Genomic DNA, 40,675 nt, shown 5'->3' with positions numbered 1-40,675 from the left:
TACGCGGTGCGCGAGGCCATCGACTACCGGCGGGCCACCGGCGGCATGGACGCCTTCGACGCGGCCGTCGCCGCCGGGGCCAGCCGCGAACTGACCGAGGCGCTGATCGCGCTGGTGAGCGGAGCCGAGGGCGCGCGCGTCGGGGTGGCCTGGGCGCCCGCCGCCGGGGTGCCCGCCGAATGCACCGACGGCGACGACCCCGTCGAGTTCTCGCCCGGCGACCTGGGCGTGCTGCGTGAGGCCGGGGCCCGCTACCTGCGCGCCGAGCCCGCCGTGCCGGTGCGGATCACCGGCACCGTCGCCCGGATGCGGCGCCGGGGCCCGCGGGGGCCAGGCACGGTGCGGCTGCGCGTCATCGCGGGCGCCGAGGTGCCGCACGTACGGATGACCCTGGACGAGGAGGCGTACCGGATCGCCGGCCACGCCCACCTCGTGGGCCTGCCGATCCGGGTGCACGGGCGCCTGGAGAGCCGGGGCGGTTTCCGGCGGCTGACCGGGGCGAGCGGCGTCGTACCGGTACAGGTGGAGGACGCCGAACGGGACCGCCTGATGAAGTCGCTCCAGGACACCGCGCAGATCACGGCGTTCATCGAGGAGGCGTGGTGCGAGAGGGACGACGACGCGGACGACGGCGGGGGTGACGGGGACCCCGGAGGGGGCCCGTCATAACCGTTTCGCCCGCGGCCCTGTCGACTCGGTACGATTCCTGGAGCGCGCGTCACAGGTAATGGCGCGGCATTCCCCTTCAGGCAGGAGAGACCGGTGTCAGACGTCCGTGTGATCATCCAACGCGATTCCGAGCGGGAAGAGCGCGTGGTGACGGCGGGCACTACGGCCGCAGAGCTCTTCGCCGGTGAGCGCACCGTCGTCGCGGCCCGCGTGAGCGGCGAGCTGAGGGACCTCGCGTACCAGGTGAAGGACGGCGAGGAGGTCGAGCCGGTCGAGCTCTCCTCCGAGGACGGGCTGAACATCCTGCGCCACTCCACCGCGCACGTGATGGCGCAGGCCGTGCAGGAGCTGTTCCCCGAGGCCAAGCTCGGCATCGGCCCGCCCATCCGCGACGGCTTCTACTACGACTTCGACGTCAAGGAGCCCTTCACCCCCGAGGACCTCAAGCGCATCGAGAAGAAGATGCAGGAGATCCAGAAGCGGGGGCAGCGCTTCTCGCGCCGCCTGACCACCGATGAAGACGCCCGCGTCGAACTCGCCGACGAGCCGTACAAGCTGGAACTCATCGGCCTGAAGGGCAACGCGGCGCAGGCCGCCGACGGCGCCGACGCCGAGGTGGGCGGCGGCGAGCTGACCATCTACGACAACCTCGACGCCAAGACCGGCGAGCTGTGCTGGAAGGACCTCTGCCGAGGCCCGCACCTGCCCACCACCCGCAACATCCCGGCGTTCAAGCTGATGCGCACCGGCGGAGCCTACTGGCGCGGCAGCGAGAAGAACCCGATGCTGCAGCGCATCTACGGCACCGCCTGGCCGTCCAAGGACGAGCTCAAGGCCCACCTGGAGTTCCTCGCCGAGGCCGAGAAGCGCGACCACCGCAAACTGGGCGCCGAGCTCGACCTGTTCTCCTTCCCCGACGAGCTCGGTCCCGGCCTCGCGGTCTTCCACCCCAAGGGCGGCGTGGTCCGCAAGGTCATGGAGGACTACTCGCGCCGCCGCCACGAGGCGTCCGGCTACGAGTTCGTGAACACCCCGCACATCTCGAAGGAGCACCTCTTCGAGACCTCGGGGCACCTGCCGCACTACTCGGACGGCATGTTCCCGCCCATCCAGTTCGACGAGCAGAACTACCGCCTCAAGGCGATGAACTGCCCGATGCACAACCTGATCTTCAAGTCGCGCGGCCGTTCTTACCGTGAACTGCCGCTGCGCCTCTTCGAGTTCGGGACCGTGTACCGGTACGAGAAGTCGGGCGTGGTGCACGGCCTGACCCGCTCGCGCGGCTTCACCCAGGACGACTCGCACATCTATTGCACCAAGGAGCAGATGCCCGAGGAGCTCGACAAGCTCCTCACCTTCGTCCTGGACCTGCTGCGCGACTACGGCCTGACCGAGTTCGAGCTGGAGCTGTCCACCCGCGACCCGGAGTCGGACAAGTTCATCGGCTCGGACGAGGACTGGGCGGAGGCCACCGAGGCGCTGCGGCTGGCCGCGGAGAAGCAGAGCCTGCCGCTGGTGCCCGACCCGGGCGGCGCCGCCTACTACGGGCCGAAGATCTCCGTCCAGGCCAAGGACGCGATCGGCCGCTCCTGGCAGATGTCGACCCTTCAGGTCGACTTCAACCAGCCCAAGCGGTTCGGCCTCGAGTACACGGCGGCGGACGGCTCGCGCCAGCAGCCCGTCATGCTGCACCGCGCCCTGTTCGGCTCCATCGAGCGGTTCTTCGGCGTGCTCCTGGAGCACTACGCCGGCGCGTTCCCGGCGTGGCTGGCCCCGGTCCAGGCCGTCGGCATCCCGATCGGTGACGCGCACGTCCCGTACCTGGAGAAGTTCGCCGAGCAGGCGCGCGCCCAGGGCCTGCGGGTCGAGGTCGACGCGTCGTCGGACCGCATGCAGAAGAAGATCCGCAACCAGCAGAAGGCCAAGGTGCCCTTCATGGTCATCGCGGGCGACGAGGACATGAACAACGGCTGCGTGTCCTTCCGCTACCGCGACGGCTCGCAGGAGAACGGGATTCCGGTCGACGACGCCATCGCGAAGATCGCGAAGGTCGTCGAGGAGCGCACCCAGGTCTGACGGCGGCACGTCACAGCGCACGTCAGGACGTCACCCCGGCGGCCCGTCCCGCCGGGGTGACGCCATATGCTGCACAGCATGACGAGTGAGCCGGAGCAGCAGATCGGTCCCGTGGGAGAACCGGACGGATTCGGGCGTCTGTGGACCCCGCACCGCATCGCCTACATCCAGGGCGAGGGCAAACCGACGGGCCCCGGCGCCGACGACGGCTGCCCGTTCTGCGCCGCTCCGGCCAAGACCGACGAGGACGCCCTGATCGTGGCGCGCGGCGAGCACGTCTTCGCCATCCTCAACCTGTACCCGTACAACGGCGGGCACATGATGGTCCTGCCCTACCGGCACGTCGCCGACTACACGGACCTCGACGACGCCGAGACCGCCGAGCTCGCCCTGTTCACCAAGCGCGCCATGACCGCGCTGCGCGCCGCGTCGGGTGCGCACGGCTTCAACATCGGCATGAACCAGGGCGCCGTCGCGGGCGCGGGCATCGCCGCCCACCTGCACCAGCACGTCGTGCCCCGGTGGGGCGGCGACACGAACTTCATGCCGGTCGTCGGCCACACCAAGGTGCTGCCGCAGATGCTCGCGGACACCCGCACGGCGCTGGCGAAGGCATGGCCCGAGGACTGAGCCCCGGCCCCGCGCCTACGCGTCGTACAGGTCCGCCTTCTTCGGGGTCGCGTCCTGGACCAGGCCGCTGAGGACGCCGGAACGAGTGCCGAACTTCTCGGTGTCCACGCCGTTCTCCTCCAGGACCCGGAACGCCGCCGCGTGCACCACGCGCAGCACCGGCGTCGCGGTGCGCAGCGCGTCGTCCGCCATGAAGCGGTGGCGCCAGGGCTGGTCCGCCCACGCGTGCCGAAGCCCGAACGGCTCGGGCAGCGTCAGCTTGCCGCCCAGGTGGTCGAGGAGCGGCGGATACCAGCTGAAGGGGGCGCGCAGTGCGATCCGTACCGCCTCGTCCTGGTCTGTCAACGGCAGCGTCTTCGTCGTGGTCTCCCAGAACTTCAGGGACTTGGCGACCTCCTTCGTCTTGGGCTCCGGCTTCGACGTGAACAGCGAGTTCACCGGGCCCAGGGCATGCCCGGTCACCTCGATGCGCAGCGTCTCGTGGAGCACGGTGACCGTGATCAGCATGGTGATCACCAGCTGTCCGTCCCAGAGCGTGAACTGCACGCCCAGGTAGTGCCGGTCACCGCCGCCGAACTGCTGCTCGTTGCAGATCCGCTGTATCTCGTGCTGCTTGATCTCGTACGCCTCGACGTCCTCGCCGGACGGGCGGGCCACAGCCTTCGCGTTCTCACCGATCGGCGAGACGATCCAGTGCCGTATCGACGGGGTCGGGAAACCGCCCGTGTGCAGCGGTCCGCGCTCCAGCATGCGGAGCTGGTCGTGGATCGCGCGTATCACGTCCCAGCTGCGGAACGGGTGGATCTCCTTGCCCCGCTCCCGCGGGACCAGGTCCTCGGCGAGCTGCCAGCTGCCCCACCGCGTGCCCATGCCCAGGATGCCCTTGGGGCCCGCGTAGAACACCGCGTTGGACTGCTGCTCCGCCGAGAGCCGGGCCAGGCTCTGGCGCAGCTGTTCGGCCGCCGTCTCGCCGGGGCTGCCGGGCACCGCCTCGGGGATCTTCGCGCCGACGCCGCCGCCCGAGAGCAGGCCGTCCCACCGGTCGCGCAGGTCCTGTGCGGTGCGCTCGCAGATCCGGCGCGCCCAGTAGCCGCCGACGACGGGCGCGACGAGCGACAGGCGCAGGTACCAGGCCAGTACGCCGTTCATCGGCAGGCGGATCACCAGGATCAGAGCCAGCACGCCGACGACGGCCAGGATCGAGGTGGTCAGCGCCGCGCGGCCGCGCACCTTGCGCTCCTTGGCGCGCGCCTCCCGCTTCTCCTTCGCGGACTTGTCCGCGGTCTCCTTCACCTCCTTCTCGGCCTGCGCCACCCGGTTGCTGTTGGTGCGGCGCAGCTGGAACGCGGCCGTCCACAGCGCGAAGCCGGGCAGGGCCAGGAAGCCGAACACCACCGTCACCACGGTCAGCAGCGCGTCGCGCTCGCGGCGAATGCGGTTCGCCGCCAGGCAGTGCTCCACCACGACCTGCGGTTCGGTGCCGAACGACTGGATGAGCGGCTTGCGCCCGCCGCCCAGCATGCGCACCTGCACCGCCCGCGAGAACGCCTCGCCGAGGTTCGGCGCGAACAGCGACGACCAGCCCTTGCTTATCTCGGTCTTGTGCCAGTCGTTGTTGGCGTCCTCGATCTTCGTCACCGGGTCGTCGCGGTACGCCGCCGACGCGATGGCGAAGGTCGCCGCGGTCTGCCCCGCCGACCCCTGCAACGGAACCTGCGCGCCCGGCCTGAAATCGAATGCCTCGTCCGCCATCGCCGCCCCCAACGCCGCACCACTTCGCTGCTGCGGCTCTTCCCGACTTCCTTGCCCCGCACACCTGTTGAGCAGTGCGACGTCCTCGGCACCACGATGCCGACGGCAACCGCGCTGATCGTCGACCAGCGTAGCGGCCGCTACCGACACAGACCTCACAACGGCCGAAGCCGCCCGCCCCGCACGGGCGGACGGCGTGCCGGCGGCCTGCGCGGACGACCGCTACGCCACCGCCTCCTGGGCCTGTTCGCGGATCCGCTCGCTCAGCTGCGCCGGCATCGGCTCGTGCCGTGCGTAGTGGCGGCTGAACGTCGCCGTGCCGTGCGACAACGACCGCAGATCCACGGCGTACCGGCCGATCTCGATCTCCGGCACGTCGGCATGGATCAGCGTGCGTCCGCCCGGCGCCTGCTCGGTGCCCACGACGCGGCCGCGCCGCCCCGACAGGTCACTCATCACCGGTCCCACGTAGGCGTCGCCGACCAGCACCCGCACCTCGGCCACCGGTTCGAGCAGATGGATACGGGCGTCGGCCGCGGCCTCCCGCAGCGCGAGCGCGCCGGCCGTCTGGAACGCCGCGTCGGACGAGTCGACCGAGTGCGCCTTCCCGTCGAGCAGCGTCACCCGCACGTCGATGAGCGGATAGCCGGCCGCGACACCCTTCGCCGCCTGTGCCCGTACGCCCTTCTCCACGGACGGGATGAACTGCCGGGGAACCGCGCCGCCGACGACCTTGTCCACGAACTCGATGCCCGAACCGCCGGGCAGTGGCTCCACCTCGATCTCGCAGATCGCGTACTGGCCGTGTCCTCCGGACTGCTTCACGTGCCGCCCGCGGCCCGTCGCCCGGTCGGCGAAGGTCTCCCGAAGGGAGACCCGGTGCGGTACGACGTCGACCTGCACCCCGTACCGGCTGCGCAGCCGCTCCAGTGCCACCTCCGCGTGTGCCTCTCCCAGGCACCACAGCACCACCTGGTGGGTGTCCTGGTTCTGCTCCAGACGCATCGTCGGGTCCTCCGCGACAAGGCGCGACAGGCCCTGCGACAGCTTGTCCTCGTCGGCCTTGCTGTGCGCCTGGACGGCCAGCGGCAGCAGCGGGTCCGGCATGTCCCACGGTGTCATCAGCAGCGGGTCGTCCTTCGGCGAGAGCGTGTCACCGGTCTCGGCGCGGTTCAGCTTCGCCACGCACGCCAGATCACCGGCGATGCACTGCGCGAGAGTGCGCTGCTGCTTGCCGAACGGGACCGAGAGCGCGCCGATCCGCTCGTCCGCCTCGTGCAGCGCGCGGGCCTCGTGCTCGTGGTCGGTCAGGCCGTGCCCGGACACGTGCGCCGTCTCGTCCGGTCGCAGCGTGCCGGAGAAGACCCGCACCAGCGACACCCGCCCCACGTACGGGTCGGACGAGGTCTTCACGACCTCCGCGACCAGCGGCCCGCCGGGATCGCAGGCCGCGACCGGCCGCTCGGTGCCGTCCCGCGCGGTCACCGTCGGGGCGGTGCGCTCCAAAGGCGTCGGAAAACCTCCGGTGATCAGTTCGAGCAGTTCGACCGTGCCGATGCCCTGGCGAGCGCCGTCCGCGGCCGGGGCGGCGGCGAGCACCGGGTGGAACACACCCCGCGCGACGGCGCGCTCGAGATCCTGGACGAGCGTCTTGACGTCGATCTCCTCGCCGCCCAGATAGCGGTCCATGAGGGTCTCGTCCTCGCTCTCGGCGATGATCCCCTCGATCAGACGGTTGCGTGCCTCCTCGATGGACGGCAGCTGCCCGGCCTCCGGCTCGGACTCCACGCGTTCCCCCGACGCGTAGTCGAACAGGCGCTGCGTCAGCAGCCCCACCAGGCCCTTCACCGGTGCGTGCCCGTCGGCCGCGGCCTCACCTCGCAGCGGCAGGTACAGCGGCAGCACCGCGTCCGGATCGTCGCCGCCGAAGGCCGTCGCGCAGCTGCGCGTCATCTCCTCGAAGTCGGAGCGGGCCGACTCCAGGTGCGTGACGACGATCGCGCGGGGCATGCCGACGGCCGCGCACTCCTCCCACAGCAACTGGGTCGAGCCGTCGATCCCGTCGGCCGCCGAAACGACGAAAAGGGCCGCGTCCGCGGCGCGCAGACCGGCCCGTAGTTCCCCGACGAAGTCGGCGTATCCGGGGGTGTCCAGAAGATTGATCTTGCAGCCGCCCCATTCCACAGGGACGAGGGAGAGCTGGACCGAGCGCTGCTGACGGTGCTCGATCTCGTCGTAGTCCGAGACGCTGGTGCCGTCCTCGACACGGCCCGCCCGGTTCACCGCCCCCGCGGTCAGCGCGAGGGCCTCCACCAGAGTCGTCTTGCCCGATCCGCTGTGGCCGACCAGCACCACATTCCGTACGGACGAGGGATGGTCGGCCGTCGCCGCCCTGCCGGCGGCTCCGGGATGTGCGTTCGCCTTGTCGCCCATGGCTTCCTCCCGGTTGTTTCCTCGGTGAGGTGGTCCTTGTGGGACGCTGCACGGCGCGGACGCGCGACCCCGCGTGTTCAGGCGGCCTCGGCGACGCCCGCGGTGTCTTCGAGCTTTCCACTCGGGTCACCGTGCGTCCATACGTCGTACGAGATCGCCCGCGCGTGCGGGCGGCGTGCCGGGTGCCCGCCCCGCGTCGCCGCGTCCGCGTGGCTACGATGGGCCAGCCGGTGGCCAGAGGGGCCGCACGGCACCGACCCCCGGGAAGGCCATGCTGAACAAGTACGCGCGTGCGTTCTTCACGCGTGTTCTCACGCCGTTCGCCGCGTTTCTCATCCGTCGCGGGGTCAGTCCCGACACGGTGACGCTCCTGGGCACCGCCGGGGTGGTGGCGGGCGCACTGGTCTTCTTCCCGCGCGGCGAGTTCTTCTGGGGCACCGTCGTCATCACGCTGTTCGTCTTCTCCGACCTCGTCGACGGGAACATGGCGCGCCAGCTCGGCCGTTCCAGCCGCTGGGGCGCCTTCCTGGACTCCACGCTCGACCGGGTCGCCGACAGCGCCATCTTCGGCGGCCTCGCCCTGTGGTACGCGGGCGGCGGCGACGACAACGTGCTGTGCGCCGTGTCGATCTTCTGCCTCGCCAGCGGCCAGGTCGTGTCGTACACCAAGGCGCGAGGCGAGTCGATCGGCCTGCCCGTCGCCGTCAACGGCCTGGTCGAGCGCGCCGAGCGGCTCGTCATCTCGCTCGTCGCGGCCGGCTTCGCCGGACTGCACAAGTTCGGCGTGCCCGGCATCCAATACCTGCTGCCGGTCGCCCTGTGGATCGTCGCCGTGGGCAGCCTGGTGACCCTGTTGCAGCGCGTGGTGACGGTGCGCCGTGAGTCCGCCGAGGCCGAGGCCGAGGCCGCCGCCCGGCAGGAGGAGGCCGCCTCGTGAGCGGCGTACAGGAACGGGTGGCCGACACGCTCTACGGCCTCGGCTGGGCCGGCGTCAAGAAGCTGCCGGAGCCCGTCGCCGCGCGCCTGGGCCGCGCCATCGCCGACACCGCCTGGAAGAAGCGTGGCAAGGGTGTGCTGCGCCTTGAGGCCAACCTCGCGCGCGTGGTGCCCGACGCCACGCCGCAGCGGCTCAGGGAGCTGTCCCGAGCGGGTATGCGCTCGTACCTGCGCTACTGGATGGAGTCGTTCCGGCTGCCCTCCTGGAGCCGCGAGCGGGTCAAGGACGGCTTCGCGCCCGAGGACGTGCACCACCTCACCGACGGCCTCGCCTCCGGCAAGGGCGTCATCCTCGCCCTGCCGCACATGGGCAACTACGACCTGGCGGGCGCCTGGGTGACCACGAAGCTGGAGACGCCGTTCACGACGGTCGCGGAGCGGCTCAGGCCGGAGACCCTCTACGACCGTTTCGTCGCCTACCGCGAGAGCCTCGGCATGGAGGTCCTGCCGCACACCGGCGGCGCGGCCTTCGGAACGCTCGCCCGGCGGCTGCGCGCGGGCGGTCTGGTCTGCCTGGTCGCCGACCGCGACCTGTCCGCCTCCGGCGTCGAGGTGAAGTTCTTCGGCGAGACGGCCCGCATGCCCGCCGGGCCCGCCATGCTCGCCCAGCAGACCGGCGCGCCGCTGCTGCCGGTCACCCTCTGGTACGACTCCTCGCCCGTCATGCGGGGCCGCGTCCACCCGCCGATCGACGTACCGCGGACAGGCACCAGGGCCGAGAAGACGTCTGTCATGACACAGGCGCTGGCCGACGCCTTCGCCACGGGGATCGCGGACCATCCGGAGGACTGGCACATGCTGCAACGCTTGTGGATCGCCGACCTGGAAGGCGACGGGCCCGGCGGGACCGCTGAGACCCCCGGGGAGCGGCCGGCATGAGGATCGGAATCGTCTGCCCGTACGCGTGGGACGTGCCGGGCGGCGTCCAGTTCCACATCCGCGACCTGGCGGAGCATCTCATCCGCCAGGGGCACGAGGTGTCCGTCCTGGCCCCAGCCGACGACGACACTCCGCTGCCGCCGTACGTGGTCTCGGCGGGCCGCGCGGTCCCCGTCCCGTACAACGGCTCGGTGGCCCGCCTGAACTTCGGGTTCCTCAGCGCCGCGCGCACACGCCGCTGGCTGCACGACGGCACCTTCGACGTGGTCCACATCCACGAGCCCACCTCGCCGTCGCTCGGGCTGCTGACCTGCTGGGCGGCCCAGGGGCCCATCGTCGCCACCTTCCACACCTCCAACCCCCGCTCGCGCGCCATGATCGCCGCGTACCCGATCCTCCAGGCCGCCCTGGAGAAGATCAGCGCGCGCATCGCGGTCAGCGAGTACGCGCGCCGCACCCTGGTCGAGCACCTGGGCGGCGACGCGGTCGTCATCCCCAACGGAGTGGACGTCGACTTCTTCGCCCGCGCCGAACCGAGGCCCGAGTGGCAGGGAGGGACGATCGGCTTCATCGGCCGCATCGACGAACCCCGCAAGGGGCTGCCCGTCCTCATGAAGGCGCTGCCGAAGATCCTCGCCGAGCGGCCCGACACCCGGCTCCTCGTGGCGGGCCGCGGCGACGAGGAGGAGGCCGTCGCGTCCCTTCCGAAGGAGATGCGTGGGCGCGTCGAATTCCTCGGCATGGTCAGCGACGAGGACAAGGCACGGCTGCTCGCCAGCGTCGACGTGTACGTCGCCCCGAACACCGGCGGCGAGTCCTTCGGCATCATCCTCGTCGAGGCGATGTCGGCGGGCGCCCCGGTCCTCGCCTCCGACCTGGACGCCTTCGCACAGGTACTCGACCAGGGCACGGCGGGCGAGCTGTTCGCCAACGAGGACGCCGACGCGCTCGCCGGTGCCGCGCTGCGACTCCTTGCCGACCCGGAGCGCCGCACCGAGCTGAGCGAGCGCGGCAGCAAGCACGTCCGCCGCTTCGACTGGTCGACGGTCGGCGCCGACATCCTCTCCGTCTACGAGACGGTCACCCAGGGAGCGGCGGCGGTGGCGACCGACGAGCGCACGGGGCTGCGGGCACGGTTCGGGCTCGCGGGGGCCGAACGGCGGGCCGCCCGCGACTGACCGGCGGCAGGTGACCGCGCGCCGCGACGGTAGCCTTGCCGCCCGTGACCGTCACCCTGATCTGGATCGCCGTCGCGCTCTTCGCGATCGGCCTCTACCTGAGCTGGACCGCGGGCCGCCTCGACCGCCTGCACGCCCGTATCGACGCCGCACGAGCCGCGCTGGACGCCCAGCTGCTGCGGCGGGCGTCCGTGGCTCAGGAGCTGGCCACGTCCGGCGTGCTCGACCCTGCCGCCTCGATCGTCCTGTGCGAGGCCGCGCACGCCGCTCGACAGGCCGAGGAGGAGCACCGCGAGGTCGCCGAGAGCGAACTCAGCCAGGCCCTGCGCGCGGTCTTCAGCGAGCCGGGACAGGTCGCGGTGGTCCGGGAGGCCCCCGGCGGCGAGGACGCCACGGAGGAGCTCGCCCAGGCCGTCCGGCGCGTGCCCATGGCGCGCCGCTTCCACAACGACGCGGTCCGCGCCGCCCGCGCGCTGCGCCGCCACCGCACGGTGCGCTGGTTCCGGCTGGCCGGCCACGCCCCGTTCCCGCTCGCGTTCGAGATGGACGACGAGCCGCCGGTGGCACTCGCCGACCGCGCGAACGCGTAGCCCGCCGGGCAAAAGGGGCCACGGCTTGCCCATTGGCCCTTGCAGTGGCCTGCTCCCCACGGGTTACCTCGTGGTGCACACCGGCGCCCCGCACGGGGCGCACCGCGTCTCAGCGTTTTTCGAGTGAGGTCACCCGTGTCCACCAGCACCCCGCAGACCAACGAGGCCCCCGCCACCGGCACCGCGCGCGTGAAGCGCGGCATGGCCGAGCAGCTCAAGGGCGGCGTGATCATGGACGTCGTCACGCCCGAGCAGGCGAAGATCGCCGAGGACGCGGGCGCCGTCGCCGTCATGGCCCTGGAGCGGGTCCCCGCCGACATCCGCAAGGACGGCGGCGTGGCCCGCATGTCCGACCCGGACATGATCGAGGGCATCATCGACGCCGTCTCCATCCCCGTGATGGCCAAGTCGCGCATCGGCCACTTCGTCGAGGCCCAGGTCCTGCAGTCGCTCGGCGTCGACTACATCGACGAGTCCGAGGTGCTCACCCCGGCCGACGAGGTCAACCACTCCGACAAGTGGGCCTTCACCACGCCGTTCGTCTGCGGCGCCACCAACCTCGGCGAGGCGCTGCGCCGCATCGCCGAGGGCGCCGCGATGATCCGCTCCAAGGGCGAGGCCGGCACCGGCAACGTCGTCGAGGCCGTCCGCCACCTGCGCCAGATCAAGGGCGAGATCGCCAAGCTGCGCGGCTGCGACAACAACGAGATCTACGCCGCCGCCAAGGAACTGCGCGCCCCGTTCGAGCTGGTCAAGGAGGTCGCCGAGCTCGGCAAGCTCCCCGTGGTGCTGTTCTCCGCCGGTGGCGTGGCCACCCCGGCCGACGCCGCCCTGATGCGCCAGCTCGGCGCCGAGGGCGTCTTCGTCGGCTCCGGCATCTTCAAGTCCGGCGACCCGGCCAAGCGCGCCGCCGCCATCGTGAAGGCCACCACGTTCTACGACGACCCGAAGATCGTCGCGGACGCCTCCCGCAACCTCGGCGAGGCCATGGTCGGCATCAACTGCGACACCCTGCCCGAGGCCGAGCGCTACGCGAACCGGGGCTGGTAAGCACTCATGAGCACCACCCCCGTCATCGGAGTCCTGGCGCTCCAGGGCGACGTACGGGAGCACCTCATCGCCCTGGCCACGGCCGACGCCGTGGCCAGGCCGGTGCGGCGCCCCGAGGAACTGGCAGAGGTCGACGGCCTGGTCGTGCCCGGCGGCGAGTCGACCACCATCTCCAAGCTGGCCCACCTCTTCGGCGTGATGGAACCGCTCCGCGCGCGCGTGCGCGACGGAATGCCCGTCTACGGCACCTGCGCGGGCATGATCATGCTCGCCGACAAGATCCTCGACCCGCGCTCGGGCCAGGAGACCGTCGGCGGCATCGACATGATCGTGCGCCGCAACGCCTTCGGCCGCCAGAACGAGTCCTTCGAGGCGTCCGTCGCCGTGCGCGGCGTCGACGGCGACCCGGTCGAGGGCGTCTTCATCCGCGCGCCCTGGGTGGAGTCCGTGGGCGCCGACGTCGAGGTGCTCGCCGAGCACGAGGGGCACATCGTCGCCGTGCGCCAGGGCAACGCCCTCGCGACGTCGTTCCATCCGGAGCTGACGGGCGACCACCGCATCCACGCGCTGTTCGTGGAGATGGTGCGGGCGAAGGGCGCCTCGGGATCCTTGTAGGATCTCTGACGTCCTACTGAGGTTGGTTACGCGAAGGAGACAGGCAGATGTCCGGCCACTCTAAATGGGCCACGACGAAGCACAAGAAGGCCGTGATCGATGCCAAGCGCGGCAAGCTCTTCGCGAAGCTGATCAAGAACATCGAGGTCGCGGCGCGCACGGGCGGCGCCGACCCGGACGGCAACCCGACGCTGTTCGACGCCATCCAGAAGGCGAAGAAGCAGTCGGTCCCGAACAAGAACATCGACTCGGCCGTCAAGCGCGGCGCGGGCCTCGAGGCCGGCGGCGCCGACTACGAGACGATCATGTACGAGGGCTACGGTCCCAACGGCGTCGCGGTGCTCATCGAGTGCCTCACCGACAACCGCAACCGCGCCGCCTCGGACGTCCGCGTCGCCATGACGCGCAACGGCGGCTCGATGGCCGACCCGGGCTCCGTGTCGTACCTGTTCAACCGCAAGGGCGTGGTGATCGTCCCCAAGGGCGAGCTGTCCGAGGACGACGTCCTGGGCGCCGTGCTCGAGGCGGGCGCCGAGGAGGTCAACGACCTGGGCGAGTCCTTCGAGGTGCTCTCCGAGGCCACCGACCTGGTCGCGGTCCGCACCGCGCTGCAGGAGGCCGGGATCGACTACGACTCCGCCGACTCCAACTTCGTCCCGACCATGCAGATCGAGCTGGACGAGGACGGCGCGCGCAAGATCTTCAAGCTGATCGACGCCCTCGAGGACAGCGACGACGTGCAGAACGTCTTCGCCAACTTCGACGTCTCCGACGAGGTCATGGAGAAGGTCGACGCCTGACCGGCGCGGGCGACCAGGGCGGGTCGACCGGTTCGTACGACGGGCCGACGGGACACACCCCGTCGGCCCGTCGCTTTGTCGGTGGCAGCCGATAGCCTGCACGAACAGTCGATCGACGGTTGGGGGAGCAGCGTGCGCGTGCTCGGCGTGGATCCGGGTCTCACCCGGTGCGGTGTCGGCGTGGTCGAGGGGATCGCGGGACGGCCCCTGACCATGCGGGGCGTCGGTGTCGTGCGCACCCCCGCCGACGCCGAGCTCGGCCACCGGCTCGTCGCCATCGAGCGCGGCATCGAGCGGTGGCTCGACGAGCACCGCCCCGAAGTCCTCGCCGTGGAGCGGGTGTTCAGCCAGCACAATGTGCGTACGGTGATGGGCACCGCCCAGGCCAGTGCCGTCGCCATGCTGTGCGCGTCGCGGCGCGGCATCCCCGTCGCCCTGCACACCCCGAGCGAGGTCAAGGCCGCGGTCACCGGCAGCGGCCGCGCCGACAAGGCCCAGGTGGGCGCCATGGTGACCCGGCTGCTCAGACTCGACGCGCCGCCCAGGCCCGCCGACGCCGCCGACGCGCTCGCCCTCGCCATCTGCCACATCTGGCGCGCCCCCGCCGCCAACCGCCTCCAGCAAGCCGTAGCGCTGCACGCATCGAAAGGCCGAACCGCATGATCGCCTTCGTCAGCGGCCCCGTCGCCGCCCTCGCCCCGGACGCCGCGGTGGTGGAGGTCGGCGGCGTCGGCATGGCTGTCCAGTGCACGCCGAACACGCTGTCCACGCTCCGGGTCGGCCAGCAGGCCAAGCTCGCCACTTCCCTGGTCGTCCGCGAGGACTCGCTCACCCTGTACGGCTTCGCCGACGACGACGAGCGCCAGACGTTCGAGCTGCTCCAGACGGCCAGCGGCGTCGGCCCCCGCCTCGCCCAGGCCATGCTCGCCGTGCACAGCCCCGACGCGCTGCGCAGAGCCGTCTCCACCGGGGACGAGAAGTCCCTCACCGCCGTCCCCGGCATCGGCAAGAAGGGCGCCCAGAAGCTCCTCCTGGAGCTCAAGGACCGCCTCGGCGAGCCCGTCGGTGCCGCCGGCCCCGCGATCGGCACCGCTGTCACCACCGGCTGGCGGGAGCAGCTGCACGCCGCCCTCATCGGCCTGGGCTACGCGACCCGCGAGGCCGACGAGGCGGTCGCCGCGGTGGCCCCGCAGGCCGAGTCCGCCGGCGGCACCCCGCAGGTCGGGCAGCTGTTGAAGGCGGCCCTGCAGACGCTCAACCGCACCCGCTAGCCACCGCACCGGGCCCGAGCCCGCAGACCCGCAGATCCGCAGACCGCCCACCCGTAACGCGAGGCACACCGCATGAACTGGGACGAGACGACCGACGCCGCCGCACCGGGGCCCGACCGGCTCGTCGGTGCCTCCGCCGACCGTGAGGACCAGGCCGTGGAAGCGGCCCTGCGCCCCAAGGAGCTGGACGAGTTCATCGGCCAGGAGAAGGTCAGGGAACAGCTCGACCTGGTGCTGCGTGCGGCACGCGCGCGCGGGGCCACCGCCGACCACGTCCTGCTGTCCGGCGCCCCGGGTCTCGGCAAGACCACCCTCTCCATGATCATCGCCGCGGAGATGAGCGCGCCGATCCGGATCACCAGCGGCCCGGCCATCCAGCACGCGGGCGACCTCGCCGCGATCCTCTCCTCCCTCCAGGAGGGCGAGGTCCTCTTCCTCGACGAGATCCACCGGATGTCCCGGCCGGCCGAGGAAATGCTCTACATGGCGATGGAGGACTTCCGCGTCGACGTCATCGTCGGCAAGGGCCCCGGCGCCACCGCCATCCCGCTCGAACTGCCGCCCTTCACGCTCGTCGGCGCCACCACGCGCGCGGGTCTGCTGCCGCCCCCGCTGCGCGACCGCTTCGGCTTCACCGCGCACATGGAGTTCTACGAGCCCGCCGAACTGGAGCGGGTGATCCACCGCTCCGCGCATCTGCTCGACGTGGCGATCGACACGGCCGGGGCCGCGGAGATCGCCGGGCGCTCGCGCGGCACGCCCCGTATCGCCAACCGTCTGCTGCGCCGCGTACGCGACTATGCGCAGGTCAAGGCCGACGGTGAGATCACCCGTGACATCGCCGCGGCCGCGCTCGGGGTGTACGAGGTGGACGGCCGTGGCCTGGACCGTCTCGACCGCGCGGTCCTCGAAGCGCTGCTCAAGCTGTTCGGCGGCGGCCCGGTGGGCCTGTCCACGCTGGCCGTGGCCGTGGGGGAGGAGCGGGAGACGGTCGAGGAGGTGGCCGAGCCGTTCCTGGTCCGCGAGGGCCTGCTGGCCAGGACTCCCAGGGGCCGGGTCGCCACCCCCGCCGCATGGGACCACCTGGGCCTCACCCGCCCCCAGGCGGCACCGGGGGGCGGTGGACAGCAGGGCCTGTTCGGCGCGTGACGGCGCGCGTACTCGCCGGGGCTGGAACCTCAGTGCCATGCTGGGCGTTGTTCCCAGAGTGCGGACTCGCTTAGACTCCGCCGACGTCGTCCTTATCGACGACCGCAACCCCCAAACCGACCAGGCCGCACTCCCGCGCGGTCGCCTGAAGGAAGTTCCCACCCGTGAGTCTCGTGACCCTCCTCCCGTTCATTGTGCTCATCGGGGCCATGTTCCTGATGACCCGGTCTGCCAAGAGGAAGCAGCAGCAGGCCGCGCAGATGCGCAATGAGATGCAGCCCGGTTCCGGCGTCCGCACGATCGGGGGCATGTACGCCACGGTCAAGGAGGTCAACGAGGACACCGTCCTCCTCGACGCCGGCCCCGGCGTCCACCTCATGTTCGCCAAGAACTCGATCGGCGCCGTGCTGACCGACGAAGAGTACAACCGCATCGTGCACGGCCCGGAGTCCTCGGACGACGAGCTGACCGACGCCGTCGTGCCGGACGACGCGTCCTCCCTCACCGAGACCGACGAGACCACCGCCGGTGACGACTCGCGCGTCGACCTCGGCAAGAAGGACGAGGCCGCCGAGGCCGACAAGCCCGCCGAGGCCGACAAGGCCGACGACGCCGAGCCGAAGAAGACCGACGACGGCGAGTCCGACGCCAAGTAGTCGCATCCGGCGGTCGTGGGGGCCCGCTCGTGCCCCCGCGGGCCGGGGGCCGCGCGCGACCCGCGTGGTGTCTCATCCATTTCATGGCCGTCCGCGCACGCATCCCCGATGCCGGACGGATGGAGAGGGAGTACGAGAAGGTGGCAGCACCTAGAAGGAGCCGAGGGGCAGGTGCCCAGAGCAAGCCGGGGCGCGCTCTGGCGCTGATCGCGATCATCGTCGTGGCCCTTGTCGCCGGCATGTTCGGCGCCAAGTCGTTCACGCCGCGCCTCGGCATCGACCTCGCGGGCGGCACCAGCATCACGCTGGCCGCCCAGAACGAGCCGGGCAAGCCCAACGCGATCAACAAGACCAACATGAACACGGCGGCGGACATCATCGAGCGCCGTGTCAACGGCATGGGTGTGTCCGAGTCCGAGGTCCAGACGCAGGGCAACCGGAACATCATCGTCAACATTCCCCGGGGCACCAACGAGAAGCAGGCGCGCGAGCAGGTCGGTACGACCGCGCAGCTCTACTTCCGGCCCGTCCTCACGGTCGCCGCCGGCGCGCCCTCCGGGAAGTCCACGGCGAGCCCGTCCCCGAGCGCCTCCTCCAGCGGCAAGGCCGGCGGCAAGGCCACGGACAAGGCGTCCTCCTCGGCCAAGCCGTCCACGACCGCGTCCCCGACCTCGCAGGGCCGGGCCGTCACCGACGCCCTCAAGGCCGACGCGAAGCCCAGCGCCTCCGCGAGCGGTGGCGGCAAGGCGTCCCCGAGCACGTCGCCGACCCCGTCGGCGAGCAGCAGCGCGGGCAGCGCGCAGACGTCGGCCCTGGAGAAGAAGTTCACGGACCTCGACTGCACGGACCAGGCCGCCCGTACCAGGGTCAACGAGGGCACCAAGCCCACCGACACCATCGTGGCCTGCGGCAAGAACTCGCAGGGCCAGTGGGAGAAGTACATCCTCGGCCCCTCCGAGGTGAACGGCAAGGACGTCAAGAAGGCCCAGGCGGTCATCAACCAGCAGTCCGGCCAGTGGGTCGTCAACATGGACTTCACCGGCTCCGGCTCCAAGAAGTTCGCCGCGACGACGACCAAGCTGAAGTCGCAGCAGGACCCGATGAACCGGTTCGCCATCGTGCTCGACGGCGACGTGGTCTCCGCCCCCAGCGTCAGCGAGACGCTCAGCGCCAACGCAGAGATCTCCGGCAGCTTCACCCAGCAGTCCGCGCAGGACCTGGCCAACGTGCTGTCGTACGGCGCCCTGCCGCTCACCTTCCACGAGCAGAGCGTCACCTCGGTGACCCCCGAGCTCGGTGGCGAGCAGCTGGACGCGGGCCTGATCGCCGGCGCCATCGGCCTGGCGCTGGTCATCATCTACCTGGTGGTCTACTACCGGGGCCTGTCGCTCATCGCCATCGCCTCGCTGCTGACCTCCGCGGTCCTCACCTACACGATCATGACGCTGCTCGGCCCGGCCATCGGCTTCGCGCTGAACCTGCCGGCCGTCTCCGGTGCGATCGTCGCCATCGGTATCACAGCGGACTCGTTCATCGTCTTCTTCGAACGGATCAGAGACGAGATCCGCGAGGGCCGCTCGGTGCAGCCCGCCGTGGCACGTGCCTGGCCGCGCGCCCGGCGCACCATCCTCGTCTCCGACTTCGTGTCGTTCCTCGCGGCCGCGGTGCTGTACGTCGTGACCGTCGGCAAGGTGCAGGGCTTCGCGTTCACGCTCGGCCTGACCACCGTGCTCGACGTCGTCGTGGTCTTCCTCTTCACGAAGCCGCTGATGACGATCCTGGCCCGGAAGAAGTTCTTCACCAGCGGACACAAGTGGTCGGGGCTCGACCCCAAGCGCCTGGGCGCCAAGCCGCCGCTGCGCCGTTCCCGCCGCGCCAGCACCCCCGCCGCCGGCCCCGTCGACCCGAAGGAGGCCTGAGATGTCGAAGCTCGGCCATTTCGGCGCCAAGCTCTACCGCGGTGAGGTCGGCTACGACTTCATCGCCAAGCGCAAGATCTGGTACGGCATCTCGATCCTGATCACCATCACGGCCATCGTCGGCCTGGCGGTGCGGGGGCTGAACCAGGGCATCGAGTTCCAGGGCGGCGCCGTCTTCACGACGCCCAAGACCAGCGTCTCGGTGCACCAGGCGGAGAAGTACGCCACGGACGCGTCGGGCCACGACGCCGTCGTCCAGAAGCTCGGCACCGGCGCCCTGCGCATCCAGGTCGCCGGGCTCGACACCAGCCAGTCGGACAAGGTCAAGGACGCCCTGTCCAAGGACATGGGCGTCAAGGCCGACGACATCAACGCCGACCTGGTCGGCCCCAGCTGGGGTCAGACGATCGCCAACAAGGCGTGGCAGGGCTTGGCGATCTTCATGATCCTCGTGGTGATCTACCTGGCCATCGCGTTCGAATGGCGGATGGCGGTCGCCGCGCTCGTCGCGCTCATCCACGACATCACCATCACCGTCGGGATCTACGCCCTGGTGGGCTTCGAGGTCACGCCGGGCACGGTGATCGGTCTGCTCACCATCCTCGGTTACTCGCTGTACGACACGGTCGTCGTCTTCGACTCGCTCAAGGAGCAGTCGAAGGGCATCGAGAAGCAGACCCGCTGGACCTACAGCGAGATCGCCAACAAGTCGATCAACTCCACCCTGGTCCGGTCGATCAACACCACCGTGGTGGCGCTGCTGCCCGTGGCCGGTCTGCTCTTCATCGGCGGCGGCTTCCTCGGCGCCGGCATGCTGAACGACATCTCGCTCTCGCTCTTCGTCGGCCTGGCCGCCGGTGCGTACTCGTCGATCTTCATCGCCACGCCGCTGGTCGCCGACCTCAAGGAGCGCGAGCCGAAGATGAGGGCGCTCAAGAAGCGGGTGCTCGCCAAGCGCGCCGCCGCCGCGGCCCAGGCCGAGACGGCCGCCGTGCTCGGCCACCAGCCGGACGCCCCGCAGACGGGCGACGACGTGCCGGAGGACTCCGCCGCCCCCGCGGGCGCGGGACCGCGCAACCAGCCGGCCCGCAACCGCGGCCGCGGCCGCCCCTCCGGCAAGCGCCGCTGATCCGCGCCTCCGGCTGATCCGCGACCGCCGCGCACACCGGGCGCCAGGAGCCGTCGAGGCCCTGGCGCCCGCGTCGTGCCCGGCCCGGCGCCGCTGCTAGGGTTGTCGACTGCGCGCACGCCCCTGACCAGCACGATCACCGATTCCCGAGGTGCAGACATGACCGACATCAAGGAGCTGCTCCTCAGCCGTATCCGCGATGTTCCGGACTACCCGGAGCCCGGCGTCCTCTTCAAGGACATCACCCCGCTCCTCGCCGACCCGTCGGCCTTCACCGTCCTCACGGACACGCTCGCCGACCTCTGCGTGCGCCGCGGCGCCACCAAGGTCGTCGGCCTGGAGGCGCGCGGGTTCATCCTCGGCGCCCCCGTCGCCGTCCGCGCGGGCCTGGGATTCATCCCCGTACGCAAGGCGGGCAAGCTCCCCGGCGCCACGCTCAGCCAGTCCTACGACCTTGAGTACGGCTCCGCCGAGATCGAGGTGCACGCCGAGGACCTGGTCGCCGACGACCGGGTCATGGTCATCGACGACGTCCTGGCCACCGGGGGCACCGCCGAGGCAGCCCTCCACCTGGTGCGCCGCGCCGGAGCCGAGGTCGCGGGCGTCGCCGTGCTGATGGAACTGGGCTTCCTGCCCGGCCGCGACCGCCTGCTCACGGCGCTGGAGGGTGCCCCGCTGGACTCGCTTCTCGTCGTCTGAGCCCGTCGCGGGAGCCCGGCGGAATCCGCCGCCCGCCTCCCGCGTTGCTCCTGGTACGAGAGCGTCCCACCGGTCGGAGGCGAGCGGCGGGCATGGATCGCTACCATGGGCTTTCCGGGACCTGAACGGGGGACCCGACGCGCACGAGGAGCGCCGTTGCCAGACGAGGCCAAGCCACTCACCGCCGCCAAGGCCGACCAGCAGGCCGCTGCCCGGCCCGCGGCGGCCCCCGCCACGCCTGCCGAGCCCTCGCGGCCGGCGAAGTCCGCGGGGCCCGCGAGCACGGCGCAGAGCGCCTCCGGCACGCCCGCCGCCAAGCCCGAGCCGTCCGCCCCCGCACCGAGCCCCGCCGCCGAGCCGCGGCCCCCGGCCGAGCGGCCCCGGCCCACGCCGCCGCCCACCGTCCGCCCGGCCGCGAACCAGCCGACCGCGCGCTCCGGCTCCTCCAACCGCGTCCGCGCCCGTCTGGCCCGGCTCGGCGTGCAGCGCTCGAACCCGTACAACCCGGTCCTCGAGCCGCTGCTGCGGATAGTGCGCAGCAACGACCCCAAGATCGAGACGGCGACGCTGCGCCAGATCGAGCGTGCCTACCAGGTGGCCGAGCGCTGGCACCGCGGCCAGAAGCGCAAGAGCGGCGACCCTTACATCACGCACCCGCTCGCCGTCACCACGATCCTCGCCGAACTCGGCATGGACCCGGCCACCCTCATGGCGGGCCTGCTGCACGACACCGTCGAGGACACCGAGTACGGCCTGGACACCCTGCGCCGCGACTTCGGCGACCAGGTCGCCCTGCTCGTCGACGGCGTCACCAAGCTCGACAAGGTCAAGTTCGGCGAGGCCGCGCAGGCCGAGACCGTCCGCAAGATGGTCGTCGCCATGGCCAAGGACCCGCGTGTCCTGGTCATCAAGCTGGCCGACCGCCTGCACAACATGCGCACCATGCGCTACCTCAAGCGCGAGAAGCAGGAGAAGAAGGCGCGCGAGACCCTGGAGATCTACGCGCCGCTCGCCCACCGCCTGGGCATGAACACCATCAAGTGGGAACTGGAGGACCTCGCCTTCGCGATCCTCTACCCGAAGATGTACGACGAGATCGTGCGGCTCGTGGCCGAGCGCGCGCCCAAGCGCGACGAATACCTCGCCATAGTGACCGACGAGGTCCAGGCCGACCTGCGCGCCGCCCGCATCAAGGCGACCGTCACCGGCCGCCCGAAGCACTACTACAGCGTCTACCAGAAGATGATCGTGCGGGGTCGCGACTTCGCCGAGATCTACGACCTGGTGGGCATCCGTGTCCTCGTCGACACGGTCCGCGACTGCTACGCGGCACTGGGTACCGTCCACGCCCGCTGGAACCCGGTTCCGGGGCGGTTCAAGGACTACATCGCGATGCCCAAGTTCAACATGTACCAGTCGCTGCACACGACGGTCATCGGGCCCAGCGGCAAGCCGGTCGAGCTGCAGATCCGCACGTTCGACATGCACCGCCGCGCCGAGTACGGCATCGCCGCGCACTGGAAGTACAAGCAGGAGGCCGTCGCGGGCGCCTCCAAGGTGCGCACCGACGCCCCCAAGTCGTCCGGCAAGGGCAAGGACGAGCACCTCAACGACATGGCGTGGCTGCGCCAGTTGCTCGACTGGCAGAAGGAGACGGAGGACCCGGGCGAGTTCCTGGAGTCCCTGCGCTTCGACCTGTCGCGCAACGAGGTCTTCGTCTTCACCCCCAAGGGCGACGTCATAGCGCTGCCCGCCGGCGCGACCCCGGTGGACTTCGCGTACGCCGTTCACACCGAGGTCGGCCACCGCACCATAGGGGCGCGCGTCAACGGACGCCTGGTGCCCCTCGAATCGACCCTCGACAACGGCGACCTGGTGGAGGTCTTCACCTCCAAGGCCGACGGTGCGGGCCCGTCCCGCGACTGGCTCGGCTTCGTCAAGTCGCCGCGCGCCCGCAACAAGATCCGCGCCTGGTTCTCCAAGGAGCGCCGCGACGAGGCGATCGAGCAGGGCAAGGACGCCATCGCGCGCGCCATGCGCAAGCAGAACCTGCCGATCCAGCGCATCCTCACCGGCGACTCCCTCGTCACCCTGGCCCACGAGATGCGCTACCCGGACATCTCGTCCCTGTACGCGGCCATCGGTGAGGGCCACGTCACCGCGCAGTCCGTCGTGCAGAAGCTGGTGCAGGCGCTGGGCGGCGAAGAGGCGGCCAACGAGGACATCGCCGAGAGCGCACCGCCCTCACGCGGCCGTACCAAGCGCCGTTCCAGCGCCGACCCGGGCGTGGTCGTCAAGGGTGTCGACGACGTGTGGGTCAAGCTCGCGCGCTGCTGCACACCCGTCCCCGGCGACCCGATCATCGGCTTCGTCACGCGCGGCAGCGGCGTCTCGGTCCACCGCAGCGACTGCGTCAACGTGGAGTCGCTCTCCCGCGAGCCCGAACGCATTCTCGAAGTCGAGTGGGCGCCCACGCAGTCCTCGGTCTTCCTGGTCGCCATCCAGGTCGAGGCCCTGGACCGCTCCCGCCTCCTGTCCGACGTGACCCGCGTCCTGTCGGACCAGCACGTCAACATCCTGTCCGCGGCCGTCCAGACCTCCCGCGACCGGGTCGCCACGTCCCGCTTCACCTTCGAGATGGGCGACCCCAAGCACCTGGGCCACGTCCTGAAGGCCGTACGGGGCGTGGAGGGCGTCTACGACGTGTACCGGGTGACGTCGGCCCGCAGGCCCTGAGCACCGCGCACACGTACGTGAAGGGGGCCGGCACCGAACAGGTACCGGGCCCCCTTCACGTACGGAGTGGTGGCTTCAGCCGCCGAACTCCTCAAGCCCCTTGAGGGCCTGGTCGAGCAGCGCCTGCCGACCGTCCAGCTCGCGCTGGAGCTTGTCGGCCTTCGCGTTGTTGCCCTGGGCGCGGGCCTGTTCGACCTGCCCCTTGAGCTTGTCGACGGCCGCCTGCAGCTGACCGGTCAGACCCGCCGCACGCGCGCGTGCCTCCGGGTTCGTCCGGCGCCACTCGGCCTCCTCGGCGTCCTGGATGGCGCGCTCCACCGCGTGCATCCGGCCCTCGACCTTCGGCCGGGCGTCGCGCGGCACATGGCCGATCGCCTCCCACCGCTCATTGATCGAGCGGAAGGCGGAACGCGCCGCCTTCAGGTCCCCGACCGGAAGGAGCTTCTCGGCCTCCTCGGCCAGCTCCTCCTTGAGCTTCAGGTTCTCCGACTGCTCCGCGTCACGCTCCGCGAAGACCTCGCCGCGCGCCGCGAAGAACACGTCCTGGGCGCCGCGGAAGCGGTTCCACAGGTCGTCCTCGTGCTCGCGCTGGGCGCGGCCCGCGGCCTTCCACTCGGTCATCAGCTCGCGGTAACGGGCCGCGGTGGCGCCCCAGTCCGTCGAGTTCTGCAACTCCTGCGCCTCGGCGACCAGCTTCTCCTTGGCCTTGCGGGCCTCCTCGCGCTGCGCGTCGAGCGCGGCGAAGTGGGCCTTGCGGCGCTTGGAGAACGCCGAGCGGGCATGCGAGAAGCGATGCCACAGCTCGTCGTCCGACTTGCGGTCCAGGCGAGGCAGACCCTTCCAGGTGTCCACCAGGGCACGCAGCCGCTCACCGGCCGCCCGCCACTGCTCGGACCCGGCGAGTTCCTCCGCCTCGGCGACCAGCGCCTCCTTGGCGTGCCGCGCCTCGTCGGTCTGCTTGGCCTTCTGGGCCTTGCGCTCCTCGCGGCGCGACTCGACGGTCTCCACCAGCTTGTCGAGCCGCTTGACGAGCGCGTCCAGATCCCCGACGGCGTGCGCGTCCGTCACCTGGTCACGCAGGTGACCGATCGCCGTCATGGCGTCCTTGGACGACAGGTCCGTCGTCCGCACCCGGCGCTCGAGGAGCCCGATCTCGACGACCAGACCGTCGTACTTGCGCTTGAAGTAGGCCAGCGCCTCGTCAGGGGAACCGGCCTTCCAGGAGCCGACTTCACGCTCGGTGCCGTCGGCGTTACGCACGTACACGGTGCCCGTCTCGTCGACACGGCCCCACGGGTCGCTGCTCACAGCGCCTCCTCCACATGATGCCTGCGGGGGACTCGTGGGCCCCCGGACATCGTCCACAGTTTCGTCACCGCCAACATAGGCGACCGGCGGCGCGGCTGTCCGCATCCAGCGCGACCGAAATTTGGCGTTCTACGGGTCACAGCGGGGCACGACGTCAGGACTTGGTCACCGTCGCCTTGTTGATCACCACGGTCGCGTTCGGCGCCGTGTTGCCCGTCTGGTCCGCGGGCTGCGCACCCGCCTTGGCGATCTTCTTCAGGACCTTCATGCCCGAGTCCGAGATGGTGCCGAACGGGGTGTAGGTGGCCGGGAGTTCGCTGTCCTTGTACACGAGGAAGAACTGGCTGCCGCCGGAGTGCTTCTGGCCGGTGTTGGCCATCGCGACGGTGCCCGCCGGGTACGTGTACAGCTGCGTGCCCTGGACCTTCTTCGCCTTCTTCAGCGAGGAGTCCTTCAGGTTCTCGTCCGGGATCGTGTAGCCGGGACCGCCCTGGCCGGTGCCCGTCGGGTCGCCGCACTGCAGCACGTAGATGCCCTGGGTGGTCAGGCGGTGGCACTTGGTGTGGTCGAAGAAGCCCTTGCCCGCGAGGTAGTCGAACGAGTTCACCGTGTGCGGCGCGGCCTTCGCCTTCAGGGCGATGTCGATGTCACCGCACGTCGTGGCGAGCTTCATCGTGTAGGACGCCGACTTGTCGATCGTCATCGCCGGCTCCTTCTTCCAGGTCGCCGACTTCGCCTTGCCCGCGGCGGGCTTGGCGCACGGGTCGGGGCCCTTGGAGGCCGTCGGGCTCGGCGTCGCGCTCGCGCCCGCCGTGTCCGTCTTGTCCTTGCTGTCGCTCTTGAAGGCCCCGGCGGCGTACGCGCCGCCCGCGCCGAGCAGGGCGACCGCGACCACCGAGGCGATCACGGTGTTGCGCATGCGGGCCTTGCGCCGCGCCGCCTCGCGCCGCTGCTGCTGGCGCAGGAACTTCTCCCGGGCGAGCTGACGCTGCCGCTGATCCTTGCTGACCACCGGGTCTTCTCCTCGTACGTGTCGTGACCGTGGTTACGGGCCGTGGGCTGGTGCCCCGTACCGTATATGGGTTCGCTGTGGAATCGGCAGCGCCGGTAGGCTCTGAACTGCCGCATTCCACTGTTACGACGACACACGAAGGACGATCGTGCTGATTGCCGGGTTCCCGGCCGGGGCCTGGGGCACCAACTGTTACCTGGTCGCCCCCGCCGCAGGCGAGGAGTGCGTGATCATCGACCCGGGCCACCAGGCCGCCCAGGGAGTCGAGGACGCGCTGAAGAAGCACCGGCTCAAGCCGGCCGCCGTGATCCTCACCCACGGGCACATCGACCATGTCGCCTCGGTCGTGCCGGTCTGCGGCGCGCACGACGTGCCCGCGTGGATCCACCCGTCCGACCGCTACATGATGAGCGACCCGGAGAAGGGCATCGGCCGCACCATCGGCATGCCGCTCATGGGCGAGCTCACCGTGGGGGAGCCGGACGACGTGCGGGAGCTGACCGACGGCGCCGCCCTGAAGCTGGCCGGGCTCGACTTCTCCGTCGCCCACGCCCCGGGCCATACCAAGGGGTCGGTGACCTTCCAGATGCCCGAGGCCCCCGCCGGCGCCGACATCCCGTCGGTGTTCTTCTCGGGCGATCTGCTCTTCGCCGGCTCCGTCGGACGCACCGACCTTCCCGGTGGCTCCATGGACGACATGGTCGAATCGCTGGCCCGCGTGTGCCTGCCGCTCGACGACTCGACCGTGGTGCTGTCCGGACACGGCCCCCAGACGACCATCGGCCGGGAACGCGCCACCAACCCGTATCTGCGGCAGGTGGCCGCCGGCCAGGAAGCCTCCACCGAGGCTCCCCGACGAGGAATGTGACGAGACTCTTCCCGTGAGTACCTTCCAGGCCCCCAAGGGCACCTACGACCTCCTGCCCCCCGACTCCGCCACCTACCTCGCGGTGCGCGAGGCGATCGCCGCGCCGCTGCGCCGCTCCGGCTACGGATACGTCGAGACGCCGGGCTTCGAGAACGTCGAGCTGTTCGCGCGCGGTGTCGGCGAGTCCACCGACATCGTCACCAAGGAGATGTACGCCTTCGAGACCAAGGGCGGCGACAAGCTGGCGCTGCGCCCCGAGGGCACCGCCTCCGTGCTGCGCGCCGCCCTGGAGGCCAACCTCCACAAGGCGGGCAACCTCCCGGTCAAGCTCTGGTACTCGGGCTCGTACTACCGCTACGAGCGCCCGCAGAAGGGCCGCTACCGCCACTTCTCGCAGGTCGGAGCCGAGGCCATCGGCGCCGAGGACCCGGTCCTGGACGCCGAGCTGATCATCCTGGCCGACCAGGCGTACCGCTCGCTGGGCCTCAGGAACTTCCGTATCCTGCTGAACTCGCTCGGCGACAAGGAGTGCCGCCCCGTCTACCGGGCCGCCCTGCAGGACTTCCTGCGCGGCCTCGACCTCGACGAGGACACGCTGCGCCGCGCCGAGATCAACCCGCTGCGCGTCCTCGACGACAAGCGGCCGGACGTGCAGAAGCAGCTCACCGACGCACCCCTGCTGCGCGACTACCTGTGCGACGGGTGCAAGGCGTACCACGAGCAGGTGCGCGAACTGCTGACCGCCGAGGGCGTCGTCTACGAGGACGACCCGAAGCTGGTCCGCGGCCTCGACTACTACACCCGTACGACCTTCGAGTTCGTCCACGACGGCCTCGGCTCGCAGTCCGCGGTGGGCGGCGGCGGCCGCTACGACGGGCTGTCCGAGATGATCGGCGGCCCCTCCCTGCCGTCCGTCGGCTGGGCCCTCGGCGTCGACCGGACCGTGCTCGCCCTGCAGGCCGAGGGCGTCGAGCTCGAACTGCCCGCCGCGACCAGCGTGTTCGCGGTGCCGCTCGGCGACGAGGCACGGCGCGTGCTGTTCGCCAAGGTGACCGAGCTGCGCAAGGCCGGGGTCTCGGCCGACTTCTCCTTCGGCGGCAAGGGCCTCAAGGGCGCCATGAAGAACGCCAACCGGTCGGGGGCGCGGTACGCGCTCGTCGCGGGCGAGCGGGACCTCGCCGAAGGCGTCGTCCAGGTCAAGGACATGGAGTCGGGCGAGCAGGACGCGGTCGCGGTCGACGAGGTTGTGGCCGAGCTCACACGCCGCCTGGCCGGCTGATCCCGCCCGAGGTCACGCTTATCCACAACCAACGGTGAGCACCGGGGTCCGTGCGGCAGAATGGCCCTGCCCGCGGGCCCCAGACCACTCACCTATGGATCGGCGTGATGAGCCAGACGACCTCAGCAAGCGACAGCGTCACCCACGGCACCGGCCCCGCGGGCCCGGCCCCGACCGCCCGCGGCGGCAGCCGCGCCTTCGCACTGCTCCTGGTGATCACCGGGGCGGCGGGGCTGCTCGCCGCGTGGGTCATCACGATCGACAAGATCAAGCTCGCGGAGAACCCGCACTTCCAGCCCGGTTGTTCCATCAACCCGGTCATCTCCTGCGGCGACATCATGAAGAGCGCCCAGGCGTCCGTCTTCGGCTTCCCCAACCCGATGCTGGGCCTTGTCGCCTATGGGATCGTGATCTGCGTCGGCATGAGCCTGCTCACCGGTGCCCGCTTCCCGCGCTGGTACTGGCTGACGTTCAACGCGGGCTGCCTGTTCGGCGTCTGCTTCGTCTCGTGGCTGCAGTTCGAGTCCCTGTACCGGATCAACGCGCTGTGCCTGTGGTGCTCCCTGGCGTGGGTCGCCACCATCCTGATGTTCTGGTATGTCACATCCTTCAACATCCGCCACGGGTTCCTGCCGTCGCCGCGCTGGCTGAAGACCTTCTTCGAGGACTTCACCTGGGCCGTGCCCGTCCTGCACATCGGCATCATCGTCGTCCTGATCTTCACGCGCTGGGGCGACAAGCTCTGGGCCTGACCGGGACCCGCCGACCCGGGCCCGACCGGGCCCGGGGGGCGTTGTCAGTGGGGTGACATAGGGTTTTCGACGTGGAGCCCGACCTGTTCACCGCCGCTGCCGAAGACCGCCAGGAGAAGGACCCGTCCGCCAGTCCCCTGGCGGTCCGGATGCGCCCGCGCACCCTCGACGAGGTCGTCGGTCAGCAGCATCTGCTGGGGCGCGGATCGCCGCTGCGCCGACTGGTCGGCGAGGGCGGCGCCGGACCCGCCGGAGCCTCCTCGGTGATCCTCTGGGGCCCGCCCGGCATCGGCAAGACGACGCTGGCGTACGTCGTCTCCAAGGCCACGAACAAGCGGTTCGTCGAGCTCTCCGCGATCACCGCGGGAGTCAAGGAGGTCCGCTCCGTCATCGAGGGCGCCCGGCGCGCGATGGGCGGGCACGGCAAGGAGACCGTCCTCTTCCTCGACGAGATCCACCGCTTCAGCAAGGCCCAGCAGGACTCGCTGCTGCCCGCGGTGGAGAACCGCTGGGTCACGCTGATCGCGGCGACCACGGAGAACCCGTACTTCTCGGTGATCTCGCCGCTGCTCTCCCGCTCCCTCCTGCTCACCCTCGAACCGCTCACCGACGACGACCTGCGCGGGCTGCTCGCACGGGCGCTCACCGAGGAGCGGGGCCTGGCCGGAGCCCTCACCCTGGACGCGGACGCCGAGGAACACCTGCTGCGCGTCGCCGGCGGCGACGCCCGCCGCGCCCTGACCGCACTGGAGGCCGCGGCGGGGGCGGCCATCGACAAGGGCGAGGAGACCATCACCCTCGAGAGCGTCGAGGAGTCGGTCAACCGCGCGGCGGTGACGTACGACCGGGACGGCGACCAGCACTACGACGTCGCCAGTGCCCTGATCAAATCGATCCGCGGCTCGGACGTGGACGCGGCGCTGCACTATCTGGCGCGCATGATCGAAGCGGGCGAGGACCCGCGGTTCATCGCCCGCCGCCTGATGATCTCGGCGAGCGAGGACATCGGCCTCGCCGACCCCACGGCGCTGCCCACCGCGGTCGCCGCCGCCCAGGCCGTCGCCATGATCGGCTTTCCCGAGGCGGCGCTCACCCTCAGCCACGCCACGATCGCGCTGGCACTCGCACCCAAGTCCAACGCCGCCACCACCGCGATCGGCGCCGCCATGGAGGACGTCCGCGGCGGCCTGGCCGGACCCGTGCCGCCACACCTGCGCGACGGCCACTACAAGGGCGCCGCCAAGCTCGGCCACGCCCAGGGCTACGTGTATCCGCACGACGTGCCCGGCGGGATCGCGGCGCAGCAGTACGCGCCCGACGCGATCGCCGGCCGCCGGTACTACCGGCCCACCCGGTACGGGGCGGAGGCCAGGTACGCCGACGTGGTGGAGCGGGTGCGTGAGCGGTTGCGGGGCGAAGGGGGCGGATGAGCGCCCGCCCGGGGCGGCTGTGTCACCGGGTGGGCTCCCGCACGCGCGGGAGCCGAGGCGGGTTCGGGCCACTGCGCCGCATCCGGTAGACTCCCCGCAGCGCTGCGTCTCGTGCCCGACATCCCGAAAGGGAGACGGGCGACACCAGAGCGAGACATCCAGCCGGATCCCCCGAACCGCGAGGCACAGGGGATCCAGGAGCGTCGCGCACCGTCGAAAGGTGTCGCGGGCAGCCCGCCACCGCCCCGGTTCCGTGAGGACCCGGGAAGCGGCCGGTGGGCCACTCGCGTGCTGCACGTATGTGCCCAGACCTGGGAGCGGCTGCCCACCCGTCCGTCAGGACGACGTGGGTTTCCCGGGCTGCGGATGCGACCTCCCGAAACCCTGGTGAAGCCGTATTCAGATCAGAAACATGAGGTGTCGGTTCCATGGCGAACCAGTCCCGCCCCAAGGTCAAGAAGTCGCGTGCCCTCGGCATCGCGCTGACCCCCAAGGCCGTCAAGTACTTCGAGGCCCGCCCCTACCCGCCGGGCGAGCACGGCCGCGGCCGCAAGCAGAACTCGGACTACAAGGTCCGCCTGCTCGAGAAGCAGCGTCTGCGCGCCCAGTACGACATCAGCGAGAAGCAGCTCGCCCGCGCCTACGACCGCGCCAAGAAGGTCGAGGGCAAGACGGGTGAGGCGCTCGTCGTCGAGCTCGAGCGTCGCCTCGACGCCCTGGTGCTGCGTTCGGGCATCGCCCGCACCATCTACCAGGCCCGGCAGATGGTCGTCCACGGCCACATCGAGGTCAACGGCCAGAAGGTCGACAAGCCCTCGTTCCGTGTCCGTCCCGACGACGTCGTGATGGTCCGCGAGCGCAGCCGCAACAAGCCGCTGTTCCAGGTCGCGCGTGAGGGCGGCTTCGCCCCCGAGGGCGAGACCCCGCGTTACCTCCAGGTCAACCTGAAGGCCCTGGCCTTCCGCCTGGACCGTGACCCGAACCGCAAGGAGATCCCCGTGGTCTGCGACGAGCAGCTCGTCGTCGAGTACTACGCCCGCTGACCTCCCGTACCGGGATCTCCCTCAGCGGAGAGCGGATGTAGTACCACCTGCGTCTCAGCCCGCCGTCTCCCCACCGCTCGCGGTCGGGGAGGCGGCGGGTTCGCGTTGCGCAGCGCCCGGGACACCGCCTCGTCGTGGCCGAGCCGCTCACCCGCCCGCGTCAGCTCCTCGAACCGCGCGTCGCCCAGCGCCTCGCGGGCCTTCGCCTCGCACAGCGCGTGCGGCGCGTTGTAGTGGGCGGAACCGAACAACGGCAGGCCCACCGACGGCCAGATCCGCGCTGCCGCGCCCTGCAGCACCGCGGCCTCCGCGGCGTCCCCCTCGGCCACCGTGACCAGCGCGAGCAGCTCGACGGCGAGCACCGTGCCGAGCAGGTCGTGGAACTCGTGGTCGATCGCCAGACACCGCTCCAGCAGCGCACGGGCACGCGCGAGCCGGCCCTCGGCCCAGTCCGCGTACGCGAGCACATAGAGCGCGTACGCGAGGGTCCAGCGCTCCCCGTGGTCCTCGCACACCTGCCGCACGTCCTCGCACAGCGCCGCGGCCTGGGCCAGATCGCCCCGGAACGCCACCGTCATCGCCAGCTCGACCTGGCCCATCAGGACGTTGCTGTTCAGCTCGCCGATCTCCCGGTAGCGCACGAGCGCGTCCCGCAGCAGCCGCTCCGCGCGCGGCAGGTCGTCCGTGACCAGCGCCAGACACCCGGTGCGGTGCACGGCGTACGCGAGCGCAGTGGCGTCGCCGCCGCGCTCCGCCGCGTCGTGGCACTCCTGGAGCGCCGCCAGTGCGGGCACGGTGTCGCCCTGGAGGATCGCCACGTAGCCGAGCACCCACAGTGCCTTGAGCCGTGCGCCGCCGTGCTCGCCCTGACCGCCCGCCTCGCCGTGACCCGCCTCCTCGTCGCCATCGGCGTCGCCGCGGTCCAGGGCGATGCTGCGGTCCAGCCAGTGCCGCCCCTCCGAGAGGCGGCCGCAGCCCGACCAGTAGAACCACAAGGTGCCCGCCAGATACTGGCCGAGATGCGTCTGGCCCGGCTCCGTCAGGCAGAACTCCAGAGCGGCCCGCAGATTGGGCAGCTCCGCTTCGACCCGGGCCGCCACCGCGCTCTGCCGCGGCGAGAACCACTCCAGCTCGCACCAGGTGGCCATGCCCAGGTACCAGTCCCGGTGCCGGCTTTGCATGCGGCCTTGGTCGCCGATGCCGGCCAGCCACTCGGCGCCGTACGCGCGCACCGTGTCCAGCATCCGGTAGCGCACCCCGGCCGGGGTCTCCTCGCGCGCCACCACGGACTGGGCGAGGAGCTCGTCGAGCGTGTCAAGGACCGTGTCCGCGGGAAGGTCCTCGCCACTGCACACGTACTCGGCCGCCTCCAGGTCGAACGGGCCGCAGAACACCGAGAGCCGCGCCCACAGCAGCCGCTCCGCCGGCGTGCACAGCTCATGGCTCCAGCCGATCGTCGTACGCAGTGTCTGGTGGCGCGGCAGCGCGTCCCGGCCGCCGCCCGTGAGCAGCCGGAACCGGTCGTCGAGCCGTTCGAGCAGACGGCGGGGCGACAGCGCCCGCAACCGCCCCGCCGCCAGTTCCACCGACAGCGGCAGGCAGTCGAGGCGGCGGCAGACCTCGAGGACGTCGTCCCGGCAGCCGTCGTCCAGGTCGAAGCCGGGCAGCAGCGCGGCCGCCCGGTCGGCGAACAGTTCCACCGCGTCCGCGGCCGTCAGCGGGGCCAGCGGGAACAGCCGCTCGCCCTCCAGGGCCAGCGGCCTGCGTCCGACGGCGACCACGCGCAGGCCCGGTGCCGCGCGCAGCAGGTCCCGTAACAGCGCGGCGCACGCGTCGACCAGGTGCTCGAAGCCGTCCACGACGAGCAGCAGCCTGCGCTCCGCGAGATGGTCCACGAGAACCTGGCGCGGCGGGCGCGGTGTGTGGTCGGTCAGACCGAGCGCCTCCACGACGGCGTGCTCGACGAGTTCCTCCCGGCGGACCGGGGCGAGCTCCACCCGCCACACCCCGTCCGCGGGCGCCGCGTCGGCGGCGGTCCGGGCGAGCGCGTGCGCGACGAGCCTGGACTTGCCGACGCCGCCGGAGCCGGTGACGGTGACCAGGCGCGTCGCCGACAGCGCGCAGTCGAAGGCGGCGAGCTCCGCGGACCGCCCGACGAAACGGTTCAGTTCATGGGGGAGGTTGCCGGGGCGCGGGGGAGCGGCCGTGAGGGAGTGGGGGCGCGAAGTGCGTCGCATAGGGCACGGAGCGTACCCAGTTGTACGCACTCCGTACAATCGGCCTGGTCGATCCGGCCGCCCGGCGACCGCTCCCGCGCGCGCGTCGAATCCGGTACGGAGCCCGTGGTCCGGCGCGATAGGCTCATGGGACGACTTCTCGAGCCAGTGACAAGCAAGGGGCGGTGCACACGTGTCCGGTGGCGAGGTGGCCGGGATCCTGGTGGCCGTGTTCTGGGCGATCCTGGTCTCGTTTCTCGCGGTCGCGCTCGCGCGGCTCGCCCAGACGCTGCGGGCCACCACCAAACTGGTCGCCGACGTGACAGAGCAGGCCGTCCCGCTTCTCGCCGACGCCTCCACCGCCGTACGCTCCGCGCAGACCCAGATCGACCGGGTCGACTCGATCGCCTCGGACGTCCAGGAAGTCACGTCGAACGCGTCGGCGCTCTCCTCGACCGTGGCCTCCACCTTCGGCGGGCCGCTGGTCAAGGTGGCCGCCTTCGGCTACGGGGTGCGCAGGGCCATCGGCGGCCGCAATAAGGACGTGCCCGCCAAGCAGCGGCGACGTACCGTGATCGTGGGCCGCACGGTCCCGGGCGCGCGCCGTGCGGGGCGGAGCGATCGCGCCGCCCGGACCAACAGGACCGACCGGAATTCGAGGGACTGAACCGAGCGATGTTCCGCCGTACGTTCTGGTTCACCGCGGGCGCCGCCGCCGGCGTGTGGGCCACCACCAAGGTCAACCGGAAGCTCAGGCAGCTGACCCCGGAGAGCCTCGCCGCGCAGGCCGCGAACAAGGCGGTCGAGGCGGGCCACCGGCTCAAGGACTTCGCCCTCGACGTCCGCGACAACATGGCCGAGCGCGAGGCCGAACTCGGTGACGCGCTGGGCCTGAACGACCCGGTGGACGCCGAGATCGGAGCGCTGCCCGCGCAGCGCCGCTTCGCGGCCGTCGAGAACACCTTCAAGACCGAGCAACCGAAGTACCTCGAGGCCACCGAGGTCTCGAGGGCCCCGCACCACGACCCGCACAACAACCGGAATGAGGACCACTGATGGAGTCGGCTGAAATCCGTCGCCGCTGGCTGAGCTTCTTCGAGGAGCGTGGCCACAAGGTCGTGCCCTCGGCGTCGCTCATCGCGGACGACCCGACTCTGCTGCTGGTGAACGCGGGCATGGTCCCGTTCAAGCCGTACTTCCTCGGTGAGGTCAAGCCGCCCGCCCCGCGCGCCACGTCCGTGCAGAAATGCGTGCGCACCCCGGACATCGAAGAGGTCGGCAAGACCACCCGCCACGGCACGTTCTTCCAGATGTGCGGCAACTTCTCCTTCGGTGACTACTTCAAGGAAGGCGCCATCAAGCTGGCCTGGGAGCTGCTCACCTCCGCCCAGGACCAGGGCGGCTACGGCCTGGACCCGGAGAAGCTCTGGATCACCGTCTACCAGGACGACGACGAGGCCGAGAACATCTGGAAGGACGTCGTCGGCGTGCCCGCCGAGCGCATCCAGCGCCTGGGCAAGAAGGACAACTTCTGGTCCATGGGCGTGCCGGGCCCGTGCGGTCCGTGCTCCGAGATCAACTACGACCGTGGCCCCGAGTTCGGCGCCGAGGGCGGCCCCGCCGTCAACGACGAGCGGTACGTGGAGATCTGGAACCTGGTCTTCATGCAGTACGAGCGGGGCGCCGGTATCGGCAAGGAGGACTTCGAGATCCTCGGCGACCTGCCGAGCAAGAACATCGACACCGGCCTCGGCCTCGAACGTCTCGCCATGATCCTGCAGGGCGTGCAGAACATGTACGAGACCGACACCCTGCGCGTCGTCATCGACAAGGCCACCGAGCTCACGGGCGTGCGCTACGGCGACAAGCACGACACGGACGTCTCGCTGCGCGTCGTCGCCGACCACCTGCGTACGTCGACGATGCTCATCGGCGACGGCGTCACGCCGGGCAACGAGGGCCGTGGCTACGTACTGCGCCGCATCATGCGCCGCGCCATCCGCAATATGCGCATCCTCGGCGCCACCGGGCCGGTCGTCGGCGAGCTGCTCGACGTCGTCATCAAGACGATGGGGCAGCAGTACCCGGAGCTGATCACCGACCGCAAGCGCATCGAGGCCGTCGCCCTCGCCGAGGAGGCCGCCTTCCTCAAGGCCCTCAGGGGCGGCACCAACATCCTCGACACCGCCGTCACCGAGACCAAGGCCGCCGGCAAGACGGTCCTCCCCGGCGACCAGGCGTTCCTGCTCCACGACACCTGGGGCTTCCCGATCGACCTCACCCTGGAGATGGCCGCCGAGCAGGGCCTGACCGTGGACGAGGACGGCTTCCGCCGCCTGATGAAGGAGCAGCGGGAGCGCGCCAAGGCCGACGCCCAGGCCAAGAAGACCGGCCACGCCGACCTGGGCGCCTACCGGGAGATCGCGGACGCCGCCGGTGCCACCGACTTCATCGGCTACACCGACACCCAGGGCGAGTCCCGCGTCGTCGGCCTGCTGGTGAACGGTGTCTCGTCCCCGGCCGCCACCGAGGGCGACGAGGTCGAGGTCGTCCTCGACCGCACCCCCTTCTACGCCGAGGGCGGCGGCCAGATCGGCGACACCGGCCGCATCAAGCTCGACAACGGGGCGGTCGTGGAGGTCCGCGACTGCCAGAAGCCGGTCCCGGGCGTCTACGTCCACAAGGGCGTCGTCCAGGTCGGCGAGGTCACCGTCGGGGCCCCGGCCCAGGCCGTCATCGACGTGACCCGGCGCCGCGCCATCGCCCGCGCCCACTCCGCCACCCACCTCACCCACCAGGCGCTGCGTGACGCGCTCGGCCCGACGGCCGCCCAGGCCGGTTCGGAGAACCAGCCGGGCCGCTTCCGCTTCGACTTCGGCTCGCCTTCGGCCGTGCCGACGACCGTGATGACGGACGTCGAGCAGAAGATCAACGAGGTGCTCGCCCGCGAACTCGACGTCCAGGCCGAGGTCATGGGCATCGAGGACGCCAAGAAGCAGGGCGCCATCGCCGAGTTCGGCGAGAAGTACGGCGAGCGCGTCCGTGTCGTCACCATCGGCGACTTCTCCAAGGAGCTGTGCGGCGGCACCCACGTGCACAACACCGCCCAGCTCGGCCTGGTCAAGCTGCTCGGCGAGTCGTCCATCGGCTCCGGCGTGCGCCGCATCGAGGCCCTGGTCGGCGTCGACGCGTACAACTTCCTCGCCAGGGAGCACACGGTCGTCGCCCAGCTCCAGGAGCTGGTCAAGGGCCGCGCCGAGGAACTGCCGGAGAAGATCTCCACGATGCTCGGCAAGCTGAAGGACGCCGAGAAGGAGATCGAGAAGTTCCGGGCGGAGAAGGTACTCCAGGCCGCCGCCGGTCTCGTCGACTCCGCCAAGGACGTCCGCGGCATCGCCGTCGTCACCGGCCAGGTCCCGGACGGCACGAGCGCCGACGACCTGCGCAAGCTGGTCCTCGACGTCCGGGGCCGCATCCAGGGCGGCCGCGCCGCGGTCGTCGCCCTGTTCACCACCGTGGGCGGCAAGCCGCTCACGGTCATCGCCACCAACGAAGCCGCCCGCGAGCGCGGCCTCAAGGCCGGTGACCTGGTCCGTTCCGCCGCCAAGACGCTCGGTGGCGGTGGCGGCGGCAAGCCGGACGTCGCCCAGGGCGGCGGCCAGAACCCGGCCGCCGTCGGCGACGCCATCGACGCCGTGGAGCGCCTCGTCGCGGAGACGGCCGGCTGATGCGCAGAGGCCGCCGCCTGGCGATCGACGTCGGGGACGCCCGGATCGGGGTCGCGTCCTGCGACCCCGACGGGATTCTCGCCACCCCGGTCGAGACGGTGCCGGGGCGTGACGTCCCGGCCGCCCACCGGCGACTGCGTCAACTCGTCGAGGAGTACGAGCCGATCGAGGTGGTCGTCGGCCTGCCCCGCTCCCTCAAGGGTGGCGAGGGCCCGGCGGCCGCCAAGGTCCGCAGCTTCACCCAGGAGCTCGCCCGCGGCATCGCGCCGGTCCCGGTGCGGCTCATCGACGAGAGGATGACCACAGTCACGGCGAGCCAGGGGCTGCGCGCCTCGGGCGTGAAGTCCAAAAAGGGCCGCTCTGTCATCGATCAGGCCGCGGCCGTCGTCATTCTGCAGCAGGCTCTGGAGTCCGAACGGGCGTCGGGCGAGGCTCCCGGTGAGGGCGTCGAAGTGGTCATCTGATCGCGATACGGTAACGTTCCGCGCGACCGGCGGCGTTCGAACAGCCGCCGCACAGCATCATGAGGCGGATCGGCTGCCGTGCCCGAGCGTGGAGCGGCCCCGCCTCGCGGCTCGTAGGGGATCGATGACTGAGTATGGCCGGGGCCAAGGTCCCGCACCGTGGCATCCCGAGGACCCGCTCTACGGCGATCAGGGATGGGGACAGCAGACCGGCGACGGTCAGACTGTCCACGGCGGCCAGGGGCAGTACTACCCGCAGCAGCCGTACCAGCAGCACCAGCCTCAGCAGGCGTACGGCGGTGACTGGGGCACGGGCCAGCAGCCGCAGCAGCCCCAGCACCCGGGCTACGGCCAGCAGATGTACGACCAGCAGGGCTACGACGGTTCCCAGCAGTACCCCCAGGGCGGCTGGGACACCACCGGTCAGGCCCCTGCCCAGGCGCAGTACCCGTACGCCGCCGACCCCGCGGACCCCTACGGCACCGGCCAGAACGCCGCGTACAACGGCGAACAGCCGGACTACTACGACACCCCCGGTGCCTACCCGCCGCCCGAGCCGCCGGGCCGGCGCCGCGACCCTGAGCCGGAGACGGACTGGGACCCGGGCCCCGACCAGGGCGAGCACGCGTTCTTCGCGGGCGGCGACGACGGCGACGAGGACGACGAGTACGAGCGGGACGGCGGCCGCGGAGCCCGGCGCGGGCGCGGCGGGCGCAAGCCCAAGAAGCGCCGCAGCGGCTGTGCCTGCCTCGTCCTGACGGTGATCTTCGCCGCCGGTGTCGGCGGCGTCGGCTACTTCGGCTACCAGTTCTACCAGGACCGTTTCGCCTCGCCCCCGGACTGGTCGGGCGACGGCAACGGCGAGACCGTCACCGTGGTCATCGCCAAGAACTCCGGCGGCTACGCGATCGGCAGGCAGCTCAAGGAGGCGGGCGTCGTCGAGAGCGTCGACGCCTTCGTCGCGGCACAGACGTCCAACCCGAAGGGCAAGTCGATCCAGGCCGGCGCCTATCTGCTGCAAAAACACATGTCGGCCGCGAGCGCCGTCGACCTGCTGCTCAGCCCGAAGAGCCGCGCCAACCTCACCATCCCCGAGGGCACCCGCAACGCCAAGATCTACAAGATGATCGACGACCGTCTGAAGGTGCCCGAGGGCACCACGGCGAAGGCGGCGAAGAAGGACTACAAGAAGCTCGGCCTGCCCGACTGGGCACTCGACCACCCCCACACGAAGGACCCGCTGGAAGGCTTCCTCTTCCCCTCCAGCTACGGCGTCGCCAAGGGGCAGAAGCCCGACGCCGTGCTCAAGGACATGGTCTCGCGGGCCACCGACATGTACGACGAGCTCGGAGTCGAGCAGAAGGCGAAGAGCCTCGGCCTCGACGGCCCCTGGCAGCTGATCACGGTCGCCAGTCTCGCCCAGGCCGAGGGCACCAGCCACGACGACTTCCGCAAGATGGCCGAGGTCGTCTACAACCGCCTCAAGCCGAACAACCCGCAGACCTACGGCAGGCTCGAGTTCGACTCCACGTACAACTACGTGAAGAACCAGAGCAAGATCAACCTGAGCCTGACCGAGCTGCGCAAGGACGACAACCCGTACAACACCTACTACCACAAGGGCCTGCCGCCCGGGCCCATCGGCAACCCCGGTGAGGACGCTCTCAAGGGCGCCCTCGACCCGACCCACGACGGCTGGTACTACTTCATCTCGATGGACGGGAAGACCAGCAAGTTCACCAAGACCAACGCCGAGCACCAGAAGCTGGTCGACGAGTGGAACGCGCAGCAGAACAAGGACTGAGCAGACACCGATGGCAGGAAAGCGCAGGGCGGCCGTACTCGGGTCGCCCATCGCCCACTCCCTCTCGCCGCAGCTGCACAACGCGGCGTACGCGGCGCTGGGCCTCGACGACTGGACGTACGACCGCTTCGACATCGACGAGGCCGCCCTGCCGGGGTTCTTCGCCGGGCTCGGGCCCGAGTGGGCGGGGCTGTCACTGACGATGCCGCTGAAGCGGGCGGTGATCCCGCTGCTCGACGAGATCACCGGCACCGCGCGGTCCGTGGAGGCCGTCAACACCGTCGTGCTCCGCCCCGACGGACGGCGCGTCGGCGACAACACCGACATCCCGGGACTCGTCGCGGCGCTGCGTGAACGCGGCGTCGAGAAGACCGAGTCCGCGGCGATCCTCGGCGCGGGAGCCACCGCGTCCTCCGCGCTCGCCGCGCTCTCCCGGATCTGTTCCGGCGAGGTGACGGCGTATGTGCGCAGCGAGCGTCGCGCCGACGAGATGCGCGGATGGGGCGACCGGCTCGGCGTGCGGGTGCGCACCGCCGACTGGGCGGACGCCGCGCACGCCTTCGACGCCCCGCTGGTGATCTCCACGACGCCGAAGGGCACCACCGACGACCTCGCGGCACGGCTGCCGCAGCGGGTGGGCACGCTCTTCGACGTGGTCTACGACCCGTGGCCGACACCGCTCGCGGCCGCGTGGCAGCAGCGCGGCGGCTCCGTGCTCAGCGGCCTCGACCTCCTCGTCCACCAGGCGGTCTTCCAGTTCGAGCAGTTCACCGGCGACCGGCGGCCGGTGCTCGACGCGATGCGCGCGGCCGGCCGCGCGGCGCTGGGCTGAATCCCGCCCGGCCGAAGGTCCGCAGGCCGGACACCGAAGACGCGCGCACCCCTCGGCATGGGAGGATCGGGGACACAGGGCGGCGCGGGCCGCACACCCGGGGCCCGCCCGCAGAGGCGTACGCAGAGCGCGAGCATGAGGAGCACCGTTGAGCAGGTTGCGCTGGCTGACGGCGGGGGAGTCGCACGGCCCCGCACTCGTGGCGACGCTGGAGGGGCTTCCCGCCGGCGTTCCGGTCACCACGGAGATGGTGGCGGACCACCTGGCACGGCGGCGTCTGGGCCATGGCCGCGGGGCTCGGATGAAGTTCGAGCGTGACGAGGTCACCTTCCTGGGTGGTGTGCGGCACGGTCTCACGCTCGGTTCGCCGGTCGCGGTGATGGTCGGGAACACGGAGTGGCCGAAGTGGGAACAGGTCATGGCCGCCGACCCGGTCGATCCGGAGGTCCTTGAGGACCTGGCACGCAACGCCCCGCTGACCCGGCCGCGGCCCGGCCACGCGGATCTGGCGGGCATGCAGAAGTACGGCTTCGACGAGGCGCGTCCGATCCTGGAGCGGGCGTCCGCGCGGGAGACGGCGGCGCGGGTGGCGCTGGGCGCCATCGCCCGCTCGTATCTCAAGGAGACGGCGGGGATCGAGATCGTCTCGCATGTGGTGGAGCTGGCGGCGGCGAAGGCTCCGTACGGCGTCTACCCGACCCCCGCCGATGTC

General features: G+C 71.0%; 34 protein-coding genes and 1 pseudogene. 30 read left to right on the top strand and 5 right to left on the bottom strand.

Annotated elements, in window-relative coordinates:
- The 3 genes and pseudogenes from OFY01_RS22945 to OFY01_RS22935 all read left to right on the top strand — a co-directional run.
- Nucleotides 1-669 (top strand): annotated as a pseudogene (locus OFY01_RS22945) (hypothetical protein); the annotation flags it as partial.
- Between the two features lie 93 nt (nt 670-762).
- Entirely contained in the window at nt 763-2,745 is a 1,983-nt protein-coding gene (thrS, locus tag OFY01_RS22940) for a threonine--tRNA ligase (protein ID WP_266602886.1), read from the top strand.
- Nucleotides 2,746-2,811: 66 nt separating this feature from the next.
- On the top strand, nt 2,812-3,375 hold the full coding sequence (locus OFY01_RS22935; protein ID WP_266602884.1) for an HIT family protein: 564 nt from the start codon (nt 2,812-2,814) through the stop codon (nt 3,373-3,375).
- A 15-nt stretch (nt 3,376-3,390) separates the two neighbouring features.
- On the opposite strand, the gene OFY01_RS22930 is transcribed toward OFY01_RS22935, so the two are convergent.
- Together OFY01_RS22930 and OFY01_RS22925 are read right to left on the bottom strand one after the other, a co-directional pair.
- Nucleotides 3,391-5,127 (bottom strand): hypothetical protein, encoded by a 1,737-nt coding sequence (locus OFY01_RS22930; RefSeq protein WP_266602882.1) that lies wholly within the window; start codon nt 5,125-5,127, stop codon nt 3,391-3,393.
- A 222-nt stretch (nt 5,128-5,349) separates the two neighbouring features.
- Complete coding sequence (locus OFY01_RS22925; RefSeq protein ID WP_266602880.1) at nt 5,350-7,560, bottom strand: elongation factor G-like protein EF-G2; 2,211 nt, start codon at nt 7,558-7,560, stop codon at nt 5,350-5,352.
- A gap of 271 nt (nt 7,561-7,831) precedes the next feature.
- Between OFY01_RS22925 and pgsA the strand changes: the two genes are divergently transcribed.
- From pgsA to OFY01_RS22850, 15 genes are all read left to right on the top strand, one after another.
- Nucleotides 7,832-8,497 (top strand): phosphatidylinositol phosphate synthase, encoded by a 666-nt coding sequence (gene pgsA, locus OFY01_RS22920; RefSeq protein WP_266602878.1) that lies wholly within the window; start codon nt 7,832-7,834, stop codon nt 8,495-8,497.
- Nucleotides 8,494-9,435, top strand: coding sequence for a phosphatidylinositol mannoside acyltransferase (locus tag OFY01_RS22915; RefSeq protein WP_266602876.1), 942 nt, complete (start codon nt 8,494-8,496; stop codon nt 9,433-9,435). The genes pgsA and OFY01_RS22915 overlap by 4 nt, the downstream gene beginning before the upstream one ends.
- On the top strand, nt 9,432-10,613 hold the full coding sequence (locus OFY01_RS22910; RefSeq protein WP_266602874.1) for a glycosyltransferase family 4 protein: 1,182 nt from the start codon (nt 9,432-9,434) through the stop codon (nt 10,611-10,613). Before OFY01_RS22915 ends, OFY01_RS22910 begins: the two co-directional genes overlap by 4 nt.
- 44 nt (nt 10,614-10,657) lie before the next feature.
- A complete protein-coding gene (locus OFY01_RS22905) occupies nt 10,658-11,203 on the top strand; it encodes a LemA family protein (protein ID WP_266602872.1) in 546 nt (181 codons plus the stop codon).
- A 135-nt stretch (nt 11,204-11,338) separates the two neighbouring features.
- Nucleotides 11,339-12,253 (top strand): pyridoxal 5'-phosphate synthase lyase subunit PdxS, encoded by a 915-nt coding sequence (pdxS, locus tag OFY01_RS22900; RefSeq protein ID WP_266602870.1) that lies wholly within the window; start codon nt 11,339-11,341, stop codon nt 12,251-12,253.
- A 6-nt stretch (nt 12,254-12,259) separates the two neighbouring features.
- A complete protein-coding gene (gene pdxT / locus OFY01_RS22895; protein WP_266602868.1) occupies nt 12,260-12,868 on the top strand; it encodes a pyridoxal 5'-phosphate synthase glutaminase subunit PdxT in 609 nt (202 codons plus the stop codon).
- Between the two features lie 47 nt (nt 12,869-12,915).
- The gene (locus tag OFY01_RS22890) at nt 12,916-13,668 is read left to right on the top strand and encodes a YebC/PmpR family DNA-binding transcriptional regulator (protein WP_266602866.1); all 753 of its coding nucleotides are present in this window, start codon (nt 12,916-12,918) and stop codon (nt 13,666-13,668) included.
- A 132-nt stretch (nt 13,669-13,800) separates the two neighbouring features.
- Entirely contained in the window at nt 13,801-14,331 is a 531-nt protein-coding gene (ruvC, locus tag OFY01_RS22885; RefSeq protein ID WP_266602890.1) for a crossover junction endodeoxyribonuclease RuvC, read from the top strand.
- Nucleotides 14,328-14,939, top strand: coding sequence for a Holliday junction branch migration protein RuvA (gene ruvA, locus OFY01_RS22880; RefSeq protein ID WP_266602864.1), 612 nt, complete (start codon nt 14,328-14,330; stop codon nt 14,937-14,939). The genes ruvC and ruvA overlap by 4 nt, the downstream gene beginning before the upstream one ends.
- Before the next feature lie 72 nt (nt 14,940-15,011).
- Nucleotides 15,012-16,088, top strand: a complete 1,077-nt coding sequence (gene ruvB, locus OFY01_RS22875) for a Holliday junction branch migration DNA helicase RuvB (protein WP_266602862.1) — start codon at nt 15,012-15,014, stop codon at nt 16,086-16,088.
- Between the two features lie 164 nt (nt 16,089-16,252).
- Entirely contained in the window at nt 16,253-16,744 is a 492-nt protein-coding gene (gene yajC, locus OFY01_RS22870) for a preprotein translocase subunit YajC (protein WP_266602860.1), read from the top strand.
- A 140-nt stretch (nt 16,745-16,884) separates the two neighbouring features.
- The gene (gene secD / locus OFY01_RS22865; protein WP_266602888.1) at nt 16,885-18,663 is read left to right on the top strand and encodes a protein translocase subunit SecD; all 1,779 of its coding nucleotides are present in this window, start codon (nt 16,885-16,887) and stop codon (nt 18,661-18,663) included.
- A gap of 1 nt (nt 18,664) precedes the next feature.
- Entirely contained in the window at nt 18,665-19,792 is a 1,128-nt protein-coding gene (secF, locus tag OFY01_RS22860) for a protein translocase subunit SecF (protein WP_266602858.1), read from the top strand.
- 159 nt (nt 19,793-19,951) lie between these two features.
- On the top strand, nt 19,952-20,491 hold the full coding sequence (locus OFY01_RS22855; RefSeq protein ID WP_266602856.1) for an adenine phosphoribosyltransferase: 540 nt from the start codon (nt 19,952-19,954) through the stop codon (nt 20,489-20,491).
- Between the two features lie 156 nt (nt 20,492-20,647).
- A complete protein-coding gene (locus OFY01_RS22850) occupies nt 20,648-23,227 on the top strand; it encodes a RelA/SpoT family protein (RefSeq protein ID WP_266602854.1) in 2,580 nt (859 codons plus the stop codon).
- 75 nt (nt 23,228-23,302) lie between these two features.
- On the opposite strand, the gene OFY01_RS22845 is transcribed toward OFY01_RS22850, so the two are convergent.
- Nucleotides 23,303-24,535, bottom strand: coding sequence for a DUF349 domain-containing protein (locus tag OFY01_RS22845; RefSeq protein WP_266602852.1), 1,233 nt, complete (start codon nt 24,533-24,535; stop codon nt 23,303-23,305).
- A 154-nt stretch (nt 24,536-24,689) separates the two neighbouring features.
- Entirely contained in the window at nt 24,690-25,547 is an 858-nt protein-coding gene (locus OFY01_RS22840; protein WP_266602850.1) for a peptidylprolyl isomerase, read from the bottom strand.
- A 148-nt stretch (nt 25,548-25,695) separates the two neighbouring features.
- On the opposite strand from OFY01_RS22840, the gene OFY01_RS22835 reads away from it, so the two are divergent.
- The 5 genes from OFY01_RS22835 to rpsD all read left to right on the top strand — a co-directional run bounded on the left by OFY01_RS22835 (nt 25,696) and on the right by rpsD (nt 30,919).
- Nucleotides 25,696-26,415 carry an MBL fold metallo-hydrolase gene (locus tag OFY01_RS22835; protein ID WP_266602848.1) on the top strand — a complete coding sequence of 240 codons (720 nt, stop codon included), beginning with the start codon at nt 25,696-25,698 and terminating at the stop codon, nt 26,413-26,415.
- 13 nt (nt 26,416-26,428) lie between these two features.
- A complete protein-coding gene (hisS, locus tag OFY01_RS22830; RefSeq protein WP_266602847.1) occupies nt 26,429-27,694 on the top strand; it encodes a histidine--tRNA ligase in 1,266 nt (421 codons plus the stop codon).
- A gap of 107 nt (nt 27,695-27,801) precedes the next feature.
- Nucleotides 27,802-28,446 (top strand): vitamin K epoxide reductase family protein, encoded by a 645-nt coding sequence (locus OFY01_RS22825; RefSeq protein WP_266602846.1) that lies wholly within the window; start codon nt 27,802-27,804, stop codon nt 28,444-28,446.
- 71 nt (nt 28,447-28,517) lie between these two features.
- Entirely contained in the window at nt 28,518-29,876 is a 1,359-nt protein-coding gene (locus OFY01_RS22820; protein WP_266602845.1) for a replication-associated recombination protein A, read from the top strand.
- A gap of 428 nt (nt 29,877-30,304) precedes the next feature.
- Nucleotides 30,305-30,919 carry a 30S ribosomal protein S4 gene (gene rpsD, locus OFY01_RS22815; protein ID WP_266602843.1) on the top strand — a complete coding sequence of 205 codons (615 nt, stop codon included), beginning with the start codon at nt 30,305-30,307 and terminating at the stop codon, nt 30,917-30,919.
- Here rpsD and OFY01_RS22810 read toward each other — a convergent pair.
- On the bottom strand, nt 30,907-33,156 hold the full coding sequence (locus tag OFY01_RS22810) for an ATP-binding protein (RefSeq protein WP_266602841.1): 2,250 nt from the start codon (nt 33,154-33,156) through the stop codon (nt 30,907-30,909). The two genes, rpsD and OFY01_RS22810, sit on opposite strands and share 13 nt — an antisense overlap.
- 172 nt (nt 33,157-33,328) lie before the next feature.
- On the opposite strand from OFY01_RS22810, the gene OFY01_RS22805 reads away from it, so the two are divergent.
- The 7 genes from OFY01_RS22805 to OFY01_RS22775 form a co-directional block, all read left to right on the top strand.
- Nucleotides 33,329-33,802 carry a DUF948 domain-containing protein gene (locus OFY01_RS22805; protein ID WP_266602839.1) on the top strand — a complete coding sequence of 158 codons (474 nt, stop codon included), beginning with the start codon at nt 33,329-33,331 and terminating at the stop codon, nt 33,800-33,802.
- An 8-nt stretch (nt 33,803-33,810) separates the two neighbouring features.
- Nucleotides 33,811-34,191, top strand: coding sequence for a DUF6167 family protein (locus tag OFY01_RS22800; RefSeq protein WP_266602837.1), 381 nt, complete (start codon nt 33,811-33,813; stop codon nt 34,189-34,191).
- Entirely contained in the window at nt 34,191-36,863 is a 2,673-nt protein-coding gene (gene alaS, locus OFY01_RS22795; RefSeq protein WP_266602835.1) for an alanine--tRNA ligase, read from the top strand. The genes OFY01_RS22800 and alaS overlap by 1 nt, the downstream gene beginning before the upstream one ends.
- Nucleotides 36,863-37,327: a Holliday junction resolvase RuvX gene (gene ruvX / locus OFY01_RS22790; RefSeq protein WP_266602833.1), complete on the top strand. Its 465-nt coding sequence runs from the start codon at nt 36,863-36,865 to the stop codon at nt 37,325-37,327. The genes alaS and ruvX overlap by 1 nt, the downstream gene beginning before the upstream one ends.
- A gap of 124 nt (nt 37,328-37,451) precedes the next feature.
- Nucleotides 37,452-39,131, top strand: coding sequence for an endolytic transglycosylase MltG (gene mltG / locus OFY01_RS22785; protein WP_266602831.1), 1,680 nt, complete (start codon nt 37,452-37,454; stop codon nt 39,129-39,131).
- A gap of 10 nt (nt 39,132-39,141) precedes the next feature.
- Entirely contained in the window at nt 39,142-39,963 is an 822-nt protein-coding gene (locus OFY01_RS22780; RefSeq protein ID WP_266602829.1) for a shikimate dehydrogenase, read from the top strand.
- 148 nt (nt 39,964-40,111) lie between these two features.
- Nucleotides 40,112-40,675: chorismate synthase (locus tag OFY01_RS22775; protein ID WP_266602827.1), on the top strand; the 564-nt coding region annotated here is incomplete at its 3' end.

The organism is Streptomyces beihaiensis (genome assembly GCF_026274175.1).
In the GTDB taxonomy this organism is placed as follows: Bacteria; Actinomycetota; Actinomycetes; order Streptomycetales; family Streptomycetaceae; genus Streptomyces; species Streptomyces beihaiensis.
This window is presented reverse-complemented; position numbering and strand designations above follow the sequence as displayed.

Bases quoted from the DNA above. Each gene is read 5' to 3' on its own strand.
- OFY01_RS22935 (WP_266602884.1), top strand. From the start codon at position 2,812: ATGCTGCACAGCATGACGAGTGAGCCGGAGCAGCAGATCGGTCCCGTG.
- OFY01_RS22930 (WP_266602882.1), bottom strand. From the start codon at position 5,127: ATGGCGGACGAGGCATTCGATTTCAGGCCGGGCGCGCAGGTTCCGTTG.
- OFY01_RS22925 (WP_266602880.1), bottom strand. From the start codon at position 7,560: ATGGGCGACAAGGCGAACGCACATCCCGGAGCCGCCGGCAGGGCGGCG.
- pgsA (WP_266602878.1), top strand. From the start codon at position 7,832: ATGCTGAACAAGTACGCGCGTGCGTTCTTCACGCGTGTTCTCACGCCG.
- OFY01_RS22910 (WP_266602874.1), top strand. From the start codon at position 9,432: ATGAGGATCGGAATCGTCTGCCCGTACGCGTGGGACGTGCCGGGCGGC.
- pdxT (WP_266602868.1), top strand. From the start codon at position 12,260: ATGAGCACCACCCCCGTCATCGGAGTCCTGGCGCTCCAGGGCGACGTA.
- OFY01_RS22890 (WP_266602866.1), top strand. From the start codon at position 12,916: ATGTCCGGCCACTCTAAATGGGCCACGACGAAGCACAAGAAGGCCGTG.
- ruvA (WP_266602864.1), top strand. From the start codon at position 14,328: ATGATCGCCTTCGTCAGCGGCCCCGTCGCCGCCCTCGCCCCGGACGCC.
- ruvB (WP_266602862.1), top strand. From the start codon at position 15,012: ATGAACTGGGACGAGACGACCGACGCCGCCGCACCGGGGCCCGACCGG.
- secF (WP_266602858.1), top strand. From the start codon at position 18,665: ATGTCGAAGCTCGGCCATTTCGGCGCCAAGCTCTACCGCGGTGAGGTC.
- OFY01_RS22855 (WP_266602856.1), top strand. From the start codon at position 19,952: ATGACCGACATCAAGGAGCTGCTCCTCAGCCGTATCCGCGATGTTCCG.
- OFY01_RS22825 (WP_266602846.1), top strand. From the start codon at position 27,802: ATGAGCCAGACGACCTCAGCAAGCGACAGCGTCACCCACGGCACCGGC.
- rpsD (WP_266602843.1), top strand. From the start codon at position 30,305: ATGGCGAACCAGTCCCGCCCCAAGGTCAAGAAGTCGCGTGCCCTCGGC.
- OFY01_RS22810 (WP_266602841.1), bottom strand. From the start codon at position 33,156: ATGCGACGCACTTCGCGCCCCCACTCCCTCACGGCCGCTCCCCCGCGC.
- OFY01_RS22800 (WP_266602837.1), top strand. From the start codon at position 33,811: ATGTTCCGCCGTACGTTCTGGTTCACCGCGGGCGCCGCCGCCGGCGTG.
- alaS (WP_266602835.1), top strand. From the start codon at position 34,191: ATGGAGTCGGCTGAAATCCGTCGCCGCTGGCTGAGCTTCTTCGAGGAG.
- ruvX (WP_266602833.1), top strand. From the start codon at position 36,863: ATGCGCAGAGGCCGCCGCCTGGCGATCGACGTCGGGGACGCCCGGATC.
- mltG (WP_266602831.1), top strand. From the start codon at position 37,452: ATGACTGAGTATGGCCGGGGCCAAGGTCCCGCACCGTGGCATCCCGAG.
- OFY01_RS22780 (WP_266602829.1), top strand. From the start codon at position 39,142: ATGGCAGGAAAGCGCAGGGCGGCCGTACTCGGGTCGCCCATCGCCCAC.